Below are 57,671 nucleotides of genomic sequence, written 5' to 3'. Positions count from 1 at the left end.
ACCACCGGAATGATCCCGTTTTCGCACAGCAGACCTGGAGGAACACCATGTCCGAGACCATCCTGCGCGGCGCCGTCATCGACGCCGACTTCCGCGCGGCGCTGACCGAGAACCCCGCCGCCTTCGGCGTCGAGCCGGGCGACCTGCCCGACGCGGTCGAGAGCATCGACCAGGAGTCGCTGGACTTCTGGACCGAGGGCGTCGCCGCGGCCGAGATCTACGCCTGCGTGCAGAGCTGCAGCTGGGGCCCGATCACCGCGGTGTGCGACGGCAACACCAAGTGATCCACGACGCGGTGAGCCGTTCCGGCTCGCCGCGTTCCCCCGCTTTCCCCGTGCGGAGCGCGCTGCCTCCGGCCGGGACCCGCTTCTCCCGATCGGGGACAGGAGTTCGATGCCGACCGCCCGTGCACTGGACCTGGCCGCCCGCGCGGCGAACCTGTCGGAGCGGCGCCGCGTGGTGACCGCGCTGCGCGACTCCGGTTCGCCACCGGAACCCGTCGAGCTCGACCCCGTCGAGCGGTGGCGGCTGGGCAGGCTGGCCGACCGCCTCGCCGACAAGTTCGCGCAGGAGGCGCGGCACCGCGGCGCCGAACCCCGCCACGAGCGCAGCGAGCTCGCCGAGCTGCTCACCGCCTACCGGGCCGTCGAGCGCGACCCGAGGTCGGCGGCGGCGCTGCTGGAGGAGGTGCACGCGGAGTGGCTGCCCACCTACCGGGCCGCGCTGGACGGCTGGGCGGCGGCGCGGGGCGACGGCGCGAGCTGGCGCGATCCCGAGCTCCACCACGGCAGGCTGGCCGTGGCCTGCGAGCCGTTCCTGCTGGAGCTGGGCCGGAGGCTGGAGTCGGTCCGCGCCGGGCTGCCGGAGGTCGTCGGCGCCGGGCTGGTCGACGACGTCCAGCGCCACCTGCACGACAGGTTCGCGCTGGCGCTGGCCTGGTCGGTGGAGGCCGAGGCGAACCTGCACCGGGCGCGGCACGGACTCGACCGGGAGCTGCCGGGCGAGGCCGAGTACCGGACCTACCTGGCCGAGACGTTCCGGGACGCGGCCGCTTACCACGCCTTCTACCGCGAGTTCCCGGTGCTGGGCCGCTGGCTCGCGCACGTCACCGCGCTGCTCGCCGACTACGGCGGACGGCTGTTGCGGCACCTGGCCGCCGATGCCGGGGAGGTCGGCGCGGAGTTCTTCGGCGAGCCGATCACCCGGTTCCGCTCGGTGCGGCTGGGCGGATCGGACTTCCACGCCGGGGGGCGCAGCGTCGCGGTGCTGGAGGTCGAGCTCGCCGGGGGCGGCACCGGGACCTGCTACTACAAGCCGCGCTGCCTGCGCTCGGAAGCGGGGATCCAGGCCGTGCTGGCCCGGTTGCGCGACCGCGGGGTGGTGCCGTTCGCGACGCGGCCGGTGCTGGTCCGCGACGGGTACGGCTGGGAGGCGGAGATCCCGTCCGGGCGCAACGAGGTGGGCTGCGCGCGGGGAGCGGCGGAGGTGTACCGGGAGCTGGGCGGTTACCTGGCGCTGTTCTACGTGCTGGGCGGCGGCGACCTGCACTTCGAGAACGTGCTGATCTGCGACGGGCACGCGTTCGTCTGCGACGGCGAGACCGCGTTCGGCGTGGCGCCGCTCGGCCGGGCGCGCACCGGGGGGACGATGCTGGACTCGGTGTTCGGCACCGGTCTGCTGGAGTGGCCGCGCGCGGAGCCCGCCGACGGCTCGGCGCCGATGCGGATCAGCGGCTACGCCGGGGGCGAGGGCTACGAGATGCCGGTGCCGGTCCCGCGGCTCAGCGAACGACGGATGAGCTTCGCGGCGAGCGTGGAGCACCGCGCCGGGATCGCGGTCGCGCCGAGCGCGGCGAACCGGGTGTTCGCGGGTGGTGAGCTGGTGCGCCCGGAGGACCACGTCGAGTCCATCGTGGAGGGTTTCGAACGGGTGCACGGGTGGTTCGAGCACCACGCGGACGAGGCGATCGCGCTGCTGACCGAGGCGTTCGACGGGGCGAGCGCCCGGTTCATCAACTGGGGGACCCAGATCTACTCGCAGCTGCTGCTCACGGCGCAGCACCCGAAGTGCCTGGCCGAGCCGCTGGAGGTGGACCTGCTGGCGAACACGGTCCGGACCTTCCCCCGCACCTGGGACGAGGACGGCGTGCTCGCGGAACGGGAGCTGGAGTCGCTGTGGCGGCTGGACGTCCCGCTGTTCACCGCGGCCGTGGACGGCGAGCACCTGGTGCACGACCACGCCGAGGCGTTGCCGTCCGCTCTGGACTCCTCGCCGCTGGCGCACGCGGCGCAGCGGATCCGGCGCCTCGACGCCGACAACCGAGCCCAGCAGCGGCGCTACATCGAGGCGAGCCTGTCGGCCGGCGAGATCAGCAGTCCCGCGTTCGTGGCGACCGCGCTGGACTACGCGACCCGCATCGGCGAACGGCTGTGCGGAATGCTGCGGGACCGCTCGGCCCCGGCGCCGTGGACCTCGTTCCGGTTGCTCGGGTCGGTGCTGGAGGAGGCCGACATCGAGGGCGACCTCTACCAGGGCTCGGCCGGGGTGGCGTTCTTCCTGGCGTACCTGGACGACCTGGTGCCGCGCCCGGAGTTCCGGGCCGCCGCGCGCCGCGCCGCCGAGCACGCGCTGGCCGGGCCGCCTCCGGAGCGGCTCGGGGCGTTCACCGGGCTCGGCGGCCAGCTGCACCTGCTCGCGCACCTGCACCGGTTGTGGGGCGAACCGGAGCACGCCGAGCTGGCGCGACGGCTGTGCGAGGAGCTGCCGGAGCGGATCGATGCCGACGTGCACTTCGACGTGCTGCACGGCGCCGCCGGGCTGATCCCGGTGCTGCTGGAGCTGCGCGACCTGCTCGGTGAGCGCGCCGTGGAGCTGGCGCACCGCTGCGCGGACCACGTGCTGCAGCACGCGCGGGAGCGGGGCGAGGGGTTGAGCTGGCCGTCCTCGACGCCGGAGGACGTGGTGGCGGACCTGACGGGCTTCTCGCACGGCGCCGGCGGCATCGGCTGGGCGCTGGTGCTGCTGGGCACCTCCACCGGCCGCGCCGATCACGTCGCCGCCGGCCGGCGTGCCTTCGCCTACGAGGCGGCGCACTTCGACGGCACCGAGCAGGACTGGTACGACCTGCGGCGCAGCACCGGGCACCTGGCGCGCGGCGGCAGGCACTACGCGAACGCCTGGTGCAACGGCGCCGCCGGCATCGGGCTGAGCCGCATCGCGTCCTGGTCGCTGCTGGGCGGCCAGGACGAGGACCTGCTGCGCGAGGCGCACCAAGCGCTGTCGGCCACGATGCGCAACTTCCCGCGGCTGAGGAACCACACGCTGTGCCACGGCACCGCGGGCAATTCCGAGCTGCTGCTGCGGTTCGCGCTGCTGCGCTCGGAGCCCGCCTTCCAGCTGGAGGCGAACGTGCAGGTGCGCGAGCTGTGGCGATCGCTGGACGACGCCGAGCACGGCATCACAGAGCACAGCGCGGACTTCTTCCCCGGCCTGCTGCTGGGGATCTCCGGATTCGGTCTGCACTTCCTGCGGCTGGCCCGCCCGGAGCGGGTCCCCTCGGTGCTGCTGCTGGACCCCCCGCCGGCCCGTCCCTGACCCACCCCACCCGGTACGAAGGAGCACGCATGTCCGTCGAGTCCTGCACGAACTTCCTCCGGGCGACCCAGGAGCGCCCCGAGCTGGCCCAGCGGCTGAAGGCCACCACCGCCCTCGCCGAGATCGTGGCGCTGGGTGCCCGGCACGGCTACGAGTTCACCGCCCGCGACCTCGTCGAGGGCTCCACCGCGTTCACCGGGCCCCCGCCCGCGCCGGAACCGGAGCCGCCGCGCGGGCGCACCGCGTTCTACCACCACGAGTACGACCTGGACTCGGTTCCGGGGCTGGCGCCGCTGGTCGACCTGCTGCCGGAGCTGGAGCTGCGGCCGCCGAGCGCGGACCTGGCCCGCTTCCGCGCGGAGTTCCGCCCCGACGACCTGGCGTCCACATCGGACTCACCGGCTGATCCGGAGTTCCAGGCGTGGCATCAGCGGATGGCCGAGGCGCGGTGGCGGGACCGGCCGGGCGGCCCGCGCCGCGACTTCCACCTGGTGAACCTGGACGAGCACGTCGACCACCCGGGTTACCCGGCCTACTTCGAGGCGAAGACCCGGGTGGTGGAGCTGCTGGAGGCGGCGTTCGGCGGCGAGGTCCGGTTCTCCGGGGCGCTCTGGTACCCGCCGTCCAGCTACCGGTTGTGGCACACCAACGAGAACCAGCCGGGCTGGCGGATGTACGTGGTGGACCTGGACCGCGATCCCGCCGAGGGCGAGACCACCTCCTTCTTCCGCTACCAGAACCCGGAGACCGGCGAGATCGTGACGCTGCCCGAGCGGCGGCGGATCGTGCGGTTCTTCAAGACCGAGCAGGATCCCGACCGGCTGTTCTGGCACTGCATCGTCAACCCGGCCGAGCTGCACCGGTGGAGCTTCGGCTTCGTCGTGCCGGAGGACTGGCACGAACGCCTCTTCGGGCGCGCGGGGTGAGCCGCGCGCACCGAGGACGGGAATCGGAGCAGCGGAGAGGAGGCCGGGGTGCGACGGCTCTGGCGAGGTGACCGGGGTCCGCGCGGCGACGCGCCCGCCGTCCTGGCGCGGGACCTGCACAAGTCCTACCAGGGGGTGCCCGCGGTGCGCGGGGTCGATCTCGACGTGCGGCAGGGGGAGACCTTCGGGTTCCTCGGGCCGAACGGCGCGGGCAAGACCACCACGATCGCGATGCTGTGCACGCTGGCCCGTCCGGACTCGGGTCGCGTGGAGATCGCCGGGTACGACGCGGTGCACGACCCGCACCAGGTGCGGCGCAGGCTCGGCCTGGTGTTCCAGGAGAGCACGCTGGACGCCGAGCTGACCGCGGCGGAGAACCTGCGCTTCCACGCCGACCTCTACGCGCTGCCGAAACCTCTGGTCCCCGAGCGGGTGGCGTCGATGCTGGAGCTGGTGGGGCTCACCGGGCGTCGCGACGACCTCGTCGCGACGTTCTCCGGCGGGATGCGGCGGCGGCTGGAGATCGCGCGCGGCCTGCTGCACCGGCCCCGGGTGCTGTTCCTGGACGAACCGACGGTCGGGCTCGACCCGCAGACCCGCACCGAGATGTGGGAGCACCTGGGCAGCATCGGGCGCCAGGAGTCCACGACGGTCTTCCTCACCACGCACTACCTGGAGGAGGCGGAGCGCTGCGACCGGATCGCCATCATCGACGCGGGCCGGATCATCGCGCAGGGCTCCCCCGCCGAGCTGAAGTCCGTGGTCGGCGCGGACCGGATCGCCCTGCGCACCGGCGATGACGAGCGCGCGGTGCGGGTGCTGCGGGAGCGGTTCGACCTGGCGGCCACCTCGGGCGACGACGGGGTCCGGGTGCGGGTGGCGGACGGGGCCCGGTTCGTGCCGGTGCTGTGCTCCGGGCTGGACGTGCCGATCTACGAGGTGGGGGTCACCCGGCCCAGCCTGGACGAGGTCTTCCTGCACTACACCGGCCGAGCCATCCGCGACTCCCCCGCCGTTGAGGAGGCCTCGTGACCCGCACCGCCCCCGACGCCGTCGCCCTCACCTCGGCCGAACCCGGCCGCGTCCCCTCCCGCGCGGCCCGCGAGTGGCGGGCGGGCAGCATGGTCTGGCGCCGGGAGGTGCTGCACTTCCTGCGCGACCGCACCCGGATGGCGGTCTCGCTGCTGCAACCGCTGCTGTTCCTGTACGTGCTGGGCATCGGGCTGTCCCGGTTGTTCGCGGGGGCGGGCGGCGGGGAGCGGGCGGCGGCCGACTACATGCTGTTCCTGTTCCCCGGGGTGCTGGTGATGGCCGCGCAGGCCCCGGCGATCTCGGTGGGGGCGTCGATCGTGTGGGACCGCCACAGCGGTTTCCTGCGCGAGATGCTGGCGGCACCGGTGCTGCGCGGGACGCTGCTGCTCGGCAAGTGCCTGGGCGGGGCGACCGTGGCCACCGCGCAGGGGACCGTGGTGCTGCTCAGCGCGGGCCTGGTCGGGGTCCCCTACCGGCCGGGGCTGTTCGCGGTGCTGCTGGCCGAGCTCGCCCTGGCGGCGCTGTCGATGACGGTGCTGGCCACGCTGGTGGCGGTGACGATCACGCGGATGCAGACGTTCAACACGGTGCTCACGGTGCTCATCACCCCGCTGATGTTCCTGTCCGGCTTGATGTTCCCGATCAGCGCGATGCCCGGCTGGATGGCCTCGCTGACGCTGCTGAACCCGCTGACCTACGCGGTCGACGCGATGCGGCACGCGATCCTGGCCCGGCTCGGCGGCGCCCCGGACTCGGTGATCTTCGCCCCGGTCCGCTGGGGCACCTGGGAGGTCCCGCCGACGGTGGAGCTCGCCCTGGTGCTGGGGTTCTCGCTGCTGGCACTGTGGTTCGCCGGCCGCCGCTTCGCCCGCCGGGGGTGAGCACCGCGCGCCGGGAGGAGGCGACGTCGTGGGAACCGGCACCGATCTGGTCTGGTACGCGAGCTACGGGTCGAACATGCACGCCGAGCGGTTCCGCTGCTACCTCGAGGGGGGTGTGCCGCCGGGTGGGCGACGGGCCTGCCCCGGCTGCCGCGACCCGCGCCCGCCCCGGCGCGCGGCCGGGCACCTGGTGCCGGGCGGGGTGTACTTCGCCACCGAGTCGCGGGTCTGGGGCGGGGGCCGGGCGTTCTTCGACCCGGACCTGCCGGGTTCGGCGGCGCTGCGCGCCTACCTCATCACGACCGGCCAGTTCGCCGACGTGGTGGCGCAGGAGATGTACCGGGAGCCCGGCACCGACCTGGACCTGCGCGAGGTGCTGGACACCGGCCGGTGCGCGCTCGGCCCCGGCCGCTACGAGACGCTGCTGCGCGCCGGTGACCTCGACGGCCACCCGGTGCTCACCTTCACCGCGCCCTGGTCCAGCGCGGAGGTCGCGCCGCGCGCCCCGTCGGCGCCGTACCTGCGCGTGATCCTGGCCGGCCTGCGCACCGGGCAGGGCTGGGACCTCGGCACCGCCGCCGCCCACCTGGCGGCGATGCCCGGCGCCCGCGGCCGGTGGGCCCCCTCGGAGATCGCCGCTCTCGCGGGGTGAGGCGAGCGGGCCGCCCCTCCCGTCGGGGCGGACGGCCCGCGCCCCGCTCCGGATCGCCGGGCCGGGCCGGGTTCACATCCCGGCGCACTCGCGGCAGGGGCAGTGCGGGCAACCGAGGGAGTGCAGGTAGCGGGGCGCTCCGGCGGTGCGGTCGCAGATCAGGCAGGTGAGCTCGCCGTCGTCGGCGATGATCTCCTCGTACGGCACCGGGGTCATCCGGTCGGTCGAGTCGATGCGCTTGTGCGGGGCGCCGACCGCGACGATGAGGTGGTCGGTGATCGCACCGACGGCGTGCGGCACCTCGCCCTCGATGAGGAAGGTCTGCCCGGCCCGCGTTTCGTGGATCTTGCCGCCGTAGGTGATGGTGCCGATGCCCGCGACGACCGTGAGCACGTGGTGACCGGGATGGGTGTGCGGCACGAACCCCTGCCCGGCTGGGAGCCGGATGAGATCCGCGCCGATCTCGCCGATGGTGGCCAGCTCCCGGCCGCTGGCCGCGATCGTGCCGTGCATCGGGACCTCCAGCTCCCCGTGGTCCACGCGCAGCTCGGTGCGATCGTCGCTGATCGAGTTCGTCGCCCAGGTGGCGATGCGCAGCTCGTCGTGGCGTCCCATGCTCACTCCTCGTCCGTCGGGCGGGCCCAGATGACGCCGCCGAGATCGTGCCGCCCGGCGCGCAGCGCGGAGCAGCCCACCAGGGCGTGCCCGTCCTGGCGCAGGCGGCGCATCCTGCTCCACCGGTCCACCCGGTGCCCGGTCTCGCCGTCGCGCAGGAACGTCCACAGCGGGCCGAGCGCCCAGGGGGCCGAACCCGCCGCGACCGGGGCGCTGTGCGGGAGCACCAGCAACCGCCCTTCGCGCACGGCGGTCTCGACGCCGAACGGGACCGCGACCGGTGGATCTCCTCCCGCGGCGACGACCTCGGCGGCGAGTTCGACGTGCGCCGAGACCGGCCAAGCGGCCGCGAGCGTCGCCCGCCACACCGATTTGGCGGCCGCCAGCTCCGCGTCCTCCGGGTCGAGCCAGCGCTCGCGGAGGAAGTCCAGCGCCGCGAACGCGGGCTCGTCCTCGGTGCCCGCGGGCTCCGGCGCGTGCTCGGCGAGGGCGCGCAGCTCCGGCGATGCGGACTCCGGCGCCCGGCGCAGCATCTCCCGCGCGGTCGCGCCCGCGTGCGCGAGCAGCCGCTCGTAGCGGCCGGGCGCCAGCCGCCGGGCCGCGAGCGCGGTGCCCATCTTCGCGCGCTGCGGCTTGCCCGTGGCGGTGGTGCGGAATCCGCCGAAGCGCACCGCCGCCGGGCGCAGCGCGGTCCGCTCGCACAGGTCGCGGACCTGATCCACCGGCGCGTCCGCGGTGACCAGGCCGATCTCCTGTCCCAGCGCGGGTTCGGCGACGCCGACGGCCGCGAACAGGCCGCGCAGCCCGTCCGCGCGCCAGCCGCGCTCCACCTCCAGCGGGTAGTGCTTCTCCCCGCCCCGGTTGATCCGCTCCTTCGTGCGGCCGCGCAGCACGAGCAACCCGTCCCGCAGCTCACCCAGGTCGCCGGTGCGCAACCAGCCGTCCGGGGTGATCGCCTCGGCGGTGGCCGCCGGGTCCTCCCAGTAGCCGTCCATCAGGTCCGGGGTGCGGACCTGCACCTCACCGGATTCCAGCCGCCACTCTGTCTCCGGCAGCGCCGCCCCGACCGGCGGGAACCGGTCCAGGTACTGCGCGGTGAAATCCGCACCGTCCAGCCGGGGCGCGGTGAAGCTGAAGTTCACGGCCTCGGTGAGCCCGTACCCCTGGCGCAGCCGGGGCCCGTAGCGCTCGTGGAAGCGCCGGGCGAGGTCGCCGGTCAGCGGAGCGGCGGCGGTGATCAGGTACTCCAGCTCCGGCGGCCACTCCGGGGCGGCGTCGAGCAGGTCGGACAGCAGCGCCGGGACGATCGAGGCGGTGCGCGCCCCTCCGGCGGCGAGCTCGGCGAAGTACCCGGCGGGGTCGAACTTCGGGTGCAGCACCAGCGGTGCCCCGGTGAGGTGGGTGCCCAGCAGCGACATCACCAGCGCGTTGCAGTGGTGCAGCGGCAGGCAGGTGCCGTGCGGCCGGCCCGGCTCGATCCCGTGCAGCGCCGCGGTCTTCGCCGCGTTGCCGAGCACCGCCCTCCTGCTCAGCCGCACGCCCTTGGGCCTGCCGGTGGACCCGGAGGTGAACATGAGGAACGCCAGCCCCGCCATGTCCGGGTGCGCAGGATCGTGCTCCGTCGGGCGGAGCGCGGCTCCGGTCGCGGCGGGCTCCACCACGGCGCTCGCGCGGACCCGGTGCACGATGTCGTCCAGGTCGGTGCCGCGCGGGGCCAGCGGCACGGCGACCAGCTCCCGCTCGAAGCACGCCAGCAGCACCGAGGCGAGCCCGGGGCCGTTGGGGAGCCGGACCACGACCCGCGCCCCGGCGGGGAGGCCGTCCAGGGCGGCCTGGATCCCGGGCTCCATCACGACTCGCGGAGGGAGGCCGGGCGCAGATCGGTCCAGTGCTGCTCGACGTAGTGCAGCGCCTCGGCGCGAGCCGACTCGCCCAGCACCACCTCCCAGCCGGCGGGCACCTCGGCGAACGCGGGCCACAGCGAGTGCTGGAGCTCGGTGTTGCGCAGCACCAGGAAGGTGCCGTCCTCGTCGTCGAACGGGTTGGTCATGACCGGGTGTCCTCCTCGTGCTCGGGGTTCAGGTGGGCGCGCAGGATCGCGCCGATCTCGCCGACGTGGCGCGGCTGCAGGAGCCGGTGGTGCGGGTGCGGCAGGTGGTAGGTCTCCGGTGGTCGGGCGAGGTGTTCTCGCCAGAGCTCGGGATCCGGCCCCTCCGGTGTTCCGATGTGGACGGTGCGGCCGCGGTGCACGCCGGGCCGGTGCGTCCCGGTGAGGGCGGCGTTGTGCCGGGAGGCGGTGACGAGGTCGGCCACGTCGCGCTCGGTGAGCTCGGCGAGCGCGCTGCCCTCCTGGCGCAGCACGGCGGAGACCTCGGCGAAGCTCTCCGCCTCGACGTCCTCGCGGCCGACCGAGGTGAGCAGCACCCGGTGGATCCGCCGCGGGTCGATCGCGTCGGCCGCCTCGCCGGGTGATCCGCCCAGCGGCGGATCGAGCAGGAACAGCACCCCCGCCTCGGCTCCGAGGGACCGCGCCATCTCGTGCGCCACCAGTCCGCCGAAGGACCAGCCCACCAGGTGGTAGGGCCCCTCGGGGTGCGCGGCGCGCAGCTCGGCGAGGTAGCGCTCGGCCATCGATCCCACGTCCGGCGGCAGGTCCGCGACCCCGCCCGCGCCGATCCCCTGCAGGCCGTACACCGGGTGCGCCGGGTCGAGGTGCGCGAGCAGGCCCGAGTACGGCCAGGCCAGCCCGCTCAGCGGGTGCACGCACACCACCGGTGCCGCGTCACCTCCGCCGCGGAAGCGCACCAGGTGGCCGGAGGTCGCGCCGGAGCCGAGCGAGAGCTCCAGCTCGGCGGGGGTGGCCCCGGCGAACACGTCGCGCAGCCGGGGACGGGTGCCGAAGGCCGCCTCGACGCGGTCCGCGAGCCGCACCGCGAGCAGCGAATGCCCGCCCAGCTCGAAGAAGTTCTCGTCCGGGCCGACCCGTTCCGCGCCCAGCACCTCGGCGAACACCGCGCACATCCGCCGGTGCCGCCCGTCCGCCCCGTCGGCGGTGACCGCCGGTGGCGCGGGCAGCCGGTCGCGCAGCAGCTTCCCGTGCGCCGACAGCGGCAGCCGCTGGGCGGTGACGAGCCGGGACGGGATCATGTGGGCGGGCAGCCGCGCGGCCAGGTGCTCCCGGACCGAGCCGAGGTCCACGCCGTGCGGCACCAGGTGGCCGACGAGCCTGCGATCGTGCTCGTCGTGGTCGTGCACCGCGACGGCGGCGGCCCGCACCTGCGGGTGCTCGGCGAGCACCGCCTCCACCTCCCCCAGCTCCACCCGGTGCCCGCGGATCTTGATCTGGTCGTCGTCGCGGCCGTGGAAGCGCAGCAGCCCGGCCGCGTCCCGGGACGCGAGGTCACCCGTGCGGTACATCCGGGTTCCCGGTGGACCGAACGGGTCCGCGACGAACCGCTGCGCGGTGAGCGCCGTGCGGTGCAGGTAGCCGGTGGCCACCCCGGTTCCGGCGAGGTAGAGCTCGCCGACGACGCCCGGGGGCACCGGCCGCAGCCCGGCGTCGAGCACGTGGCAGCGCGTGTTCGCCAACGGCCAGCCCAGCGCCACGTCAGCGGGCTGGTCCTCGACCACCGCGTGCGCGGTGGACCACACGGTCGTCTCGGTGGGCCCGTAGCAGGCGTGCACCTCGCAGCCGAGTCCCCGCAGCCGATCGGCGAGCGGACCGGGTACGAACTCGCCGCCGACCACCACCCGCAACCCGTCGAGCTTCCCGCGCCCGCTCGCGAGCAGGGTGTGCCACAGCGAGGGCGTGGCCTGCATCGCGGTGACCCGGTGCCGGGCGACGAGATCGAGCAGCCGCTCGGGATCCCGGGCCGCGTCCCGGTCCGCGAGCACCACGGCCGCGCCGGTGGCGGCGCCGAGGTGGAACTCGGGCACCGACATGTCGAAACCGGCGGGGGCGGTCGCCAACACCCGGTCGGCGGGCCCGATGCGCAGCCGCTCGGCGAGGGCGTCGAGCAGGTTGCGCACCGCTTCCCGGGCCACCACCACGCCCTTCGGCCTGCCGGTCGAGCCGGAGGTGTGCAGCACGTAGGCGGTGCCGCGCGGGACGACGGCCGGCTCGGCGGCGCCCTCGCGGAACTCGACGGCACCGGCGGTGTCGTGGGCGAGGACCAGCCCGGGGCGCGCGTCGGCGAGCAGGTCCCCGATCCGCCGCTCCGGCAGCTCGGGGTCGAACGGGAGGTAGGCGGCACCGACCGCCGCCACCGCGAACATCGCGGCGAGCAGGTCGGGCTCCCGCCGCAACCCGAGCGCGACGAGCGAGCCCGGACCGGCACCGCGCGCGCTGAGCCCGGCGGCGAGCTCGTCGACCCGGGCGGCCAGCTCGCGGTAGCTGAGCTCGCGATCACCGTGGATCACCGCCACCGCCTCGGGCGCCTCGGCGACGCGGGCGGCGAGCAGGTCGTGCGCGGTGCCCGGGGGCACCTCCCGCTCGACCCCGGCGCTGACCGCGCGCCGCTGCTCGTCGTCGGTGAGCACCGGCAGCTCGGCGATGCCGCGCTCCGGTTCGGCGGTGGCGGCGCGCAGCAGCCGCTCCAGCCGGGCGATGAGCGCGCGGGCGGTGGCCGGGTCGAACAGCTCCGCGTCGTACTCCAGCACCCCGCCGATCCCGGCCGGGTTCCCGGCGGCGTCCAGCTCCGGCCGCAGGCTCCACAGCAGGTCCATCCGCGAGGCGGAGCCGTGCAGCGCCAGCGGTTCCACGGTGGCGCCGGGCAGGTCGAACTCGGTGGGCGGGGTGTCCTGGAACGCCAGCATCACCTGGAACACCGGGTGGTGCGCCAGCGAGCGCGGCTGCCGCAGCGCCTCCACCAGCCGTTCGAACGGGAGCTCCTGGTGGTCGAAGGCGTCCAGGTCCACCGCGCGCACCCGGCGCAGCAGCTCGGCGAACGAGGGCCGCCCGGACAGGTCGGTGCGCAGCACCACGGTGTTCACGAAGCAGCCGACCGCGTCGTGCAGCGCGGCGTCGCCGCGACCGGCGACCGGGGTGCCCAGCGGCAGGTCCGCGCCCGCGCCGTGCCGGTGCAGCAGCACCGCGAGGGCGGCGTGCAGCACCATGAACAGGCTGACCTCGTGCTCCTGGGCGACTCGCAGCGCGGCGGCGTGCAGCTCGGCGCCGAACTCGATCTCGACGGTCTCCCCGAGGTGCGCGGACGCCGCCGGACGCGGGTGGTCGGTCGGCAGGGACAGCAGCCGCGGTGCTCCGTCCAGCGCCCGGGTCCAGTGCTCCAGCTCCCGCTCGGTGCCGATCTCCCGCTGCCACAGCGCGAAGTCGGCGTACTGCACGGCGTCGGAGGTCCAGCGCGGTGCGGACCCGGCCGCGCGGGCGCGGTAGGCCGTGGACAGGTCGCGGGACAGCGGCGCGAAGGACCAGCCGTCGGCGGCGATGTGGTGCAGCAGCACCAGCAGCGCGAACCGCTCGGGACCCGTCTCGTACAGCGTGATCCGCAGCGGTGGCTCGGCGCCCAGGTCGAAGCGGTGCGCGGAATCGTCCGCCAGCCTGCCCGGCAGCTCCCGCTCGGTGAGCCGGACGTGCTCGAACCGGAGCGAATCGGGTTCGAGGATCCGCTGCCACGGCCCGTCCCCGGACTCGGCGACCACCGTGCGCAGCACCTCGTGCCGCGCCACCACGTCCCCCCAGGCAGCGCGCAACACCTCGGGGTCCAGCTCGCCGCGCACCCGGTGGGCGAAGCGCAGGTTGTAGGTGTCGGCGAACTCGTCGAACCCGCTGATGAACCACAACCGCCGCTGCGCCGCCGACAGCGGCACCCGGGCCGGGCGCCTGCCCGCCCGCAGCGCGGGGCGGGCGGCGGCGCCGCGTTCGCCAACGGCGCGGGCCAGCTCCGCCGCGGTCGGCGCGTCGAACAGGGTGCGGATGTCGAGCTGCACGCCCAGGCCGGAGCGCACCCGGTTGATCAGCTGGGTGGCCAGCAGCGAATGTCCGCCGCGGTCGAAGAACCCCTCGTCCACCCCGATGTCCGGCAGGTCCAGCGTCGCCGCGAAGGCCTCCCGCAGCACCCGCTCCACCGGGGTGCTCGGCGCCCGCCCGGGAGTCCGCCCGGTGCCCGGGTCGGGCAGCGCGCGGCGGTCCAGCTTCCCGTTGGGGGTCAGCGGGATCCGGTCCACCGGCAGCAGGAAGGAGGGGACCATGTGCCGGGGCAGCGCGGCGGCCGCGTGCGCGAGCAGCGCCGAGGGCGCGGTGTCCCCGGCCTCCTCCGCGAGCACCGCGTAGGCCACCAGCCGGGTGCCGCCGGGACCGTCCTCGCGGGGCAGCACCACGGCGCGGCGCACCGCCTCGTGCCGCTCCAGCACGTGCTCGATCTCGGCGGGCTCGATCCGGAAACCGCGCACCTGCACCTGCTGGTCGGTGCGGCCCAGGTACTCCAGGGACCCGTCCGGCAACCGCCGCGCGAGGTCCCCGGAGCGGTACATCCGGTCGCCGGGCGCGCCGAAGGGATCGGCGACGAATCGGCTCGCGGTCAGGCCCGGCCTGCCGAGGTAGCCGCGCGCCACTCCCGGCCCGGCGACGTGGATCTCCCCGGGGCACCCCGGCGGGACGGGCCGCAGCGCGCCGTCGAGCAGGTGCAGCCGCAGGTCGTCGAGCCCCGCTCCGACGACCCCGCGCGACTCCGCCGGATCGGTGAGCTCGGCGAACGTGCTGTGCACGGTCGTCTCGGTGATCCCGTACATGTTGATCAGACGGGTGCGCCCGATCCGGTCCCGCACCCGCGCCGGGTCCAGCTCCTCCCCCGCCAGCACCACGCAGCGCACCGGCTCGGGTTCGCCCCCGGCCTCGACGAGCTGGTAGTAGGCCGACGGCGTCTGGGACAGCGCGGTCACCCGCTCCCGCTCCAGCAGCGCCCGGAACTCGCCCGGCGAGCGGCTCACCTCGAACGGCACCACGACGAGCCGGCCACCGCGCCCGAGCGCGGCCCACAGCTCCCACACCGACATGTCGAAGGCGTAGGAGTGGAACAGCGCGTGGACGTCCTCCGGCCCGAAGCCGAAGTGCCGGTCGGTGACCGCGAGCAACCGGTGCACGTTCGCGTGCGTGACCACCACGCCCTTGGGCCGCCCGGTCGAACCGGAGGTGTGGATGACGTAGGCGGTGTCGGAGGGGCGGACCGGCACGCCGAGGTCGGCACCGGAGGCGGCGGCCAGCTCCGCGCCGGTGCCGGGCTCGTCGAGCAGCAGCACCGGCACCTCCGGCGGCAGCGCTCCGGCAGCGGCGCGGGTGCTGATCACGAGCTCCGGCGCGGTGTCGGCGAGCGTGGCGCGCAGCCGGTCGGCCGGGTAGCCGGGATCCAGCGGGACGTAGCCCGCGCCGGTCTTGAGCACCGCGAGCAACGCGACGACCAGGTCCGCCCCGCGCGGCAGCGCCAGCGCGACCAGCCTCCCGCGCCCCGCGCCCCGGGCGACCAGCAGCCGGGCCAGCCGGTTCGCCCCGGTGTTGAGCTCCGCGTAGGTGAGCCGGTCCTCGCCGCTGGTCACGGCCTCGGCGTCGGGGCGCTCGGCAGCGTGGTGCTCGACGAGTTCGCCGAGCACCCCCGCCGGTTCGGGCCGGGCCGGGGCGGGCTCGCGGTGTTCGCCGGGCAGCAGCAGGTCCACCGAGCCGAGCGGGGCGTCCGGTGCCGCCGCGATCCGGTCCAGCAGGGCGGTCAGCCGGGTCAGCAGCAGCCGCGCGGCCTCCTCGTCGGCGACGTCGGTGCGGTGGTCCAGCCGGAACCCGAGCCGCTCGCCGGGCAGCACGATGAGCGACAGCGGGTAGTGCGTGCCGTCGGCGACGCGCATCCCGGTGATCCGCGTCCGCCCGGGGCGCTCGGCCTGGTCCAGCGGGTAGTTCTCGAAGACGAGGACGGTGTCGAACAGCTCGCCGCGACCGGCCATCGACCGCAGCCGGGTGAGGTCGACGTGCTGGTGTTCGAGCACGGCGAGCTGCTGCTCCCGCAGCGCGGCCAGGGCCTCGGCGACGGTGCGGCCCGGCTCCAGCCGCACCCGCACGGGGACCGTGTTGATGAGGAGGCCGACGACGTCCTCCACCCCGGGCAGCTCGGCGGGCCGCCCGGACACGGTCGCCCCGAACACGACGTCGTCCCGGCCGGTCAGCGCGCCGACCAGCATCCCCCAGGCGAGCTGCACGAGGGTGTTGAGGGTGGTCCCACGCTCCCGGGCGACGCGGCGGAGCCGCTCGGTGGCGGCGTCGTCGAGCTCGTGGTGCGTCCGCCCGTGCGGCGCCGGGCTCGTCCCGGGCGGGGCGACCAGCGCGGGCTCGTCCACATCGGACAGCAACGCGCGCCACGCGGACTCGTGCGCGGCCGAGTCCCGCGCGGACATCCAGTCCAGGAAGGCTCGGTAGCTCGCCGGTTCGGGCAGCGGCTCGCCCTCGTGCAGCGCGAACAGCTCGCGCACCAGGATCGGCATCGACCAGCCGTCCAGCAGCACGTGGTGGGTGGTGAGCACGAACAGGTGCCGTTCCGGCCCGGTGCGCAGCAGGGCGGCGCGCAGCACCGGCGGATCGGCGAGGTCGAAGCGGCGCGCCCGGTCGGCGTCCAGGAAACCGGCCACCTCGGCCTCGGTCGGCGCGTCGAGCTCGGTCCAGCCGACCGCGAAGCGGGCGGGCCACCACTGCACCGGCACCCCGTCGGCGCCGTGCCGGAACCCGGCACTCAGCTGCGGGTGCCTGCGCAGCAGGGCGTGCACCGCGCCGCGCAGCGAGGCGGCGTCGATCTCACCGGCGAGCTCGAAGGCGAACTGCACGAGGTAGGGGTCGCGCTCGTGGCGGTCGAACAGGGAGTGGAACAGCAACCCCTGCGCGAGCGGCGGCAGCGGCAGCACCTCGCCCTCCTCCGGTCCGCCGCGGTGCCGGGCCTCGGCGGCGAGCTCGGCCAGCACCTCGAACCAGCGGTGGCCGAACCGCTCGACGGTCGCGGCCGGGACCAGCTCGCCCGCCCAGGACCAGTTCGCGGTCAGGCTCGGCCCGTCGGGGCCGTCCACGACCAGCGCGTCCAGTTCGAGGGCGTGCGTCAGCGGCAGTTCCGGCGGCATCGCCGAGCCGAGCACCCCGGCCCACGGCAGCGGCGCCCAGTCCCGGTCCTCGGCGGCGTCGAAGCGGCCCAGGTAGTTGAAGCCGAGCTGCGGCCGGGTCCCGGCGGCCAGCACCGGCGAGGTCTGCGGGTTGAGGTGGCGCAGCAGCCCGTGCCCGATCCCGTTGCGCGGCACCGCCTCCAGCGCGGCGCGCACCCGGTCGACGAGCTCCACCGGATCGGCGCGGACGCCCCCGCGCAGGTCGAAGCGCACCGGGAAGCGGGTGGTGAACCAGCCGACGGTGCGGGAGAGGTCGTGGTCGTCGGCGAACTCCTCGCGGCCGTGGCGCTCCACGTCCACCAGCGCGACCTCGTCCGCGCCGGGCAGCTCGGTGGCGGCCAGCGCGAACGCGGCGAGCAGCAGGGTGTCCACCGGGCAGCCGAACGCGGCGGCGGCGCGGTGCACCAGCTCGCCGGTCACCTCGGCGGGCAGCGCGCGGGTCAGGTGCCGCCGGGTCGCCTCCCGGTCCGCGGCGGACAGCGGCCGTGCGGTGAGCGGCGGGTCCTCGGCCCGGGCGAGTTCCCGCCAGTGCGGGAACTCGGCCTGCACCACGGGATCCTGGGCGCGCAGCAGCAGCTCCCGGGACCAGCGGGCGAAGGAGGTGCCGACCGGTTGCAGCCGGGGTTCACGTCCTTCGGCGACCGCCCGAGCGGCGTCGCGCAGGTCGTCGAGCAGGACGCGCCAGGACACCCCGTCCACGGCGAGGTGGTGCACGGCGAGCACCAGCACGCCCGGCTCCGGTCCGGCGTCCAGCCACACCGCGCGCACCACCCGTCCCTCCACCGGGTCCAGGTCGCGCTGGGCGCTCCCGGCGCGCTCGGCGGCCAGCTCGCGGCGCCGCTGCTCGGGCAGCCCGCGCACGTCCGCGCGCTCCAGCGGGACCTCTCCCGCTTCCCCGATCTCCAGCGACCAGACACCGCCCGCGTCGGAGAGCCGCAGCCGCAGCAGCTCGTGGTGGGCCAGCACGGCTCGCAGCGCGGCGCGCAGCCGGTCCTCGGCGCACCCGCCCGGTACGCGCAGCACGGCGCACTGCGCGAATCCGGCGACCGCGCCGCCGAGCTCGCGGAACCAGTGCGCGATCGGCGTCAGCGGCAGCGCACCCCCGGGTTCCTCCGCCGGGCGGGCCGGCCCGGTGGCCGCCCCGGCGCGGCGGGCCAGGTCGGCGACCCGGGGATGCCGGAACACGTCGGCGGTGCCGAGCGAGAATCCGGCTCGGCGGGCCCGGCTGGCGAGCTGGATGGCCGTGATGCTGTCCCCGCCGAGCGCGAAGAAGTCGGCCTCCGGCGCGACCTCGCCGAGCCCCAGCACCTCGCCGACCAGGTCCAGCAGCACCCGCTCGCCCCCGCTGGCGGCGGTCCCGCCGGCCACCGGCGCCTCCGGCGCGGGAGCGCTCGGAGCCTCCGGTGCGGGCAGGGCGGCGCGATCGAGCTTCCCGTTGCGGGTCAGCGGCAACCGCTCCACGAACACCACCGCCGACGGCACCATGAACGCGGGCAGCGCCTCGGCCGCCCGCGCCTCGACCACCCCCGCGTCCCGGTGCTCGGCCACCACGTAGCTGACCAGCCGCCGCCTTCCCGGCCGGTCCTCGCGCAGCACCGTCACGACCTGGCGCACCCCCTCGGCCCCGAGCAGCGCGACGTCGATCTCACCGGGCTCGATGCGGTAGCCGCGCAGCTTCACCTGCGCGTCCCCGCGCCCGGCGAACTCCAGCGCCCCGTCGGCGTTCCAGCGGGCCAGGTCCCCGGTGCGGTACATCCGCTCCCCCGGGCCGCCGAACGGGCAGGCCACGAACCGCCCGGCCGTGGCCCCGGGCGCGCCCGCGTAGCCGCGCGCGACCCCGGAACCGGACAGGTAGATCTCCCCCGTCACGCCGGGCGGAACCGGGCGCAGCGCGTCGTCGAGGACGTGCACCCGCTTGCCGTCCAGCGGCGAGCCGATCGGCAGCGGACCGTCCCCGCCGTCCTCCGGGATCGGGTGGCGGGTCGCGAAGACCGTGGTCTCGGTCGGCCCGTAGCCGTTGACGACGGTCAGCTCGGGGACCGCGGCCCGCACCCGGGCGACGGCGGCGGGCGAGACCACGTCCCCTCCGGTCCACACCTGGCGGACGCCGCGCAGGCAGGACGGGTTCTCCTCGCTCAGCGCGTCGAACAGGCCCGCCGTGAGCCAGAGCCCGGTGATCCGGCGCGTGGCGACCACTTCCGCGAGCACCCCGAGATCGGCCTCCCCGGGCGGGGCCACCACCACTTCGCCGCCGGTGAGCAGCGGGACCCACAGCTCCAGGGTCAGCGCGTCGAAGGCGTGCGGGGAGTGCAGCAGCACCCGCTGCGCGGCGCCCTCCGCCCACCACCGGTCGGCGGCCAGCCGCACCAGGTTGTCGTGCGTGATCGCCACGCCCTTCGGAGCCCCGGTTGATCCGGAGGTGAACATGACGCAGGCGAGTCCGTCCGGCGCCGGAGCGGCCGGGGGCCGCGCGGCTCCGCCGGGTTCGGTGAGGTCGAGGACCGGGCCCCGCTCCCGGTACCAGGCGGTGAGCTCGTCCTCCCGGGTCGCCGCGTCCACCAGCAGCAGGCCGAGTCCGGCGGTGCCCGCGATCCCGCGCAACCGGTCCGGCGCGTCACCCCGGTGCAGCGGCACGTAGGCGGCGCCCGCGCGCAGCACCGCCAGCGCCGCGACCACCAGCTCCGCCGAGCGCTCCACCAGCAACCCCACCGGCGTCTCCGCGCCCGCACCCGCCGCGAGGAGGCGCCCGGCCAGCGCGGCGGAGCGCGCGTCCAGCTCGCGGTAGGTCAGCCGCAGCCCCGTGGCCGCCTCGCACACGGCGTAGGCGTCGGGACGGCGCGCGGCCTGCTCGGCGAACAGCGACACCGCGTTCGGCGCGGCCGCCCCGGACCGCGCCCCGGTCCCGGCGGTGCGGACCCGCGCGCGCTGCCGGGGCGTGATCGTCTCCAGCCGCGCCAGCGGGGTGCCCGGGTCGGCGTCCGCGAGCTGCCGCAGCAGCAGCAGGAAGCGGTCCCGCGCCCCGGCGAGCACCTCCTCGTCGTGGTTGGCGGGATTGGCGTCGAAGTCGAAGCGCAGCTCCCCGTCGCCCCGGTCGTAGGCGACCACGGAGAGGTCCTCGGACGGCGGCGCCTGCACGTTGTGCGCGCTCGCCGTGCACGGGCCGAAGCCGAGCCCGTAGGCGAAGCGCTGCACGTTCACCACCGGGCCGAAGAACATCCGGCCGTCCTCGGGGTAGCCGAGCTCGCGCCGCAGCCGCTCACCGCGGTAGCGCTGGTGCTCCCGCACCCCGGCGATCTCGGCGGCCACCTGGGCGGTGAACTCCCCGGTCGTGGCGGCGGGGTCGACGCGCAGCCGCAGCGGCAGCACGTTCGCCGACATCGACGGCACCCGGCGGCTGAGCTCGGTGCCGCGCCCCGGCACCGGCAGGCTCAGCACCACGTCCCGGCTGCCGGTGACCGCGTGCACGTGCAGCGCGGTGGCGGCCACGACCAGGCGCGACCAGCGCTGACCGAGCCGCTCGGCGCCCGCGCGCAGTCCCGCGAAACCCGCGGTGTCCAGCCCGCCGCTGAGCCGCAGCGAGCGCGCCGAGGCGGCCGCCGGCCGGGCCGCCGCGCTGAGGTAGCCCGGCCCGTCCGCGAGCCGGTCCAGCCACCAGTCCCGATCCGCGGCGAAATCGGCGGAATCGCGGTAACCGTCCTCTTCGGACAGCAGCGCGGCGGTGCTGCCCCAGCCGCACTCCGGCGCGGGTTCCCCGGCGACCCGGTGCGCGTAGACCTCCGCGATCCGCTGGGACAGCAACGTCATGCCCACGCCGTCGAGCGCGATGTGGTGCACCTGCTGGAACAGCAGGTGCCGCTCGGCACCGATCCGGAGCACCTCGGCCCCGAACAGCGGGCCGGTCGCCAGGTCGACCGGGCGGTCGAGCGCCGCGCGCATCAGCGCCAGCGCGGCCGCGTGCGGATCGGGCTCGCCGCACAGGTCGCGCACGGCGACCTCGGGCCGGGCCCGGGTCCGATGGCGCCGGGGGCTGCCGTCGGGACCCTCCGCGAAGGTCGCGCCCAGCACCTCGGCCTCACCCGCGGCCTGCCGCACCGCCGCGACCAGCGCGCCCACCTCCAGCGGGCCGGTGATGTCGAGGTACTCGCCCCACAGGTACCGCGAGCGCGCCGGGTCCCCGGACTGCTCGGCGATCCAGATTCCCAGTTCGGCCTCGGACAGGGGGGTTCCGGCTGGTGTCTCGCCCTGGTTCATGGATCTTCCTCACCGGCGGGGTGCGCGCCGCGCCGGCGACCGGAGCGGGGCACGAGGGATCGCCCCGGCGCTGGCCGGGGTGCGATGGCGTTGTCGGTCGGTCCGCGGAGGAACGCGGGTCGTGAACCTCGCGGGGCTCAGGACGCGGCGGGGCCGCGCGGCGGGGCTTCCCCGTACCGCGTCCGGCCACAGCTCCCGCTCAACGGGCGGCGATCGTCCTCACGCACGCTTCGAACCCTTGCACGACGCGCACGATCAGTCGACGGAAAACACCTATTCAGACCAATTCGGACATGTCACTCGATGTCGGCGGCCACATCCGGGTTGCGCCGATCCGACACGAACCGGCGAGCGGGGAGGACGGGATCCCGGGCGTGTCCCGGGGCGGGGAGAGAGGAGGAGAGGAGGGACGCGGCGCGGACCGGCCCGGCCCGCGCCGCTGGACATCACGACCGGGGTTGCTTCTTGCGCCCCGTCACCTTGTTGTAGATCACCAGAACGATGATCGCGCCGATGATCGAACCGATCCACTGCGCGGGCTGGAACCCGCGGAACCCGAAGGTGAGCAGGCCGAAGATCACACCACCCACGACCGAGCCGAGGACACCGATGACGATGGTCATCAGCAGTCCGATGTTGTCCTTGCCCGGCACGATCGCCCTGGCGATGAACCCGGCGATCAGCCCGAAGACGATCCAGCCGATGATGTTGAGCACCATCGCTTCCTCCTTAGCCTCAGCGGTCACTCCCGATCAGGGACCCTACTGCCCGGGTCGAGCCGCCCCTCCCGGCGCGGATCACCGGCGTGTTGACACCCGCCGCGGCTGATCCTGCAATGGGCACCATGAGCGAACCGCCGTCCCCCGAGCTGGAGTCGACGCTGGCGGAGGTCGGCCCCCGGCTTCGCGCGCTGCGCAAGCTCGGCCACCTGACGCTGGCCGAGCTGTCGGCGACCACCGGGATCTCGGTGAGCACCCTGTCCCGCCTCGAGTCCGGCAGCCGCCGCCCGACGCTGGAGCTGCTGCTGCCGCTGGCCGAGGCCCACCAGGTGCGGCTGGACGAGCTGGTCGGCGCGCCCGCCACCGGGGACCCCCGGATCCACGCGAAGCCGGTCGTGCGGCACGGCATGACGTTCATCCCGCTCACCCGGCGACCCGGCGGGGTCCAAGCGTTCAAGATGATCATTCCCGGCGACCGTCCGGGCGAACCGGATCCGCGCACCCACGAGGGCTACGAGTGGCTCTACGTGCTCGACGGCCGGCTCCGCCTCGTCCTCGGCGAGCACGACGTGGTGCTGGCGGCGGGCGAGGCCGCCGAGTTCGACACCCGGGTCCCGCACTGGTTCGGCCCCGCGGAGGGCAGGGCGGTCGAACTCCTCAGCCTCTTCGGCCCCCAGGGCGAACGGGTCCACCTCAGGGCGAAGCCCCGCTGACCGGAGGACCCGCTCGCGGCGCGGAGCGGAGCCCCCCGTCAGCGCGACCGCTGGCGGGGGACGGCAGCAGCCGGCGCGCGGCCCTCAGCGCGCGGACGGCGCGTAGTGGCCGGGCACGCCGCGGGAGGTGACGGCGAGGCGGTTCCAGGCGTTGATCACCGTGATCGCGGCGATGAGGTGCGCCAGCTCGGTCTCGTCGAAGTGCTCGGCCACCCGGTCGTAGACCTCGTCCGGCACGAACCCGTCGGTGAGCACGGTCACCGCCTCGGTGAGCTCGATCGCCGCGATCTCCTTCGCGCTGTAGAAGTGCCGCGACTCCTCCCAGGCCGACAGCTGCACGATGCGCTGCACCGACTCACCGGCGGCCAGCGCGTCCTTGCTGTGCATGTCCAGGCAGAACGCGCAGTGGTTCAGCTGGGAGGCGCGGATCTTGACCAGCTCCAGCAGGACGGGGTCCAGGCCCTTCCGGGCGGCGGTGTCGAGCCGCACCATGCTCTTGTAGAACTCCGGGGCCAGGCCGGCCAGGTCCAGGCGGGGCGAGTGCTCGGGTTCGCGGTCGTTCGTCATGCCACCGACGTTAAGCCCGCCGCCCCGCCTCCCCCGGTCCAGTTCGCGCCCGATCCGCTGGTCCAGTGAACCGGCGGACCGCGATCGCTGAGTCGGGAGAACGCTGGCGTGCCGCTGACCGGCCCGCCCGGAGCGGGCCAGAGCACCCTCGCCACCGCCGTGCGCGACCGCCCCGGCGGGACGGGGCGGCCGGGCCGAGCCGCGGACTCGGCGGAAGCGGCCAGCGGAGCGGGTGCCCGGCCTCAGCGGTGCGGCGATGGCCGAGACCGGGCACCTGCCCCGCCGTCACCGCTCGATGCTGAACGGGGTGCCGTAGACCTCCCACCGCAGCGGCGGGGTCAGCGCGAGGTTGCCCTCGTCGAGGAAGCGGCGCTGGGCGGTGTCGACCCGGCTGGTGTCGCTGTGCGCCTCCTCCTCGCGCATCGCCTCGACCCGCACGTCCAGGAAGGCGTGCAGGAAGGCGGTCTCGTCGCCGCCCCCGGACGGCGGAGCGGCGCGCTCCAGCGCGCGGGCGCGGATGCCACCGAAGCTGGGCCAGCTCTCGCCGGGGCCGTGCATCACCATCGCGTCGTAGTAGGCGAACTGCCCCAGGGCGCCGAGCCCGTCGGCCTTGCCCCGGTCGACGGCCGGGCCGAAGTAGACCCGGTCGCGCTCGGCCTCCTGCGCCGCCTGGAAGCCGGGATCCTCGGCGGCCCGCGCCCAGGCGTCCGTGAAGCCCGGGTCGAGCCCCTCGTGCGAGTCGGTGCCGTCGACCTCGCGCAGCGCGGGCAGGTACTCGGCGAGCGGGTTGTCCGGCTCGCTGCGGGTGTAGGCCTCGACCAGCTCCAGCATGTCCCCCGTCCCGGAGCAGAACCCGATGATGCCGGCCGTGTAGCCGCGCCCGTCGCCGATGTCCTCGATGTAGCCGAACTGCGCCCGCCAGTCCAGCGAGGAGTTCTCCGCGCTGGAGACGATCCGCATCGCGATGTCCTTGGTCGACGGATCCGCCAGGTCGCCGTCGGCGGCGGGGACGGCCCGCGGCACCGCGGGCGGCGGGGCCGGGGACGCCGACAGCGCGGGCAGCGCGGTGCCCCCGAGGGCGGTCGCGGCGACGCCGGTGACGAGCAGCAACCGGAGAGCCCGGCGGGACGGCGGGTTCGAGGCGCGGGGCATGGCGGGAACTCCTCTTCGCGCGGCGGTCATCGGATCGCTGACGCCCAGCAGCCAAGCGGTGCCCGCGCGGACCGTCAAGGTCACCACCAGCGCGGCGGGCCGGTGGGAACGCGCGCCGGGTCGTCCGCGCCAGCTCACCGGGGGCGGCGCGCCCTCGCCGCGCGGCCCAAGTGGGAATTTTCCGCGGTTCCCGTCCGCCTCGGCGGGCCCTCCACGAGGCGGAGGCCACTTTTCGGCTCGCTTCCTGGTCGCTGCGCGGTTGTCCGTGCAAAGATCCGCAGCGGTCTCTTGCAAGGAGTTGGCGATTGCGACGCGGTGCTGGATCCCTGGTCCTCGGACTCGTGCTGGTGCTGTCCGGGTGCGGCTTCACCGGAGGTGATGACGACGCCGGGTCGCTGCGCGCGGCCGTGACGATCCCGCCCCGATCGGGCTGGTCACCCGCTTCCGACGACGCGCTGCTGCTGCAGCGCCTCGGCGTCACCGACACCCTCGTCGAGGGCGGCGCGGACGGTTCGGTGCGCCCGGGGCTGGCGGAGTCGTGGACCCGCACCTCACCGACCGAGTGGCGGTTCACCCTCGCCCCCGGCCTGCGGTTCCACTCCGGGGAGCCGGTGACCGCGCGGGCGGCGGCCGACTCCATCGAGCGGGTCGTGCGCGCCCCCGCCCCACCGCGCGCGCTGCGCGGGGCCGTGGACGCCGCCGAAGCGGTCGACGAGCACGTCCTGCTGGTGCGCACCCCCGCCCCGGACGCGATCCTGCCGCAGCGGCTCAGCGCGGCGAACGCCGCCGTGCTCGCCACCACCGCGTTCCGCCCGGACGGCTCACTCGACCCCCGGGGCGCGGGCACCGGTCCCTTCGAGGTGACCGAGGTGCGGGGCGAGCAGGGCGTCTCGCTGCGCCGCTTCGAGGGCCACCGGGGCGGCCCGGCGCGGCTGGAGCGGGCCGAGGTGCGGTTCGTGGAAGACGCCTCCGCGCGGGTGAACGGGCTGCGCAGCGGCGAGTTCGACCTCATCGACAAGGTGCCGGTGGCCCAGCTCGGCGAGCTCCGGGCCGATCCCGGGCTGCGGGTGGACGCGGTGGACCTGCCGCGCACCACCGCGCTGCACCTCAACACCGCGAGCGGGCCGTTCGCCGACCCGCGGCTGCGCGCCGCCGCGGCCGCCGCGATCGACCGCGCCGGGCTCGTCGCCGGGGTGCTGCGGGGTCAGGGGGTGCCCGCGAGCCGCTACTTCGGTCCCGCCGTGCCCTGGAGCGCGCGGCACTCCCCGCGGCCCCCGGACCCGGAGGCCGCCCGGCGGGCCGTCGACGCGGCCGGGGCTCCGGTGCCGATCACCATCGGCACCTACCCGGACCGACCGGAGCTGCCCGCGCTGACCACCGTCGTCGCCGACGAGCTCGCCCGCGCCGGGTTCCAGCCCCGGATCGTGCAGGAACCGGCGGGCAGCATCGAGCCGCGCATCCTGTCCGGCGAGCTCGACGCCGCCGTGTACTCGCGCAACCAGCTCGTCGACGTCCCCGACGCCGCCTCGCACCTGACCAGCGACTTCAGCTGCGGGGGCGGGTTCAACCTGGACCACTTCTGCGATCCCGCGTTCGACGCGCTGCTCGCCGGGCTGCCGGCGGTCGGCGACCCGGCCGCGCGCGCCGAGGTGTTCCGCCGGGCCGACGACCTGCTGGCCGAGCGGATCGCCGGGATCCCGCTGGTGCACGAGCAGCAGCGCTTCGCCCGCCGCGAGGCGGTGTCCGGAGTGCCCGCCGATCCGCTGGAACGAGAGTTCCTGACCGAGGAGGTCGCCCTCCGATGAGCACACCGATCGTCGACTACTGGAACGAGCGGGCCCGCCGGGGCTACGACCAGCAGCCCGGCCAGGACCCGGCCCGGCAGCTGTGGGCCAAGCTGCTGGCGCCGCTGGTGGCCGAGGCCGTCGGGCCGGGCGCCCGGATCCTCGACGTCGGCTGCGGCACCGGCTTCCTCGCCCGCCTGCTCGCCGCCGAGGGGCACCTGCTCACCGGGCAGGACGCCTCCCCCGGGATGCTGGCCGTCGCCGCCGAACGGGGCGCCGAGGAGGGCCTGGACGTCGAGTGGTTGCGCGGTACCGCCGACGCGCCACCCGCCGGACCGTTCGACGCGGTGGTGACCCGCAACGTGCTGTGGACGCTGCCCGATCCGCAGCGCGCCCTGGACGCGTGGGCCGGAGTGCTGCGGCCGGGCGGGCTGCTGCTGATCAGCGACGGCCGGTGGAACGCGGCCCGGATCGGCGACCGGGAGACCGAACGGCGGTTCGGCTCCGGTTACGAGGAGGCGGCCGAGCGGCTCCCGATGGGCTTCGACTACGCGAGCTGCGGCGAGCTGGTGGACCGCACCGGCTACGTGGAGCGGGCCGATCGCACGGCGCTGTTCGACACCGCGCCCTACCCGAGCGCGCCCGGGTTCTTCCTGCTGTCCGCCCGCGCCCCGCGACGGTGACGGCCGGGCGCGGCCTGCTGCTGCGGCTCGCGGCGGCACCGGTCGTGGCGCTGCTCGTCGTGCTCGTCGCGGCGCTGCTGCCGGAGCTCACCGGGGTCGACGCCGCCCGCACGGTGCTGGCCACCCGCTACGCGGACTCCGAGCCGGATCCGGCGGTGCTCGCCGGGATCCGCGCCGAGCTCGGCCTGGACCGGCCGCTGCCGCAGCGGTTGCTGGAGCGGTTCGGGGCGCTGCTGAGCGGGGACGCCGGGACCTCCTGGGTCTCGGGGCTGCCGGTGTCGGCGGTGGTGGGTCCGGCGCTGCGGGTGTCGCTGGGCATCGTGCTCGGCGCCTCGGTGCTGTCGTTCCTGGTCGGCCACCTCGTCGGGCTGCTGGCGGCGCGCCGGCCCGGATCGGTGCCGGACCGGGTGCTCACCGGGCTGGTGCGGGTGTTCTCGGCGCTGCCGGAGTTCGCGCTCGCCCCGCTGCTGGTGCTGGTGTTCGCCGTCGGCCTGCACGCGCTGCCGAGCTCGGGCTGGCGCGGACCGGAGCACGCGGTGCTGCCGCTGCTGTCGCTGGTGCCCGCGCTGGCCGTGCCGATCGCCGCGGTCACCCGCGAGCAGGTGGTGGCGCTGCGCCGGGAGAACTTCGCGGCGGCGGCGCGCGCCCGCGGGCTCGGCGAGCGGCGGATCTGGGCCGTGCACCTGGCGAAACCGGCGCTGCCCGCGGCGCTGTCGCTGGTGACCTACAACGCGGCGGGCGCGGTCTCGGGCACCACGGCGATCGAGGTCGTCTTCGACATCCCCGGGCTCGGCAGCGCGGTCGTGGAGGCCGTGCGCGCCCAGGACGTGCCGGTGGTGCAGGTCGGGCTGATCTGCGCCGCGCTGGCCGCGCTCGCCCTGGGCGCGGTCGGCGACCTGCTGGGGCTGGCCGCCGAGCCCCGCGCGCGGCAGCGGGCGGCGCGATGAGCCCGCGCCGGACCGCCGCGCTGGTCGCGGCCGGTCTCGCCCTGCTGCTGCTGGCGCTCGGCTGGGCGGGGGACCCGCTGGCCACCGACATGAGCGCGGTGCTGCGGGCACCCTCCGTCGCGCACCCGCTGGGCACCGACGAGCTGGGGCGGGACGTCCTCGCGCGGCTCGCGCACGGCGCGGTGGTCACCCTGGGCACCGCCGGGACCGCGCTCGCCGCCTCCGCGCTGCTGGGCGTGCTGGCGGGGTGCGCGACGGGGTGGAGCGCGTCGGCCCCGGCGGGACTGGTGCGGGCCGGGGTGGACGTGGCCACCGCGCTGCCGCCGCTGATCGTGGCGCTGGTGACGACGCTGATCGCGGGGCCGAGCGCGGTGGCGCTGCTGCTGGCGCTGGCGGGGGTGGGCTGGTTGCCGTTCGCCCGGCAGGCCGACGCGCTCACCGCGCAGCTGCGGACCCGGGATTGGGTGCTGGCGCACCGGGCCCTCGGCGCGAGCCGGACGCGGATCTGGCGGGAGTCGCTGCTGCCGTTCCTCGCCCCGGCCACCGGGGCGCTCGCGGCGGTGCGGCTGCCGGCGCTGGTGAACACAGTGGCGGCGCTGGGATTCCTCGGGCTCGGGCCGCCCCCGCCCCGGCCCGAGTGGGGAGCGATGATCGCGGAGTCGGTGGATCACCTGGGCACCGCGCCGTGGCTGCTGGCGGCTCCGGTGCTGGCGCTGGTGGCGGTCCAGGCGATCATCGGCGCGGCGCTCCCCCGCCGCTGACCGCCGGTCCGCGCACGCCCGCGCCGCTCGCCCGAGTCGTGGCGACCGGTGCGCGGCGGTTCGCGGACCGCCGGTGATCAGCGGCCGCGGAACGCGGGGGCGCGTCGCTCCGCGCGGGCGCGGCTCGCCTCGGCGGCGTCCTCGCTGCTCCAGCAGGCCTCGTACGCGCGCTCCAGCTCGGTCTCCGGCTCCCCGGTCTCGGCGGCGTTGAGCGCGAGCTTGGCGTAGCGCAACGACAGCGGGGCCAGCTCGGCGATCTCCCGCGCCCACCCCAGGGCCGCCTCGCGGTCTCCGAGCCGGTCCACCAGGCCGCACCGCACCGCGGCCGCCGCGTCCAGCCGACCGCCCGCCAGCAGCAGGGAGCGGGCCGCGCCGCCACCGGCCAGGGCCTCCAGCCGCCGCACCGTCCACAGGTCCACGGCCAGCCCGTTGCGCGCGGTGGGCACCGCGAAGAACGACTCCGGCGCCGCGACCCGCAGGTCGGCGGCCAGCGCCAGCTGGGCACCCGCGCCGACGGCGGGCCCGTTGACCGCCGCGAGCACCGGGACGGGGGCGGTGAGCACCGCCCGCACCGCCGCGCCGAGCTCCGCGCGGAAGTCCGCGCCGTGGACCCCGTCGAGGTCGGCACCAGCGCAGAACGTGCTGCCCTCCCCGGTGAGCACCAGCACCCGGGACCGGGCGTCGACCAGCTCCGCCACCGCGGCGCGCAGCTCCCGGCAGTGCTCGACGTCGAGCGCGTTGCGCCGCTCGTGCCGGTCCAGCGCGATCAGCCCGATCGGCCCGTCCACCCCGGTCGTGATCATCGCCGCGCCTCCTCCGCTGCCGGTGGCCGCACCGGGGCGCCGACGCCACCGGTGGCGTCGGCCAGTGCACCACCGACGCGGGCCGCGCGGGGGCTAGCCCGCCGCGGATCACACCGCACGGCCCGGTGATCGCGGCGCGGTACGGTGCCGGGGTGCGCGTCGAAGTGCTCTCCGATCATCCCCGCGAGGTCGCCCGGCAGGCCGAGCAGGCCGCCCAGCAGCGGCGCGCCTCCCACCACCAGGCGCTCGCGGAGCTGCGCGAGCGGCGGGCTGCGGTGCCCTGGTGGCGATTCTGGGAGCGGTTCGCCCTGGCCAGGCGGTTGCGGACGCTGCGAGCGGAATCCCCCGTGGACGAGCACGAGTTCGAGGACGAGCAGGCCCAGCAGGCGGCGGGGATCGAGGCCGAGGACGCGGCTGCCGAGGCGCTGTCCCGGCTCTCCGACGACTGGATCCTGTTCCGCGGCTACCGGAACCGTCGCGGCGAGGTGGACTCGCTGGCCGTCGGGCCGGGCGGGGTGTGGGCGATCGAGGTGAAGAACCACTCCGGCCGGGTGCACGCCGACGGCGGCTCCTGGCGCTCCGAGGTCTTCGACCGCTACGGCAACCACAAGGAGGACCGGGAGCTCACCGACCGCAGCGGCCGGAGCTGGGGCCGCCAGGTCACCGACGTGGCCAGGGCGCTGGGCGATTTCCTCGAGCAGCGCGGGAGGAAGGTGCCGGTGCGCTCGGCGCTGATCGTGGTGAACCCGCGCGCGAGCCTCGGCACCGTCCGCCGCACGGGGCTCGCGCTGGTCACGGTGAGCACCGACGAGCTGGTCCGGACGCTGCGCCAGGCCCCGCCCGCGCTGGGGCCCGCCAGCGTCGAGGAGGTGGCTCGTCTCGTCCGCCGCGACCACGCCTTCCACGAACGCCGCCGAGCAGGCAGGCGCTGAGCGGCGGCCCGCTCGCCCGCGCGCTCAGGGGATCCGGGCGACGGCGGCTCGGCAGGACAGCCGCCCCGGGGCGGTACCGGGTTCCCGCTCGGGGCGCCAGAGGGACGGGGCGACGATGCCGGGCGGGACGAGTTCCAGGTCGGCGAGCAGCGCCGCGATCTGCTCGGTGGAGCGCCACCAGCTCGGCGGTTTCACCCGCCGGTACACCGCGGCGACCCGCTCCGCCGTCTCCGGAGGCAGGTCCGCGGCGGTCGCGTGCGTGAGGACGAGGTAGCTCCCCGGCACGAGCTCTCCGGTGTAGCCGCGCACCAAGCGGTCGACGTCCGCGTCGTCCCGGACGAAGTTGAGCACCGAGACCAGCAGCAACCCGAGCGGCCGCTCCCAGTCCACCAACCCCGTCTCCCGGACCTGGCGCAGCACTTCCTCGACGTCCAGCAGGTCGACGTCGAGGACCTCCGCCCGCTCCACCTCCGCCAGCACCTGCCTGCCGTGGGCCACCGACACGGGGTCCGAATCCACGTAGACCACCCGGGAAGCGGGGTCGAGCCGGTGCGCGAGCCCGTGCACGTTGCCGACCGCGGCCACCCCGGAGCCGAGGTCGAGGAACTGGTCGATCCCCTGGTCGACCAGGAACCGCACCGCCCTGCCCAGGAAGGCCCGGCTCTCCCGGATCGCGGCCTCGGCCTCCGGGAACGCCTCGGCTATCTCGCGGGCGGCCACCCGGTCGACCTCGAAGTTCGCCGAACCGCCCAGGAAGTAGTCCTCCACGCGGGCCGAGTTCGGGTGCCGCATGTCGATGCCCGCGCCGTTCTGCGGCCGCGTGCGCCGCGAGCGCGCCACCTGCACCACCTCCGGCTCGTCACGACGGGCACGACCGCACCGGCTCGCCGGGCCGTCAGCTCCCGATGGGCGCGAGTTCGGCGAGCGCGTCCCGGATGCGGTCGGGCACGCGAACCGGCCGTCTCGTCTCCCGGTCCACGTAGACGTGCACGAACCTGCCCAGCGAGGCCGCGTCGGCGGAGCCGTTGCCGAACACGGCGAGCCGGTACACCACACTGGTGTTGCCCAATCGCTCCAGGCCCACACCCACCTCGACGTCATCGGGAAAACCGAGCTCGGCCCGGTAGCGGCAGGTGGTCTCGACGACGAGGCCGATCTCGGGGAAGCCGCGGATGTCGGCCCCGGTGGCGCGCATCAGCCAGCCGTTCACGGCGGTGTCGAACCAGGAGTAGTGGACGACGTTGTTGACGTGCCCGTAGACGTCGTTGTCGGACCACCGCGTGGTGATCGGCCACAGGACGGTGAAGTCGTCGCGCCGCGGCGCCCGTTCGAGATCGGCCATGCGCCGACCCTAGTGGGGCGCCGTCCCCCGGCCGGGCCCACCTGGGACCGGCCCGCCGGGGGCGGTCGGGCCGCGCCGGGCCGGAGCACCGGCGCGGCTCCGCCGGATCAGCTCCCGGCCGCCCCGCTCTCGTCGGCCCAGTCGATCGCGATGGGCCCCTCGGCGACGAGCAGGAACTCGCAGCCGTGCTCGGGGTCGGCCTCCTCCGGGCCGTACACGTGCCCGGCCCGCACGCCGCGCACGGAACCGGCCCGGACCCAGCCCTCGGCGCCGAAGCGCAGCGCACCAGCGACCACGTGGTAGGTCGTGCCGAACGGGTGGCTGTGCTCCGGGGCGGAGTAGCCGGGCGGGAAGTAGGCGTAGAAGACGTGCGGGGCCAGGACCTTCACCTGCGCGGCGTGCTCGCCCCCGGGCAGGTGCGGGTCCTCGAACGGGACCCACGGTTCGTCTTCGAGCACTTTCGCCCACACGGGGGCGTGGTCGGTCGTCATTGATCTCCCGGTCACCGGATCGAGCGGCAGTAGGCCGACCAGTGTGCTCCACCATCCGCGCGATGATCCGCGCGCCCCTCGCGCGAATCGTGGAATATACCGAGAGGTTTATTCCACCGGCAGGCTCAGCGCCGCAGCGAGCCGCGCAGGTTCTCGGTGTAGCGCTCCCCCGCCGTCGAACCGGGCGGGAAGATCTCCGACAGCTCCGCCACCACCTCGTCCGGCAGCTCGATCCGGGCCGCCTCCAGGTTCGCGTCGAGGTTGGCCGCCCGTCGCGTCCCCGGGATCGGCACCACGTCGGTGCCCTGGGCCAGCAGCCAGGCCAGCGCGAGCGCGGCGGGCGTGGTGCCGAGCTCCGCGGCGCGCTCCCGCAGCCGGTCCACGCGGCTCAGGTTGCTCTCCAGCGCCTCCGGGGCGAACCGGGGGTAGCGCGCCCGCCTGGCCTCCAGGTTCTCCACGTCGCCCGCGCTGCGGATCGAACCGCTCAGCACCCCGCGCCCCAGCGGGGAGTAGGCCACCACGCCCACGCCGAGCTCGCGGGCGGTCGGCAGCACGTCGCCCTCGATCTCGCGGGTGAACAGCGAGTACTCCTCCTGCGTGACCGCGACGGGGTGCACCGCGTGCGCGCGGCGCAGCGTCTCCGGCGAGACCTCGGACAGGCCGATGTAGCGGGCCTTGCCCTGCCGCACGATGTCCGCGAGCGCGCCCACGCTGTCCTCGATCGGCGTCGTGGGGTCCACCCGGTGCAGGTAGTACAGGTCGACGTGGTCGGTGCCCAGGCGCCGGAGGCTGGCGTCCACGGCCTCCCTGATCCGCTCGGGGCGGCCGAGTCCCGGGCCCCCGGCCGCGCCGGTCTTGGTGGCCAGCAGCACGCGATCCCGCAGGCCGCCGGCGAGCGCCGCGCCGAGCAGCGACTCGTTGTGCCCGCCGCCGTAGGCGTCGGCGGTGTCGATCAGGGTGATCCCGGCCTCCACGAGGTGCCGGACCAGGTTCCGGGACTCCTCGTCGTCGGCCGCTCCGTAGACCCCGGACAGCCCCATCGCGCCGTAGCCGATCGCGCTCACCTCGGGCCCGGCGGCACCCAGCCGGTGCCGCGGGAGGTCGTCTCGCCGAGTCAGTGCCATGATGACCTTCCTGTCGTCCTCGCCCTCGCCCGCGCGCGGGCCCTCCGGGCACAACGAACAGCGGGGTGCGGAGCTTCCCCCGCGCCCCGGTCTCCCGCATCGCGGAAGCGCTCAGCCCTGCCGGTTGTGGTGCAGCCGCACGGCGTTGCGCAGGGCCATCGTCACCGTCATCGGCCCGATCCGGGGGACGAACACCCCGGCGGTCCGCACGATGTCCTCGTCGTAGTTCCGCAAGGTGGAGAAGTTGATGCAGGTCGCGCCCGGTTTGATCTCCTCGGCGCGGACGAGCGGGAAGTCCCGGGAGGGCACGCCGGTGACGACCACGTCGGCCTCGGCGAGCGCGGTGGCGCGGTCGACCGAGGTGCCGCGCACCTCGTAGGAGCCGTTGCCGCGCGAGGGCACGTAGGCGAGCGGACCCTCGACGTCGAAGGAGATGACCTCGGCCCCGTCGTTGGCCATCATCGCGGCGAGCGGCTGGCCGACGATCTCGCTGCGGTTGAACACGCAGGCCTTGAGCCCGGCCAGCGGCTCGACCGCGCCCACGTCGGTGATCCCGGAGGCCTCCAGCAGCTTGAGCACCGCCAGCGGGGTGCACGGCAGCACGGCGCGCTTGGTGCGTTCGGCGTCGATGTAGCGGCGGTTCTCGTAGAGGCAGCGGCTCCAGAACGAGTGCAGCCCCTCCACGTCCTTGCGCGGGTCGACGATCTCGCGCAACCAGCGGTCCTGCGCCAACCCCAGGATCGGGTAGTACAGGAAGATGCCGTGCACCGACGGGTCGCTGCCCGCCTCGTGCACCGCCCGTTCGACCTCCTCGGCGGGCAGCACCCGCTGGTCGAAGCGGATGCCGACCTTCTCGCAGCCGCGCCGGGTGTACTCGGCGTAGGTCTGCGTCGGTCCGTCGCCTTCGACCCGGAATCCGGCCAGCGTCAGCGGCTCCGGCAGGGCTGCGACCTCGGCGCGGATTTGCGCGCGGAAGGTCTCGGCGAGGTCACTGGGATCTAGGACTTCTGCGGGCACGGGTAGTTCTCTAGCACAGCCGACCGACTCCCGTGACGTCGGCCCAGGCCCCGCGGCGGCGCCGTGACCACGTGTTTCACCAGGACCGGGCCTCCTGGACCCCTTCCCGGACCGCGCCGGTGTGTCCGATGTCAACCGCAGCGGCGGTCCGCTCCGGCCACACCGGACGGCGCCACTCGATCCAGCGATGCAGCCCGGGAGCAGAGCTTCCGATGATCGACACGACGGCACGAACCTAGCAGGAAGGTGTTGCAGCACATGCGCTTTCGCCAGAGCCATCCATTGTGGACGATCGCGGCGGCGGCCGCCGCGCTGCCGCTGCCGGGAGCCGCTGCCACCGCCGATCCGCTGATCGAGGCGCATCAGGTCACCGGCGTGGACCTCGGTCACGTGGAGGTCGCCCGCGACCTGGCTCGCGGCACCGCGGCGGACCTCGCCCGCGATCGCGACCCGCTCCGCGAGAGCGCCGCCGACCCGACCGACCGCCGCTGACCCCGATCAGCACCGGGCCGGCGGCGCGCGGATCGCTCGGGCATCTCCCCGCCACCGGCCCCGGTCAGATCTTCCGGAAGTCCCAGGTGGTGATCTTGTTCGGGGCGATCCGCAACCAGCCGTGCCTGCCGTCGTGGACCATCTCGTCGCCGCCCATGTACTTGCGGGCGAACACCGGCTCGATCTCGGCGAGCCGCTCGTCCGGGCCGCCGGTGCGCGGGACGTCGCCGACGACCTCGGCCGTGCCGGTGATCTCCACGCCGCGCAGCTCCTGGTACTCGGTGCCGGCGTCGACCACGACGCTGACCCTCGGGTCCCGCACCAGGTCGGCCCAGCGCCTGCTCCGGGTGATCGAGTAGAGCCAGCAGGCCCGACCGTCCCAGCCGAACCACAGCGGCGTGACGTGCGGGCCGTCCGGTCCGAGGGTGGCGACCCGGCAGGTGCGCTCGGCGGCGAGGAAGGCGTCGATCTCCTCGGCGCTCATCGCGATGCGGCGGCCGCGCTTCTGCGGGCGGAGTTCTTCGGTCATCGCAGTGCTCCGTTCGCTCGTGGTGCCGACCTGCCGTCCACCGCGGAACCGGCCTGGGCCGGGCCGGGGGCGACCGCCCCCGGCCCGGCCGCGATCAGGCCAGCCCGGGATCGCGCCGGGTGAGCCCGGGTGCGACCCGCAGCTCGGTGGCGCGGACCGTGCGGGTGCGCTCGATGGCCAGGTAGCTGAACGCGACCCCGGCCAGGCCCCACACGACCAGCAGCACCACCGCTCCGCCACCGGGCGCGGAGCCCTCGGTGACCGCGAGCAGGGCGTCCTGGGCCGGGCCGACCGGCATCGCGGCCACCAGCTGTCCCAGCACCGCGGGCACCGCGGTGATGAACGCGGTGGCCAGCAGCACCAGAGCCACCAGCATCGAGACGAACCGGCCGAAGCCGCCCAGCGCGCCCGCGAGCGCCTGGTTCACCGCCGTGAACGCCACCGCGGCCAGCGCCGCGAGCGCGGACCCGGCGGCCCACTGCGCGAGGGTGAAGTCCTGCGAGATCCCGACGACCACCGTCACCAGCACGCCCTGCGCGACGGCGATCGCGGCGGGCAGCCGCAGCTGGCGCAGCGCCAGCGCGAAGGACGAGCGGGTCGATTCCAGCGCCCGCTCCGGGATCGCGCGCAGCACCAGGAAGGTCGCCAGCGCCCCGACCCACAGGGCCAGCACCGCGAACAGCGCCACCCCGGAGGTGCCGAACCCGAGGCTGGTCCCCCCGGCCGTCGTCACCGGGTTCGCCACGGCCTCGGCGAGCTTGTCCCGGTCCCCGTCCGGATAGCTCGGCAGCTGCTCGACGGCCTGGTCCAGGCCGGAGGAGAGCTGACCGCTGCCGTCGCCGAGCTGGTGCGCGCCGTCGGCGAGCTCGCGCACCCCGGCGGCGAGCTGGTCGGCGCCGTCGGCGAGCTCCCCCGCGCCGCCGCCGGTCCGCGAGATGCCGTCCGCGAGCTGGCCGACCCCGCCGTCGAGCTGCTGGGCCCCGGAAGCCAGCTGGTCGATGCCGCCGCTGAGCGCGGGCAGCCCGCCGCCGGACTCGGGGGTCTGGCCCGCGAGCGCCGCGAGACCACCGGAGACGCCGGTGCTGGCCTGCTGGACCTGCCCGGCCCCGTCGCTGAGCGCCTGCGCGGTCGCCGCCTGGACGGCGAGCTCGTTGCAGATCGGGATCACGCCGGGCGGGCACTCCGCGCTCATCTCGGCGAGGCTCGCGGACATCCCCTCCAGCCCGCCCGCGAGCTGCTGCACGCCCTGGGCCTCCTGCGCGGAGACGCCGGCGAGGGTCTCGGCCTGCTGCGGGAGCTGCGCGGTCTGCTCCCGGAGCTGGCCGATGCCGTCGGCGAGCCCGCTCGTGCCGGTCTTGAGCTGCTGGGCGCCGTCCTCCAGCGCGCCGATGCCGTCCGCCAGGGCCCGGGAGCCGTCCGCGAGCTGGTCGGCACCACCGGCGAGCTGGTCGGTGCCGCCAGCGAGCTGCTGCGCGCCGTCCGCCAGCGAGGTCGCGCCGTCGGAGGCCTCGCCGAGCTTGTCGCCGAGGGTGTTGAAACCGACGTAGACGTTGTCCAGGTAGGTGGTGGTGAGCTGCTGACCCAGCAGGTCCGCCGCCGTGGAGGTCACCACCCGGCTGATCGCCTCGTCGGCGAAGCGGCTGCGCTCCCCGGTGCTCACGTCGATGGTGGCCTTCTTCGCCTCCGCGGGATCGCGGGAGAAGGAGGTGGCCGCCCGGGAGAAGTTCTCCGGGATGGTCACGACCGCCGCGTAGGTGCCGTCCGCCACGCCCTCGGCGGCGGTCCGCGGAGTGGCGAACTCCCAGCTGTAGTTGCTCTCGATCTCCCCGCCGACGAGCTTCGCCGACAGCTGGCGGCCCAGCGGGGTGAGCTGGCCGTTGATCTCGATCGGCTCGTCGTTGTTCACGACGGCCGCCTTGACGTCCTTCAAGCGGTCCTGGGGCGCGCCCAGCGACCAGATCAGCAGGCCCGCGATCGCCAGCGGCACCAGCAGCAGACCGGCCAGCGGCAGCAGGAAGCGGCTCTTCGCCATCGTTGGATTACCTCGGCTTTCTAGCGGGTCGCGCCGGAGACGAGCCCGGGCTCGGCGGCGGAGTCGCGCAGGTCGGCGACGGTCGCGCCGCCCCCGCTCGCGGGCAGGATGTCGCGGACGTCGGACAGGCCGGTGGTGCCCGCGATGACCGTCCGGTGGCCACCGCTGAGCAGATCGCGGATCTCCAGCCGCCGCGCCGGGTCGGAGACCCGGTCGGTGCGGTCGACCACGAGGATCTCGGGCTCCTCCCGCAGCGCCCGGCGGACCGCGTCCGCTCCGCCCGCACCGGCGTCGACGTAGGCGACGCGGGAGCGCACCGTCGAGGCGCGGGCGGGCAGCACGTGGCCGAGGACCTTGAGCTTGCCCTGGTCGGCCCGCAGCCGACCGGAGAGGGTGAGCAGCACCGCGGTGATCGCGGACTCGTCGCCGCCGCGCACCACGTGCACGCCGCCGCGCGCCACCGCGAAGCCCACCTCCCGGTACACCGGCGCACCGGTGCCGGGGTCGTCGAGGCCGAGGCCCTCGCAGGCCACGGCGTGGTCGGCGCCAGGCCGCGGCCAGTCGGCCAGCGCGATCTCCTCGCGCAGGTTCTCGCCCTCGACGTCGAAGGAGGGCAGCACCCGGTCCAGCTTCCGCGGCATCCACCAGGCCTTGTCGCCGAGCAGCGCCAGCGCGGCGGGGACCAGCGTCATGCGCACCACGAAGGCGTCGATGAACACCCCGATGGCCAGGCCCATCGCGATCGGCTTGAGGTTCGCGTCGCCGTCCGGGACGAACGCGGCGAAGACCGCGAACATGATGATCGCGGCGGCCGTGACGACCTTGCCGGAGGAGACGAAGCCGGTGCGGATCGCGGCCTGCGCGTCCTTGGTGTGCACGTACTCCTCGCGGATCCGCGAGACGAGGAAGACCTCGTAGTCCATCGCGAGGCCGAACAGGATGCCCATCAGCACGATCGGCATGAAGCTGATCACCGGCCCGGTGCGGGCGACGTTGATCGCCTCGGCGAACCAGCCGTCCTGGAACACCAGCGTGACGATGCCCATCGAGGCGCCGATGCTGAGCAGGTAGCCGAGGGTGGCCTTGATCGGCACCGCGATGGAGCGGAACACCATCGTCAGCAGCACCAGCGAGAGGCCGACGACCACGATGCCGAAGGGCAGCAGCGCCTGGCCGAGCTTGTCCGAGACGTCGATGCCGACGGCGGTGAAGCCGGTGACGGAGATGTCGATGCCGTAGGTGTCGATGAAGTGCCCGCGCAGCGAGCGGATCTCCTCCACCAGGTCCTTGGTCTGCTCCGAGTCCGGAGCGCCCTCGGGGATGACCTGCACGATGCCGGTGTCCGCGGTGGGGTTCGGCACCGCCAGCGGCACGTCGGCCACGCCGGGCAGCCGCTCGATCTCCCCCTTGAGGTCGTTCATCAGGCCGAGGGGGTCCTCGCTGGTGACGATGCTGCCGGTGACGATCAGCGGGCCGTTGAAGCCCTTCGGGAAGTGCTCGGCGGTGAGGTCGTAGGTGACCCGGGCCGGGTCCTGCGCGGCGAGCGCGCCCGCGTCGGGCAGCGCGAGCCGGAGCCCGGCGGCGGGCACCGAGGCGAGGCCTAGGACGCCGACCACCGCGATCACGGTGACCAGCGGGAACCGGGTGGCGCCGCGCACCCAGCCGGAGAAGAAGCGCTCCCCGACGGGTCGCTTGGCGCTCGCGGCCCGCCTGCTCGCTCGCGCGGAGCGCGGGGTGAGGCGGTCCCCGGCGAAGCCGAGCAGCGCGGGGATCAGGGTCAGCGAGATGAGCACGGCGACGGCGACGGCGACGGCACCGGCCACGCCCATCGTGGTGAGGAACGGGATGCCCGCGACGCCGAGCCCGACCAGGGCGATGACCACGGTCAACCCGGCGAAGATCACCGCGGAGCCCGCGGTGGCGGTGGCGCGCGCGGCGGCCTCCTGCGGCCCCACGCCGTCGGCCAGCTCCTGCTGGTGGCGCGAGACGATGAACAGCGCGTAGTCGATCCCGACGGCGAGGCCCAGCATCAGCGCCAGCAGCGGCGTGGTGGCGGTGACGGCGCCGAAGGCGGTCGAGATCAGGATCAGCATGGTGGAGATGCCCACCCCGATCAGGGCGTTCACCAGCGGCATCCCAGCCGCCAGGAACGAGCCCAGGGTGATCATCAGCACCACGATCGCGATCACCAGGCCGAGCGCCTCGACGATGCTCAGGCCCGGGAAGCTCTGCGCGAACAGCGGCCCGCCGTGGGAGGCCTCCGACCCCTCCGGCAGCCGGTCCTGGAGGTCCTGGGCGATCCCGGCGATGTGGTCCTTGGTGGGCTCGGAGATCTCCATCATCTGGCCCTCGAGCTGGACCATGATCAGCCCGGCCCTGCCGTCCTCGCTGATGGATCCGCCGAGGTCCTCGTCGTACGGCGAGATGACGGAGGCGGCCTCGTCCATGTCGGCGAGCTCGTCGACCGCGCGGTCGACCTCCGCCCGGACCTCCGGGGCCCGGACGTCGTCCGGGGCGACCACGATGAGCTGCGCGGAGGCGCCGCTGGTCTGCGGGAACGTCACCGACAGCCGGTCGAGCGCGTTCTGCGCCTCGGTACCGGGGATCGTGACGTTGTTGTCCATCCCCTTGAACAGCAGGCCGCCCGCGCCGCCGGTGACGACGAGGGCGAGCAGCCAGAGCACGAGGACGGTCTTGCGGGCGGCGTAGGCCCTCCGCCCCAGTGAGTAGAGGAACGAGGACACGCCGCACTCCTGTCGCCGGGAGGTTCCGCGCCGATCGGCGGGTCACCAGATAGGGGGAAGTTGGATACAGCAATGTATCCGATACAGCAGCGTATCCGATACGATGGGAGGTGTTCTACGCGGGCCGCGTCACAGCGGGAGCACCGCAGGTACCGGACCCGCAGGGGAGGACGATTTCGTTGGTGAGCCCGAACAGGCCCGCGGTCGACGGCGCGCGCGAGACCGCTCGCCGCGCCAAGACCCGCGAGCGGCTGATGGACGCCGCGTACCGCCAGTTCTGCGAGCACGGCATCAACGGCACCTCGATCGAGGCGATCACCGATGACGCCGGGTTCACCCGCGGCGCGTTCTACTCGAACTTCAGCAGCAAGGAGGAGCTGTTCTTCGCCCTCACCGAGCGGGAGAACCGGGTGCGGCTGGAGACGTTGCGGGAGCACTTCGCCCGGCTCATCGCCCCGCTCGGCGCGACCGGCGGCAAGCCGGATCCGCACCTCATCGAAGGCGTCATCGCCGACGTGCTGTCCTTCCAGCCGGACAACCGCCAGTGGTGCTTGATCAACAGCGAGTTCAAGCTGCTGGCGCTGCGCGATCCCGAGGTGGCGCCGCGCTTCCTGGAGTCCTCCCGCCGGTTCCTGGAGGAGCTCGCGGCGATGATCGACGTCGCGGTGCGCTCGGTGGGCGTGCGGTTCGTGATCGACACCGTGGACCTGACGCGGATGCTGGTGGACCAGTTCGACTCCGCGATGCAGGAGGCGATCCTCTCCGGCGCCGAGGAGGCCGACCGCGCGGTCCGCGAGAACGTGATGCGCACCCTGCCCCTGCTCGTCCACAGCCTCACCGCCTCCGCCGAGGGTTGATCTCCCCCGCCGGGCGGTCGGTGCGATTCCGCGCGGCGCTCCGCCGGAAGCTCTGCGAGCCTCAGCTCGTCCTGGGAACCCAGGTCGTTCCGCACGACGCCGACGACGGAGGAGAGGCCATGGCCGATCGCAACGCCACGACGAGCTGGACCGGTGATCTGGGCTCGGGTTCGGGCACCGTCACGCTGGACTCCTCGAACGCGGGCGAGTTCCCCGTGTCGTTCGCGACCCGCGCGGAGGACCCGAACGGGCAGACCAGCCCGGAGGAGCTCATCGCCGCCGCGCACTCGGCCTGCTACGCGATGCAGCTGTCGGGGCTGCTCGGCGAAGCCGGGCACACCCCCGAACGCATCGACAGCAGCGCCGAGGTCACGCTCGGCAAGTCCGGCGGCGGCTTCGCCATCACCGGCATCGCGCTGACCGTGCGCGCCAGCGTGCCCGGCGCCGACGACGACGCCTTCCAGCGCGCCGCGCAGCGGGCCAAGGAGATCTGCCCGGTGTCGGCGGCGCTGACCGGCACCACCATCACGCTGGACGCCCAGCTCGCCTGATCCCCCGGCAGCTGGCCGCTCGTGGCGGCCGGGCGCGGCGGAACCGCTCCGGCGGCCGGGTCGCGAGCGGGCGGTCAGTCCAGCGGGGGTTCGAGGGCGGACCAGGGAGCTGCCCGCTCCAGCTGGGCGGCGAGGCGGAACAGCAAGCCCTCCCCGGCGAGCGGGGCGACGAACTGGACCCCCAGCGGGAGTCCGTCCGCGGTGCGGTGCAGCGGGACCGACATGGCCGGGCGGCCGGTGAGGTTGGCCAGCTGGGTGTAGGGCACGTGGCGCAGGTTCTCCCGGGCGATCCGGTCCACCACCCCGGAGCGGCGCAGCAACCCACCCCCGCGCAGCGCCAGCACCAGCCTGCCCAGCGCCCGCATCGGCGCGGGAGTGGTGAGCTCCCCGACCCGCACCGGCGGACTCGCCAGGGTCGGGGTGAGCAGCAGGTCATAGCGCGAGTGGAACTCCGCCAGCCGCACGGCGTGCGCGTGCCAGGAGTTCAGCAGCGCCACGTACTCCGGCCCGGAGGTGCTGCGGCCCACCGCCGCGAGCAGCCGGGTGTCGAGCTCGAACTCCCCCGGCCCGGCCCCGGTTCGGCCGCGGGCCTCGGCGAGGTCGGCGGCCAGCTTCACCGACCAGCTGCGCAGGAAGTCCTCGGACAGCGCGCCCAGATCGACCGGGGCGGGGGCCTCCTCGACCTCGTGGCCGAGCCCGGCCAGCAGCTCGGCGGCCGAGGTCATCGCCGCCACCGCCTCCGGGTGCGGGTCGCCGAGCGCGGACGCCGCGCTGAAGCCGATGCGCAGCGTTCCCGGCTCGCGCCCGATCTCCTCGGCGAAGGGCCGTTCCGGGGCGGCCGCCGCGTACGGGCCGGCCGGGCAGGGCCCCACCAGCGCGTCGAGCCCGGCGGCGCCGTCGCGCACCGTCCGGGACAGCACTCCGTCGACGGCGGCCCCGTGGAAGCCCTCCGCGCGCCGGGGCCCGGCGGGCACCAGCCCGCGCCCCGCCTTGAGCCCGAACAACCCGCAGCAGGCGGCCGGGATGCGGATCGAACCGCCACCATCGCTGGCCGCCGCCAGCGGGACCACTCCGGCGGCCACCGCCGCGGCCGAACCACCCGAGGACCCGCCCGGGGTCCGGTCCAGCGCCCACGGGTTGCGGGCCGGGCCGAAGGCGTCGGGCTCGGTGATCGCCTTGCCGCCGAACTCGGGGGTGTTGGTGCGGCCGAAGACGACCAGCCCGGCCGCCTCCCAGCGGCGCACCACCTCGGCGGTCTGCGGCTCCGGGAGGTCCCGCAGCGAGGCCGAACCGCAGCTGGAGGGCACCCCGGCGAGTTCCTGGTGCAGGTCCTTGAGCAGGAACGGCACCCCGCCGAGCGGGCCGGAGGGGTTCTCCCGGACGCGCTCGCGGGCGCGCTCGTCGAGCCGGCGGGTGATCGCGTTCAACCGGGGCCCGACCTGGTCGGCGCGCCGCAGCGCCGCCTCCAGGACCTCGGCGGCCGAGACCTCGCCCGATCGGATCAGCTCCGCCAGCCCGGTGCCGTCCCGCCCCCGGTACTCCGCGTACTCCATGCCACCCGCTCCTCACCGCGTCCGGGAAGATCCCATGCTGCCCGGGGAGGCCGCCGGGGGAAAGCCGTCCGAGCCGCCGCGAGGTCCTCTCCTGTCCGCGAGCCGGCGGGCGGCCCCTCGGCGGCACCGGGGTGGTCTCCCGCGACGGTTCCGACGCTCGGGACGCGCCGCTGGAGCGCGGCTCAGCGCCCCGCTGCCGCGACCGGGACCCGGAACGCGTGATCGCCCTCGGCCAGCACGCGGTGCAGCACGTCCCGGGTGCGATCCAGGTACCGGGCCACGTTCACCGCCGCGACCGGGGTGTCCGGATAGCTGGCCTTGAGGTAGGTCAGCCCGCGCAACCGGTTGATCCACATCGGCACGTCGAAGCCCTCGCCCGGCCCGCTGAGCACCTGCGCCCCGGCCTGCTCCCACAGCTCGCTGCCGCGGATCCGGCGCAGGTCGATGAACGACACGATCGGCAGCACCGTGCGCGCGTCCTGCTGCAACCGCAGGGACGGTCCCAGCTGTTCGATCAGCGTCGCCGCGGGGACGTGCGCGACGGTCCGAGCGCGGGCGAAGGCCGCCTCGGCGGCGCCGAGGACCTCCCCGAAGGTGCCGAGCCCGGCGAGCTCGAAGTGCAGCGGAACCAGGTTGATGAACCAGCCCTGCGCCACCGCCCAGCGCCGCTCGTCCCGGGTCTGCACCGGGCTCAGGGTGCGGAAGTGCTCGGCCCCCGCCAGCTCGGCGGCGGCCACGGCCAGCGCCGCGAAGATCCCGGCGGCGAAGTTCCCCCCGTGCTGGCGGCAGCGCTTCGCGAAGGCCTCGGCCTGCTCCTTGTCGAACAGCTCCCGCTCGGTGAGCAGCTTGCCCGGAGGCGCACCGTCCTCCAGGCCCAGCGGCAGCGGGAACGAGGGCGGCCGCTCCCCGCCGGCGAGCCAGAACTCGCTCCACACCCGCACGGCGGCGTCCCGGTCCCCCGGGGTGATCTCGGCGGCGCGCTCCCGGGCGGCGAACTCCGCGTGATCGCCCACCTCGGGCAGCAGCGCGGGCTCGCCGGTGCGGTGCTGCTCGTAGAGCCTGCGCAGCTCGTCGAAGACCAGGAAGATCGAGTAGCCGTCGGTGTGCGCGTGGTCCACGGCGAAGAACACCGAGCAGGAGTCCTCGCGCAGCACCGCGCCGAACACGAACGGCGGCCAGTCCAGCGCGCTGGTGGCGGTGTCGAAGCGGTGCGCCAGGTGTTCGCGGACGCGCTCGGTATCGGCGTGCTGGGCGATCTCGACGCAGTCGAAGGCGAGGGCGTCGGGATCCAGCGCGCGGCGGCGCAGTCCTCCCCCGGTCTCCTCGAACCAGGTGAGCAGGGTGCGGTGCCTGCGCACCCACTCGCCCCAGGCCGCCGTCATCGCGGCGACGTCGATGGGTCCGGGCAGCTCGAAGACCGTGGACAGCCAGGGCGAGTGCACCGCGCCCGCGGCCTCGTTGGCCAGCGAGCGGCGCAGGTGGTTCTCCTGGATCGGCGAGGGCGGCGCCGGGTGCTCGGGCGCGGTGCGCACCGCATCCGCCACGGACTCCGCCGGGCGCCACTCGACGAGGCGACCGGGGTCGGGCGCGTAATCGCGGAGTTCGTTCATCCTCATGCTCGAAATCCCTTCTCGCTGCCGGTGCGGCGGGTTCCCGCGCCCACCGGCGTGCGGTCCGCCACCGCACCATTCGTCCACAGTGGAGCTATCCCGGGCGCGGAGCCGGGGTCGGCGGTGGCGGCGGCGGTGCGCACCAAGTGGCGCAGCCGGGCGATGTACTCCCGCACCGCGGTGTCCGCGCGGGGCGTCCCCGGGAACCGGCTCGTCGCGTAGATGCCGTCGTGGCTGCGGTTGATCCAGACGTAGACCTCGTCGGTGGAGCTGGCCGGGGCGTGCAGCGCCCGCGCCCGCCACTCGTTCCAGCTGGACGCGCCGGGGCTGGCGCGCAGGTCCATGTAGGACACCACGAACCTCGGCTCGGCCTCGACGCCGAGCAGCTCGCAGACCTTCGGCACCGGCACCGCCGAGAGCGGCTTCGCCCGCCGCAGCGCGGCGCCCGCCCCGGGCATCAGGTCCAGCAGATCGATCCCGTCCGGTGTTCCCGCGCCCACCGGCAGCGCGAGCTCCACCGGGGCGAGGCCGACGAACCAGCCCAGCGCGCGCGCCCACTGCCGGGCCGATCGGGTGTGCATCAGCAGCAGGGCTCGGAAGGTCTCCGCCTCGCCCAGCCCGGTGCCGTCGCCGGCACCGGAGCGCGAAGCGGCCAGCGCCAACCCGGCGAGCGACCCGGCGAAGGCGCTGCCACCGTTGCGACGGCAGGCCCGCTCGAAGGCGGCCGCGCCCGCGTCGTCCACCAGCCATTCGCACAACCCGTGCTGGCTCACCCGGGTGACCGGGGCGGCAGCGCCCTCGGCCAGCGGCAGCGGGAAGCCGGGCAGCTCCCCGCCACCGTCCGCGAGGAACTCGGCCCACCGCGCCACGGGCTCGTCGGTGCGTTCGAATCCCTCGCTGTACTCCCGTTCCCGCGCGCAGAACTCCACGTAGCTGCCGACCTCCGGCAGCTCGGCGGGCCTGTCTTCCCTGGCGGCGGCGTAGAGCTCCTGGAGCTCCTGGGCGACCAGCAGGATGGAGTAGCCGTCGACGTTGCCGTGGTCGAAGGCGAGGCAGGCGGTGCAGGAGTCCGCGCGCTCGACCGTGGCGGCCACGAACGAGGGCCAGCGGGTCGGATCGGTGTGCGCGGTGAACAGCTCGCGCAGCGCCGCGGAGAGTTCCGCGGGGTCGTGGTGCGCGCCGATCTCGGTGCGGGACAGGGACAACCGCCCGGGTCCCCAGGTGCGGCGGCGGACGCCGCCCGGGGTCGGATCCAGCCCGCTGCGCAGGGTCTCGTGCCGGTCGACCCAGCGCAGCAGCGCGGCGCGCCAGGCCTCCTCGTCCAACGGGCCGTCGAGGTCGAACCCGATCGCGAGCCAGCTCGGATCGGCGCTCCCCGCCGTCGCGGCGGCCTTCCGCACGTGCGCCTGCTGCAGGTGCGAGGGCGGGCGCGGGTCGACTGCGGGCTGCGCTCCTTCGACGGGCGTGGCGCTCCACCGGGCGACCCTGCCCGGCCGGACGCTGTAGTCCGCGATCTCCGTGAATCTCATGCCACCCACTCAGGTTCCTGGTGCCGCGTTCTCCGCTCGCGTCGGCTTCCGGCCGGAGGACGCCGGTTCGCGGAGGGGCACTCGTTGCTGGCGCGGGGAATTCCGGGTGCTGTTCGGTCCCCGATCTCCGCTGCGTCGGGCGGTCATTCAATCCCGGGGAGCGCGAGAATCGCAAGACCCCGTCCTCGGACGCGGTCGTTTTCCCTGTCTGCGGGCGGTTTTTCCGGTGTCCGGACAGGCGTGCCCGCGAAAAACCACGACATAGTGCGGATATCTCTCCCGCTCACTGGCAATACTCAGTCACAGTGCAAACTTTCACGGCGAATGCGGATTTCGCGAGCGCTCGTCGCACCGTCCGCTCCGGGCTCGCACGAGCACGTCCGAGCGTTCCTCGAGCGCATCGGCGCCCCCTCCCGGGCATCGCGGCGACTGGTACCGTCCCGCCGAACATGAGACGGATTTCCCCCGCGCACCAACGAACCCCGAAAAGCGGAGTGGCGGCGCCGGACGAACCGGCACCGCCACTCCAGGTAGGACGCGATCAGATCTGCGGCGGCCGGTGCTCGTACGGCGTGGACAGCACCACCGTCGTGCGGGTGGAGACCTTCGCCGCCTCCCGGATCTGGCGCAGCAGCTCCTCCAGGCCCAACGGCGAGGCCACCCGCACCTGCAGGATGTAGGACTCGTCCCCCGCGACCGAGTAGCAGGACTCGATCTCCGGCAGGTGCTCCAGCCGCTGCGGGTAGTCGTCCGGCGCCGCCGGATCGATCGGCGTCAGCGAGATGAACGCCGTCATCGGGAGGCCGATCTGGTCACCGTCCACCTTGGCCACGTAGCCCAGCAGCGCCCCGCGCTGCTCCAGGCGCCGCACCCGCTGGTGCACGGCGGAGACGCTCAGGCCCACGCGCTCGGCGAGATCGGTGAAGCTGCACCGGCCGTCGTGCGCCAGCTCGCGCAGGATGGCCCGGTCGGTCGCCTCCAGCTCGCCCGTGTTGCGGTCGCTCACGCCGGCAGCACCACCAGGTCGCGCGGTCGCTCGTTGACGCTGAGCACGCCGTCGTCGGTGACGATCACGATGTCCTCGATCCGGGCGCCCCAGCGCCCCGGGTGGTAGATGCCGGGCTCGACGCTGAACGCCATGCCCGCCTCCAGCACCAGGTCGTTGCCGCCGATGATGTAGGGCTCCTCGTGGACGTCCAGGCCGATGCCGTGGCCGGTGCGGTGGATGAACCGCTCGCCGAACCCGGCCGCCGCGATCGGCTCCCGCGCGGCCGCGTCGATCGACTCCGCCGTCGCGCCGGGGCGCACCGCCCGCACGGCGGCCGCCTGCGCGGCCTGCAGCACCGCGTAGGTCTCCGCCACGTCCGCCTGCGCGGGCTCGCCCACCGCGTACGTGCGGGTGGAGTCGGAGTTGTAGCCGGAGGGCAGCGGGCCGCCGATGTCCACGACCACCACGTCCCCGGCCTCGATCACCCTGCCGGAGACGTCGTGGTGCGGGCTCGCCCCGTTCGCGGCCGAGCCGACGATGACGAACTCGGCCTCCGCGTGCCCCTCCTCGACGATGGCGGCGGCGATGTCCGCGCCCACCTCCGCCTCGGTGCGCCCGGCGCGGAGGAACTCCGCCATCCGCGCGTGCACCCGGTCGATCGCGGCACCCGCGGCGCGCAGCTGCTCGATCTCAGCGGCGTCCTTGCGCATCCGCAGCTCGCGCAGCACCGGCCCGGCCAGCACCTGCTCCGCACCGGTCACCCCGCGCAGCGGCAGGGCGTGCAGCGCGGGCATCACGTCCGCGACCGCGAGCCGGGACGGCGCCCCGCCCCGCTTCAGCAGGTCCGCGACCAGCGCGTGCGGATCCTCGCCGTCGACCCAGGTGATGATCTCGACTCCGAGCTCCTGGGCGGGCACGTCCGCGTAGCCGGGGGCTTCCAGCTTCGGCAGCACCAGCACCGGGGCGCCGGGGCGGCCCGCGGCGGGCAGCACCAGGGCGCTCAGCCGCTCGAAGGACTCGCCGCGAGCACCGAGCAGGTACCGCAGGTCCGAACCGGGGGTGATCAGCAGGGCGTCGAGGTCCGCGGTAGCGGCCGCCTCGGCGGCTCGTCCCAGCCGGGCTGCCAGCACCGCGGGATCCTGCTTGAGCGAATCAGTGGCCATGGCCACTTACCCTAAGTGCCGCTCGGCGCCCGCGTATCCCTCGGGTGGCCCACCGGACCGGCCAACCTGCGGCCGCGCCGCCGCGGGCCCTCGCCTCGTCCCAGCGGCGTCGCGTCCCGGCCGCCCGCCCGCGCGACCTCCTCGGCGTGGTTCGGGGCCGAGCTCGGCGCGCGGAGCGCGCCCCGGAGGCGCTGAGCGAGCCGGGCAGGACTCGAAGGTCCGGCCCGGCTCGCCGCACCGGCCGAGCGGTGACGTCCGGGGAGGATCGATCGCTCGGCCGGAGTCGGCCCGCCACCGGTCGGGGGTGCGTTGACGGGCCGTCCAGCCCCGGCCTCGGCGGCCGGGAGATCCGCGCGCCGCCCGTCCACGACGGGCGGCACTGGTTCAGACCCTAAGCGGTAACTCGGGTGGCCTAGTGACAGCGATCTGACAGCCTTCGCCCGCGGCCGGTCGAAGGCCGGTGCCGGTGGGGCGTGACAGAGTGGGCGCCGTGACCGGATCCGTGATGCTGATCGACTCCGCCGGACTGTGGTTCCGCTCGTACTACGCGCTCCCCGACTCGCTCACCGCCCCCGACGGCACTCCGGTGAACGCGGTCCGCGGGTTCTGCGACATGCTCGCGAAGCTGCTCGCCGAGCAGCGGCCGAGCCGGGTGGTGGCCTGCCTGGACGCCGACTGGCGCCCGCGGTTCCGCGTCGAGGCGCTGCCCTCCTACAAGGCGCACCGCGTCGCCGAGCAGCAGCCGGACGCGGAAGAGGTGCCGGACGCGCTCGGCCCGCAGATCCCCGTCGTGCTGGAGGTGCTCGACGCCCTGGGCGTGGCGACCGCCGAGGCCGCGGGTTACGAGGCCGACGACGTCATCGGCGCCCTGGCCGACCGCGAGCGCGCGGACCGGGTGGAGGTCGTCACGGGTGACCGCGACCTGTTCCAGCTGGTGCGCACCGAGCCGGTCCCGGTGCGGGTGCGCTACGTGGGCGCGGGGCTGGCCAAGGCGCAGGAGTTCGGGCCCGCTGAGCTGGCCGAGCGCTACGCGCTGGACCCGGCGCGGGCCGGGATCGCCTACGCCGAGATGGCGATGCTGCGCGGCGACCCCTCGGACGGCCTGCCCGGGGTGGCGGGCATCGGGGAGAAGACCGCCGCGAAGCTGATCACCGAGTTCGGCTCGCTGGAGGCGCTGCGCGCCGCGGCCGCGCGCGAGGACCGGCGGCTCACCCCCCGGGTGCGCGGGAAGCTGGCCGAGTCCTCGGGCTACCTGGACGCCGCCCCCTCGGTGGTGCTGGTGGCGCGGGACGCGCCCGTGGTGGTCGATCGCGAGGACGACGCCGTGCCCGCCGCCCCCGCCGATCCGGACCGGCTCGCGGAGCTCGGGGCGCGCTGGGGCCTCGGCGGCCCGCTGGACCGGCTGATCGCCGCCGTGGGCGGCTGATCAGAACCCGGTGCCGCACCACGGCGGCCGCGGCACCGCGAACAGCCGGTCCGCGCGGTCGAGGGCCGCGGGTTCGCGCACCTCGATCAGGCCGGCCGCCGCCAGCGTCGACGGCGCGACGTCGCCCAGGTACAACGCGCCCAGCAGGGCCGCGTCCAGGGCGAGCTGGGGGCGCTCCGCGCAGCGCACGGCACCGTCCGGGCCGATCCGGTAGTTCCCGGCGTTGTCCGGCAGCGTCGCGTCGCGCACCTCGACCACCACGGGTTCCGCCGCGCCCCAGGAGCGGGCGGCCAGGGCGGTCGGCACGTCCACCAACCGCACCCACAGGTCGTCGTCGAGCCGTTCGACCCGGCACCCGCGCCGCTCCTCCAGCCACCAGTGCAGCGGCTCGTCCAGCGGCCGGTCGATCGCGACGACCTCGGTCATCAGGTCCAGGCCGAGCACGAACCGCCACAGCGAGGCCGAGGCGGCGGGGCCGGCGCCGACGAGATCGGTGATCCGCACCGTCACCGAGCCGTCCCCGAAGCGGTGGTCGGTCTTGGACGGCGCGAACAGCACGAAGCCGTCGTCGGCGCCGGACTCGTCGGAGCGCACCGCGATCCGCGTCGAACCGCCGTTCCCCGCGGTGTCGCACAGCCGGGTCGCCCACCAGCCCGCGTTCCGGGCGATGAGCCCGGGCCTGCCCGTCGCGATCCGGGCGTAGAGCTCCGGGAGCAGCTCCTCGGCGGCGGGGCCGTCCACCAGCCGCACGCTCCCGCCGACCGGAACCTCCGGCCGCATCCGCGCCAGCGAGCTGGCGATCGCGAGCCGGTAGGTGCGACTGGCCAGGCCGTAGCCGAAGCGCGGGTAGATCGTCGTCTCCGACGCGTGCAGCATCGCGATCGGCTCGCCGCGCTCCCGGAGGTCGGCGAGCTGGGCGTCCATCAGCGCCCGCAGCAGCCCGCGCCGCGTGCGGTCCGCGCGCACCCCGACCCCGGTCACCGCCGCCGCGGGCAGCACCGCCCCGCCGGGCACCTCCAGCGCCGAGCTCAGCGACATCGCGGTACCGCTGAGCTCGCCGCCGAGGAACGCCCCGAACGCGCGTCCCGGCTCGTAGCGCGTCACCGAACGCGCCCACCGCTCCTCGGGGGTGCGCTCGGTGTGGTGCAACGAGGCCACGAACAGCTCGTGCGCCGCGCGGTACTCGGACTCGGCCAGGTGTCGTACGTCGAGGTCGTTCACACCCCCGATCCTGCCCAGCGCAGCGGCGCGCGTCGAGCGAAATTCCCGCTACCTCGGGTAGCCGACCTCGTAGGTCCCGGAGGAGTCCCGGACGGTGACGGAGACGCGCTTGCGGCCGCCGGGCAGCGACACCTCGCAGTCGAAGCTGCTGCCGACCACGACCCGCTGCCCGTCCGGGCAGCGCACCGACTCGACGGCGCTGAGGTGGTAGGAGCGCTCCAGGGTCCGCGCGACGCCGTGCTGCACGCTGTTCGCGTCGAACCGGTCGTGCACCAGCACAGCCGGGTGCACGAAGCCCACCACGGCGAGCGATCCGGCGACCGCGACGAGGACGACCCCGCCGATCAGCCACGGCGCCTTCGAGGCCCGCCGGGGTGGCAGCGGCGGGGGCGGCGGCGCCGAGCCGCGCCCGGGCGGCCCGACCGTGATCGGCGGCAGGTTCGGGTGAGTCGTCTCGGCCGCGCCGACGTCCCGCGGCCCCGGCGGAGCGGGCCGCGGCCTGCCCGGTCGCCCCGGCCCCCCGCGCGGGTGGGCCTGCGGACCACCGGGGTGCGGAGGCCGACCGCGCTGCGGGGGCGGTCCGTAGGGGCCGGTCATCAGGTACCTCCGGGGACTGGCTGCTCGTTCCGGTGCGGCGACCCCCGACCCGCCACGCGACAGATCCAATCACAGCCCGGAACCGCGGCCGGTACCCCGGCGATCACATCGCGCCGGCCGCCACGACTCCCCGCTGGATCGCCGCGACGGCCTTCGCCGCCGCCGAGCCGATCGGATCGGACCTGCCGGTGACGTCCCGGATCTGGTCCAGCAGGTCCACCACCTGCCTGCACCAGCGCACGAAGTCGCCGGCGGAGAGCTCGTGCCCGGTGGACTCGGCCGCGGTGAGCACCCGCTCCAGCGACTCGCCCCGCGCCCACCGGTACACCGGCCAGGCGAAACCGGCGTCCGGTTCCCTGGTGCGGTCCAGCTTGTGCCTGCGCTCGTCCTCCTCCAGCTCGCCCCAGACGTGCCAGGTCCTCTCCAGCGCGTCGGTGACCGGACCGGAGGGCACCGCCGGGGCCACCGGGCTCTCCCGGCGGGACTCGAACACGAGCGCGGACACGACCGCCGCGAGTTCGGCGGGTTGCAGCGAGGTCCAGATCTCCGCGCGCAGGCACTCGGCGGCCAGCAGGTCGGACTCGCTGTAGAGCCGGGACAACCGCCTGCCGTGCTCGGTCACCGGCCGCTCCGGATCGTCCGCGGTGACGTAGTCGCGCTCGGCGAGCAGCCCGATGATCCGGTCGAAGGCGCGCGCCAGCGAGTGCGTCGTGGTCGCGACCTTGCGCCGCAGGTGCTCGGTCTCCGACCGCAGCCGCTCGTGGCGCTCGGCCCAGCGGGCGTGCTTCTCCCGCTCGTCGCAGCCGTGGCACGGGTGCGCCTTGAGCGCGCGCCGCAGGCTCGCCAGCTCGGCGTCGTCGCCGGAGTCCGCCCGCCGCCTGCTCCGCCCGCCCGACGTGGAGATCCCCGTCTCCCGCAGCCCGGAGGCCAGGTCGCGGCGGGACTTCGGCGAGCGGGTGTCGACGTGCTTGGGCAGCCGCATCCGGCCCAGCGCCTCCACCGGCGAGGTGAAGTCGGCGACCGACAGCCGACCGGACCAGCGGTCCTCGGTGACCACCAGCGGGCGCGGCTCGCCCATCGGCTCCAGGCCGGGGTCGATCACCACGGCGAGCCCGGAGCGGCGCCCGGCGGGGACCTGGATGACGTCGCCCTTGCGCAGCCGCTCCAGCGACTTCGCCGCCTCGGCCCGCTTGGACGCCCGGTTCTGCTTGGCCAGCACCTTCTCCCGCTCGGCGATCCGGCGGCGCAGCGCGAAGTACTCGGCGAAGTCGCCGAGGTGGCAGGTCATCGATTCGGCGTAGCCCTGCAGGGCCTCGGCGTTGCGGTCCACCCGCCGCGACATGCCGACCACCGAGCGGTCCGCCTGGAACTGCGCGAAGGACTGCTCCAGCAGGTCGCGCGCCGCGTCCCGCCCGACGCGCTGCACCAGGTTGACCGCCATGTTGTAGCCGGGGCGGAACGAGGAGCGCAGCGGGTAGGTGCGGGTGGAGGCGAGCCCGGCGACCTGCTTGGGGTCCACGCCGGGCTGCCAGACCACGACCGCGTGACCCTCGACGTCGATGCCGCGCCGTCCCGCTCGCCCGGTGAGCTGGGTGTACTCGCCGGGGGTGAGGTCGACGTGGGACTCGCCGTTGAACTTGACCAGCCGCTCCAGCACCACGGTGCGGGCGGGCATGTTGATGCCCAGCGCCAGGGTCTCGGTGGCGAAGACCGCCTTGACCAGGCCCCGGACGAACAGCTCCTCGACGGTCTCCTTGAACGCGGGCAGCAGCCCGGCGTGGTGCGCGGCGACCCCGCGCTCCAGGGCGTCGCGCCACTCCCAGTAGCCCAGCACGGCGAGGTCGGCCTCGGGCAGCGAGCTGGTGTGCCGCTCGATGATCTCGCGGATCTCCTCGGCCTCGTGCTCCCCGGTCAGGCGCAGCCCGGCGCGCACGCACTGGCTCACGGCCGCGTCGCAGCCCGCCCGGCTGAAGATGAACACGATCGCGGGCAGCAGGCCTGCCGAGTTCAGGCTGTCGAGGACCTCCACGCGGGACGGCGGGAAGAAGCGCGGCGGACGCGGCCCCTTGCGGCGGTTGCCGGGGCCACCGCGTCCCCGCCCGTAGGGCGCGTGCACCCGGGAGAGCTCCTGGGTGTGGCGCAGCAGCCGCGGGTTGAGCTGGAGCTCCCGGTCGTCGGTCTCGCCGCCGAAGAGGTCGAACATCCGCGACCCGACCTGCATGTGCTGCCACAGCGGGACCGGGCGGTGCTCGTCGACGACGACGGTGGTGTCCCCGCGCACCTCCACCAGCCACTCGCCGAACTCCTCGGCGTTGCTGACCGTCGCCGACAGGCTCGCCAGCTGCACGTGGTCGGGCAGGTGCAGGATGACCTCTTCCCACACCGCTCCCCGGAAGCGGTCGGCGAGGTAGTGCACCTCGTCCATCACCACGTAGCCGAGCTGGTCGATGCCCCGGGAGCCCGCGTAGAGCATGTTGCGCAGCACCTCGGTGGTCATCACGACCACCTGGGCGTCGCCGTTGATCGAGGTGTCGCCGGTGAGCAGGCCGACCGCGTCCTCGCCGTAGCGGTCGCAGAAGTCGGCGAACTTCTGGTTGGACAGCGCCTTGATCGGCGTGGTGTAGAAGCAGCGGCGGCCCTCGGACAGGGCCAGGTGCACCGCGAACTCGCCGACCACCGTCTTGCCCGCCCCCGTCGGCGCGCACACCAGGACCCCGTGGCCCGATTCGAGGGCCTGGCAGGCGGTGCGCTGGAAGGCGTCGAGCTCGAAGGACATCGCCGAGGAGAACTCGGCGAACTTCGGGTGGGCGCTGCGGCGGCGGTGCGCGGCGTAGGACTCGGCCGGAGAACCCCCCGTCTCGGCGGGACCGCCGCCAGCGGGACCACCGGCGGCGGGACCACCGCTGGTGGGCCGGCCGCCGCGGGTGCGGGTACGGCGCGGGCCAGCACCTCCCGGTGAACCGGGGGCGCCGCCATCCGAGCCCGAGCTTTCCGGATGCATGTCAGAGTGCGAACGGCTCACAGCCACCTGACTAGGCTTTCACATCCCCCCGACGCCCGTCGCAACCGTGCACCCGGCGCGCCGGTCACGCCGCCTCGCCGTCGCGGGTGGCCGTGGCCGGTGCGAGCACCCGCAACGCCCCCGGCTGGCAGCGCAGGCTCACCGGGAGCCGGACCTGGGGTTCGCCATCGGCGAACGCGGTCCAGCCGTTGGTCCCGCCCAATCGCACCGAACGGGCCCGCACCGTGCGCACGGCGGGGTGCTCCACGTGCTTGCCGGTGCGCATCGCGGGCAGCACCCGCAGCAGGTCGGCGCGGCTGATCTCGCCGACGACCGTGACGTCGAACAGACCGTCGGTCGGATCGGCCTCGGGGCAGATCGGGACTCCACCGCCGTAGAACGGGGTGTTGCCGACCGCGACGCAGGTCGCGGCCACGTCCAGCACCACGTTGTCGGCTTCCACCCGCAGCGGCATCGCCCGCAGCTCGGCCAGCTCGCGCAGCAGCGCCACGTCGTAGCGGGCGCGCCCGATGGGCAGCCGGGAGTGGTTGGCGCGGGCGTTGACCTGGGCGTCGAACCCGGCGCAGAGCACGGTGGCGAAGCGCTGCCCGCCGACGACGCGGCCCAGGTCCACGGCCCGGCGCTGCCCGCCCTGCACGGCGTCGGTGGCCACGCGGGCGGCGGCGAGCGGGTCGCTCGGCAGCCCGAGCGCGCGGGCGAGGTCGTTGCCGGTGCCCACCGGGATGATCGCCAGCGCGGTGCGCGCCCCCGCGCAGGCCTGCACCGCCGCGTGCGCGCTGCCATCACCGCCGAGCACGGCCAGCACGTCGACGTCGTCGGCGACCGCGGTGCGAGCCCCGGCCGCGAGCTCGGCGGCGTCGCGGGCCAGCACGACCCGGACGGCCGAGACCACCCGGAACCGGCGCACGACGTCGGCCGCGACGGAGGCGGCGCGGCGGGACGAGGGATTGATCAGGACGACGGTGCGCATGGGGCAACATCGTGGACCACACCCCCGACGCCTGACCAGCGCCCCGACCTCCGCCGCCGCCGAGCGACCCGCGCGCGGCACCGGCGGTGAGCCCGACCGCGTGTCGGCGGGGCGGTCAGCACCCCGCGCCGCGACGGCGGAGGGCGTGGTGGCGCGCGGGCGCCCGCCCCGCCAGGGCGGTGGCGCGGGCGCGCAGCGCCGGGAGCGGTTCCTCGGCGGCGCAGCGCTCGGCGGCGAACAGCCGCAGCAGCGCGGGCAGCTCGTAGCTCCCACCGCCCGCGGCGCACTCCAGCAGCCCGAGGTCGACCAGCTCCTCCAGCGCCCGCCCGGCGGAGTCCACGTCGACCTCCCCGAGCACCGCCACCCGCCGCACCGCGATCTCGCCGTCCTCGACCGCCGAGAGCCGCCGGAACACCGATCGCGCCACATCACCGCACAGCCGGTAGGAGGCCTCGAACGCGGGCCGCACCCGCAGGTCGCCCGCGGTGAGCTCGGTGAGCCGACCGGAGGGGTCGTCGAGCACCCGAAGCAGGTCCGCGACCCGCCAGCGCGGCCGTTCGGCGAGGCGGTTGCCCGCGATGCGCAGCGCCAGCGGCAGGTGCCCGCACAGCCCGGCCAGGGCCAGGCTCGCCGAGGGCTCGCGCCGGATCCGCTCCGCTCCGGCGATCGCGGCCAGCAGCCGCACCGAGTCGGCGGGGGCGAGCACGTCCAGCGGCACCCGCCCGACCGATTCCAGCCCGGCGAGCCCGCGGCGGCCCGCGACCAGCACCAGGCAGTCCGGATTGCTCGGCAGCAGCGGCCGCACCTGCTCCTCACCGGTGACGTCGTCGACCAGCAGCAGCACCTTCCGGTCCCGCAGCAGCGAGCGGTAGAGGCTGGAGCGCGCGTCCGTCCCCTCCGGCAACCTGCGGGAGGGCACTCCCAGCGCGCCGAGCAGCACGCCCAGCACGTGCGCGACGTCCACCGGCCCCCGGCCCAGCGGCAGGTGGAAGCACCCGCCGGGGTACGCGTCGGCGAGCCGGTGCGCGGCGCGCACCAGGAAGGCGGACTTGCCCGACCCCGGCGCACCGGTGATGACGAACACGGGCGCCCGGTGCGAGTCGCGGCGGTCCGCGAGCCGCGCGCGCAGCTCGGCCAGCTCCCGCTCCCGGCCGGTGAAATCGGCGATCTCCGGTGGCGGCGCGCACAACAACCCGCCCCAGCCGGGTTCGGATGCGGCCGGCTCGGCACCGCCGCGCGGCAGCAGCGCGCGCAGCTCGGCCTCATCGGTGGTGAGCGCGGCGGCCAGCGCGCGCAGCGTGCGGGTCTGGGGACGGGCGACCCGGCCGCGTTCGAGGTCGCCGATGGCGCGGGTGCTGATGCCGGTGCGGCGGGCCAGTTCTTCCTGGGTCATCCCGGTGCCGAGGCGGCGGTGGCGGAGGGCGGTCGCGAAGTCCGGTGGGGGTTCCCCGGATCCGACCTGCGCCATGTCCGCACCACTCCTGCCCCGGCGGCGCGTGCCGAAAGCGGCCCGCACCGCGATGCCGCGCCAGAATTCGGTCGCGGCGTTGCGATACCGGCGATCTGCCCGTTTTCCCGGTAATTCCGGTTTCCCATCATCCCGTGATCACGGGTCCGGCACAACGACTTTCGCAATCATCTCGGAGGACGCATCCGGTTTCGCCGAAACGACTTTTCCACGACGCCTCCGGGTGCACCCGAATGGAAGCCGAATGCCACTCGTTCAGCCGAGCGCGGTCGATCTCATCGGCAGAATCACCGCTTCCTTCTTCCCGCGAATCTTCCTGGCCCGGTCCGGAGTTTCGTGATTCGCTGACGGCAGGGGCGCCGGGCGGGTGGCGGCGAGGGAATCGGGGAGAGCGGGGCATGACGAGTGTCCGGAGCGCGGGCGGGCGCGGGCCGATCCGCGCGACGCGGCGGTTTTCGCCGTCAGCGCGGCAGATCGCGCAGCACGCCGCTGACGTTGAGCACCTCCACGCACCCCGCAGACCGCCTGCCCGACGGCGGGGTCCCGGGCAGCGCGCAGGTCGCCCGGGCGCTGACCGACTCACCGGCGGGGATCTCGATCGGCGTCACCCAGTGGTAGTCCTGGTTGCGGAAGGTCTCCAGCGCGATCGTCGTCAACTGCCGCTGCCCGAAGAATACGGTGAGCACCCCCTCATCTCCCTGGTAGTTCGCGAGCACCAGGTCGGTGACGAAGAAGACCTTTCCGTCCGGGACGTCGAACGCGGCGGATCCGGTCTCCCCGCCGCCGGTCGTC

The 57,671-nt window shown here is 74.9% G+C and carries 44 protein-coding genes (2 of these 44 cut by a window edge); 17 read left to right on the top strand and 27 right to left on the bottom strand.

Features of this window, described 5'->3' with window-relative positions; genetic code table 11:
- From ACL03H_RS06415 to ACL03H_RS06385, 7 genes are all read left to right on the top strand, one after another.
- On the top strand, window positions 1–13 hold the end of the coding sequence (locus ACL03H_RS06415; protein ID WP_412810159.1) for a DurN family substrate-assisted peptide maturase. It extends 359 nt beyond the left edge of the window; the window shows 13 of its 372 coding nt (coding positions 360–372); the start codon falls outside the window, past its left edge; it ends in the stop codon at window positions 11–13.
- 34 nt (window positions 14–47) lie between these two features.
- Window positions 48–284, top strand: coding sequence for a cinnamycin family lantibiotic (locus ACL03H_RS06410; protein WP_412810158.1), 237 nt, complete (start codon window positions 48–50; stop codon window positions 282–284).
- A 109-nt stretch (window positions 285–393) separates the two neighbouring features.
- Window positions 394–3,594 carry a type 2 lanthipeptide synthetase LanM family protein gene (locus ACL03H_RS06405; RefSeq protein ID WP_412810157.1) on the top strand — a complete coding sequence of 1,067 codons (3,201 nt, stop codon included), beginning with the start codon at window positions 394–396 and terminating at the stop codon, window positions 3,592–3,594.
- A gap of 29 nt (window positions 3,595–3,623) precedes the next feature.
- On the top strand, window positions 3,624–4,520 hold the full coding sequence (locus ACL03H_RS06400; protein ID WP_412810156.1) for a Nif11-like leader peptide family natural product precursor: 897 nt from the start codon (window positions 3,624–3,626) through the stop codon (window positions 4,518–4,520).
- Window positions 4,521–4,568: 48 nt separating this feature from the next.
- Window positions 4,569–5,552: an ABC transporter ATP-binding protein gene (locus ACL03H_RS06395; protein ID WP_412810155.1), complete on the top strand. Its 984-nt coding sequence runs from the start codon at window positions 4,569–4,571 to the stop codon at window positions 5,550–5,552.
- Entirely contained in the window at window positions 5,549–6,433 is an 885-nt protein-coding gene (locus tag ACL03H_RS06390; protein WP_412810154.1) for an ABC transporter permease, read from the top strand. Before ACL03H_RS06395 ends, ACL03H_RS06390 begins: the two co-directional genes overlap by 4 nt.
- Window positions 6,434–6,461: 28 nt before the next feature.
- Window positions 6,462–7,085 carry a histone deacetylase gene (locus ACL03H_RS06385; RefSeq protein ID WP_412810153.1) on the top strand — a complete coding sequence of 208 codons (624 nt, stop codon included), beginning with the start codon at window positions 6,462–6,464 and terminating at the stop codon, window positions 7,083–7,085.
- 72 nt (window positions 7,086–7,157) lie between these two features.
- Here the strand turns inward: ACL03H_RS06385 and ACL03H_RS06380 are convergent, their stop codons facing one another.
- The 5 genes from ACL03H_RS06380 to ACL03H_RS06360 all read right to left on the bottom strand — a co-directional run bounded on the left by ACL03H_RS06380 (window position 7,158) and on the right by ACL03H_RS06360 (window position 21,811).
- Window positions 7,158–7,700, bottom strand: a complete 543-nt coding sequence (locus ACL03H_RS06380; RefSeq protein ID WP_412810152.1) for a cupin domain-containing protein — start codon at window positions 7,698–7,700, stop codon at window positions 7,158–7,160.
- A 2-nt stretch (window positions 7,701–7,702) separates the two neighbouring features.
- Window positions 7,703–9,550: a class I adenylate-forming enzyme family protein gene (locus ACL03H_RS06375; RefSeq protein ID WP_412810151.1), complete on the bottom strand. Its 1,848-nt coding sequence runs from the start codon at window positions 9,548–9,550 to the stop codon at window positions 7,703–7,705.
- Window positions 9,550–9,750 carry an MbtH family protein gene (locus ACL03H_RS06370; RefSeq protein WP_412810150.1) on the bottom strand — a complete coding sequence of 67 codons (201 nt, stop codon included), beginning with the start codon at window positions 9,748–9,750 and terminating at the stop codon, window positions 9,550–9,552. The genes ACL03H_RS06375 and ACL03H_RS06370 overlap by 1 nt, the downstream gene beginning before the upstream one ends.
- A complete protein-coding gene (locus ACL03H_RS06365; RefSeq protein ID WP_412810149.1) occupies window positions 9,747–21,092 on the bottom strand; it encodes an amino acid adenylation domain-containing protein in 11,346 nt (3,781 codons plus the stop codon). Before ACL03H_RS06365 ends, ACL03H_RS06370 begins: the two co-directional genes overlap by 4 nt.
- Before the next feature lie 446 nt (window positions 21,093–21,538).
- On the bottom strand, window positions 21,539–21,811 hold the full coding sequence (locus ACL03H_RS06360; protein WP_412810148.1) for a GlsB/YeaQ/YmgE family stress response membrane protein: 273 nt from the start codon (window positions 21,809–21,811) through the stop codon (window positions 21,539–21,541).
- 116 nt (window positions 21,812–21,927) lie between these two features.
- Here ACL03H_RS06360 and ACL03H_RS06355 point away from each other — a divergent pair, with 116 nt between their 5' ends.
- A complete protein-coding gene (locus ACL03H_RS06355; protein ID WP_412810147.1) occupies window positions 21,928–22,524 on the top strand; it encodes a helix-turn-helix domain-containing protein in 597 nt (198 codons plus the stop codon).
- Between the two features lie 84 nt (window positions 22,525–22,608).
- Here ACL03H_RS06355 and ACL03H_RS06350 read toward each other — a convergent pair whose 3' ends face one another.
- Window positions 22,609–23,091 (bottom strand): carboxymuconolactone decarboxylase family protein, encoded by a 483-nt coding sequence (locus ACL03H_RS06350; protein WP_412810146.1) that lies wholly within the window; start codon window positions 23,089–23,091, stop codon window positions 22,609–22,611.
- Between the two features lie 285 nt (window positions 23,092–23,376).
- On the bottom strand, window positions 23,377–24,243 hold the full coding sequence (locus ACL03H_RS06345; protein WP_412810240.1) for a chitosanase: 867 nt from the start codon (window positions 24,241–24,243) through the stop codon (window positions 23,377–23,379).
- A 305-nt stretch (window positions 24,244–24,548) separates the two neighbouring features.
- On the opposite strand from ACL03H_RS06345, the gene ACL03H_RS06340 reads away from it, so the two are divergent.
- Genes ACL03H_RS06340 through ACL03H_RS06325 form a run of 4 tightly spaced genes read left to right on the top strand, consistent with a single transcriptional unit; the run spans window position 24,549 to window position 28,418 of the window.
- Window positions 24,549–26,048: an ABC transporter substrate-binding protein gene (locus tag ACL03H_RS06340; protein ID WP_412810145.1), complete on the top strand. Its 1,500-nt coding sequence runs from the start codon at window positions 24,549–24,551 to the stop codon at window positions 26,046–26,048.
- Window positions 26,045–26,710, top strand: a complete 666-nt coding sequence (locus ACL03H_RS06335) for a class I SAM-dependent methyltransferase (protein ID WP_412810144.1) — start codon at window positions 26,045–26,047, stop codon at window positions 26,708–26,710. Before ACL03H_RS06340 ends, ACL03H_RS06335 begins: the two co-directional genes overlap by 4 nt.
- Window positions 26,707–27,657, top strand: a complete 951-nt coding sequence (locus tag ACL03H_RS06330) for an ABC transporter permease (RefSeq protein WP_412810143.1) — start codon at window positions 26,707–26,709, stop codon at window positions 27,655–27,657. Before ACL03H_RS06335 ends, ACL03H_RS06330 begins: the two co-directional genes overlap by 4 nt.
- Window positions 27,654–28,418, top strand: a complete 765-nt coding sequence (locus tag ACL03H_RS06325) for an ABC transporter permease (RefSeq protein ID WP_412810142.1) — start codon at window positions 27,654–27,656, stop codon at window positions 28,416–28,418. Before ACL03H_RS06330 ends, ACL03H_RS06325 begins: the two co-directional genes overlap by 4 nt.
- 77 nt (window positions 28,419–28,495) lie before the next feature.
- Here ACL03H_RS06325 and ACL03H_RS06320 read toward each other — a convergent pair whose 3' ends face one another.
- Complete coding sequence (locus ACL03H_RS06320) at window positions 28,496–29,221, bottom strand: enoyl-CoA hydratase (protein ID WP_412810141.1); 726 nt, start codon at window positions 29,219–29,221, stop codon at window positions 28,496–28,498.
- 152 nt (window positions 29,222–29,373) lie between these two features.
- Between ACL03H_RS06320 and ACL03H_RS06315 the strand changes: the two genes are divergently transcribed.
- A complete protein-coding gene (locus tag ACL03H_RS06315; RefSeq protein WP_412810140.1) occupies window positions 29,374–30,153 on the top strand; it encodes a nuclease-related domain-containing protein in 780 nt (259 codons plus the stop codon).
- A gap of 24 nt (window positions 30,154–30,177) precedes the next feature.
- Here the strand turns inward: ACL03H_RS06315 and ACL03H_RS06310 are convergent, their stop codons facing one another.
- The 5 genes from ACL03H_RS06310 to ACL03H_RS06290 form a co-directional block, all read right to left on the bottom strand.
- Window positions 30,178–30,993, bottom strand: a complete 816-nt coding sequence (locus ACL03H_RS06310) for an SAM-dependent methyltransferase (protein ID WP_412810139.1) — start codon at window positions 30,991–30,993, stop codon at window positions 30,178–30,180.
- 55 nt (window positions 30,994–31,048) lie between these two features.
- The gene (locus ACL03H_RS06305) at window positions 31,049–31,495 is read right to left on the bottom strand and encodes an acyl-CoA thioesterase (protein WP_412810138.1); all 447 of its coding nucleotides are present in this window, start codon (window positions 31,493–31,495) and stop codon (window positions 31,049–31,051) included.
- Between the two features lie 107 nt (window positions 31,496–31,602).
- Window positions 31,603–31,986, bottom strand: a complete 384-nt coding sequence (locus ACL03H_RS06300; protein WP_412810137.1) for a hypothetical protein — start codon at window positions 31,984–31,986, stop codon at window positions 31,603–31,605.
- A gap of 125 nt (window positions 31,987–32,111) precedes the next feature.
- Entirely contained in the window at window positions 32,112–33,110 is a 999-nt protein-coding gene (locus ACL03H_RS06295; protein WP_412810136.1) for an aldo/keto reductase, read from the bottom strand.
- Window positions 33,111–33,221: 111 nt separating this feature from the next.
- A complete protein-coding gene (locus ACL03H_RS06290; RefSeq protein WP_412810135.1) occupies window positions 33,222–34,127 on the bottom strand; it encodes a bifunctional methylenetetrahydrofolate dehydrogenase/methenyltetrahydrofolate cyclohydrolase in 906 nt (301 codons plus the stop codon).
- 258 nt (window positions 34,128–34,385) lie between these two features.
- Between ACL03H_RS06290 and ACL03H_RS06285 the strand changes: the two genes are divergently transcribed.
- The gene (locus tag ACL03H_RS06285; protein WP_412810134.1) at window positions 34,386–34,619 is read left to right on the top strand and encodes a hypothetical protein; all 234 of its coding nucleotides are present in this window, start codon (window positions 34,386–34,388) and stop codon (window positions 34,617–34,619) included.
- 64 nt (window positions 34,620–34,683) lie between these two features.
- Here the strand turns inward: ACL03H_RS06285 and ACL03H_RS06280 are convergent, their stop codons facing one another.
- From ACL03H_RS06280 to ACL03H_RS06270, 3 genes are all read right to left on the bottom strand, one after another.
- Window positions 34,684–35,148, bottom strand: coding sequence for a pyridoxamine 5'-phosphate oxidase family protein (locus ACL03H_RS06280; RefSeq protein WP_412810133.1), 465 nt, complete (start codon window positions 35,146–35,148; stop codon window positions 34,684–34,686).
- A 94-nt stretch (window positions 35,149–35,242) separates the two neighbouring features.
- Window positions 35,243–37,180, bottom strand: coding sequence for a YhgE/Pip family protein (locus tag ACL03H_RS06275; RefSeq protein WP_412810132.1), 1,938 nt, complete (start codon window positions 37,178–37,180; stop codon window positions 35,243–35,245).
- A 20-nt stretch (window positions 37,181–37,200) separates the two neighbouring features.
- Window positions 37,201–39,924 carry an MMPL family transporter gene (locus ACL03H_RS06270; protein WP_412810131.1) on the bottom strand — a complete coding sequence of 908 codons (2,724 nt, stop codon included), beginning with the start codon at window positions 39,922–39,924 and terminating at the stop codon, window positions 37,201–37,203.
- Window positions 39,925–40,106: 182 nt separating this feature from the next.
- On the opposite strand from ACL03H_RS06270, the gene ACL03H_RS06265 reads away from it, so the two are divergent.
- A complete protein-coding gene (locus ACL03H_RS06265; RefSeq protein ID WP_412810130.1) occupies window positions 40,107–40,781 on the top strand; it encodes a TetR/AcrR family transcriptional regulator in 675 nt (224 codons plus the stop codon).
- Window positions 40,782–40,900: 119 nt separating this feature from the next.
- On the top strand, window positions 40,901–41,332 hold the full coding sequence (locus ACL03H_RS06260; RefSeq protein WP_412810129.1) for an OsmC family protein: 432 nt from the start codon (window positions 40,901–40,903) through the stop codon (window positions 41,330–41,332).
- Between the two features lie 74 nt (window positions 41,333–41,406).
- Here ACL03H_RS06260 and ACL03H_RS06255 read toward each other — a convergent pair whose 3' ends face one another.
- The 5 genes from ACL03H_RS06255 to ACL03H_RS06235 all read right to left on the bottom strand — a co-directional run bounded on the left by ACL03H_RS06255 (window position 41,407) and on the right by ACL03H_RS06235 (window position 48,175).
- Complete coding sequence (locus ACL03H_RS06255) at window positions 41,407–42,885, bottom strand: amidase (RefSeq protein WP_412810128.1); 1,479 nt, start codon at window positions 42,883–42,885, stop codon at window positions 41,407–41,409.
- Between the two features lie 182 nt (window positions 42,886–43,067).
- Entirely contained in the window at window positions 43,068–44,501 is a 1,434-nt protein-coding gene (locus ACL03H_RS06250; RefSeq protein ID WP_412810127.1) for a condensation domain-containing protein, read from the bottom strand.
- Window positions 44,498–46,024 (bottom strand): condensation domain-containing protein, encoded by a 1,527-nt coding sequence (locus ACL03H_RS06245; protein WP_412810239.1) that lies wholly within the window; start codon window positions 46,022–46,024, stop codon window positions 44,498–44,500. Before ACL03H_RS06245 ends, ACL03H_RS06250 begins: the two co-directional genes overlap by 4 nt.
- 541 nt (window positions 46,025–46,565) lie before the next feature.
- Window positions 46,566–47,030, bottom strand: coding sequence for an Lrp/AsnC family transcriptional regulator (locus ACL03H_RS06240; RefSeq protein WP_412810126.1), 465 nt, complete (start codon window positions 47,028–47,030; stop codon window positions 46,566–46,568).
- Entirely contained in the window at window positions 47,027–48,175 is a 1,149-nt protein-coding gene (locus tag ACL03H_RS06235) for a M24 family metallopeptidase (RefSeq protein WP_412810125.1), read from the bottom strand. The genes ACL03H_RS06240 and ACL03H_RS06235 overlap by 4 nt, the downstream gene beginning before the upstream one ends.
- A gap of 505 nt (window positions 48,176–48,680) precedes the next feature.
- Between ACL03H_RS06235 and ACL03H_RS06230 the strand changes: the two genes are divergently transcribed.
- Complete coding sequence (locus tag ACL03H_RS06230) at window positions 48,681–49,601, top strand: 5'-3' exonuclease (protein ID WP_412810238.1); 921 nt, start codon at window positions 48,681–48,683, stop codon at window positions 49,599–49,601.
- On the opposite strand, the gene ACL03H_RS06225 is transcribed toward ACL03H_RS06230, so the two are convergent.
- The 6 genes from ACL03H_RS06225 to ACL03H_RS06200 all read right to left on the bottom strand — a co-directional run.
- Entirely contained in the window at window positions 49,602–50,822 is a 1,221-nt protein-coding gene (locus tag ACL03H_RS06225) for a GNAT family N-acetyltransferase (protein WP_412810124.1), read from the bottom strand.
- A gap of 48 nt (window positions 50,823–50,870) precedes the next feature.
- Window positions 50,871–51,419 carry a DUF4333 domain-containing protein gene (locus ACL03H_RS06220; RefSeq protein ID WP_412810123.1) on the bottom strand — a complete coding sequence of 183 codons (549 nt, stop codon included), beginning with the start codon at window positions 51,417–51,419 and terminating at the stop codon, window positions 50,871–50,873.
- A 103-nt stretch (window positions 51,420–51,522) separates the two neighbouring features.
- Window positions 51,523–54,420: a DEAD/DEAH box helicase gene (locus ACL03H_RS06215; protein ID WP_412810122.1), complete on the bottom strand. Its 2,898-nt coding sequence runs from the start codon at window positions 54,418–54,420 to the stop codon at window positions 51,523–51,525.
- A gap of 85 nt (window positions 54,421–54,505) precedes the next feature.
- The gene (locus ACL03H_RS06210; RefSeq protein WP_412810121.1) at window positions 54,506–55,411 is read right to left on the bottom strand and encodes a diacylglycerol/lipid kinase family protein; all 906 of its coding nucleotides are present in this window, start codon (window positions 55,409–55,411) and stop codon (window positions 54,506–54,508) included.
- A 115-nt stretch (window positions 55,412–55,526) separates the two neighbouring features.
- Window positions 55,527–56,879 carry a helix-turn-helix domain-containing protein gene (locus tag ACL03H_RS06205; RefSeq protein WP_412810120.1) on the bottom strand — a complete coding sequence of 451 codons (1,353 nt, stop codon included), beginning with the start codon at window positions 56,877–56,879 and terminating at the stop codon, window positions 55,527–55,529.
- Window positions 56,880–57,340: 461 nt separating this feature from the next.
- Window positions 57,341–57,671: the final stretch of a COG1470 family protein gene (locus ACL03H_RS06200; RefSeq protein ID WP_412810119.1), read on the bottom strand. Its footprint extends 986 nt past the window's final position; the window shows 331 of its 1,317 coding nt (coding positions 987–1,317); the start codon falls outside the window, past its right edge; it ends in the stop codon at window positions 57,341–57,343.

The organism is Saccharopolyspora antibiotica (genome assembly GCF_047200635.1).
Classification (GTDB): Bacteria; Actinomycetota; Actinomycetes; order Mycobacteriales; family Pseudonocardiaceae; genus Saccharopolyspora_C.
This window is presented reverse-complemented; position numbering and strand designations above follow the sequence as displayed.

Excerpts from the sequence above, each read along its gene's own strand:
- ACL03H_RS06410 (WP_412810158.1), top strand. The coding sequence starts at position 48 with ATGTCCGAGACCATCCTGCGCGGCGCCGTCATCGACGCCGACTTCCGC.
- ACL03H_RS06405 (WP_412810157.1), top strand. The coding sequence starts at position 394 with ATGCCGACCGCCCGTGCACTGGACCTGGCCGCCCGCGCGGCGAACCTG.
- ACL03H_RS06400 (WP_412810156.1), top strand. The coding sequence starts at position 3,624 with ATGTCCGTCGAGTCCTGCACGAACTTCCTCCGGGCGACCCAGGAGCGC.
- ACL03H_RS06380 (WP_412810152.1), bottom strand. The coding sequence starts at position 7,700 with ATGGGACGCCACGACGAGCTGCGCATCGCCACCTGGGCGACGAACTCG.
- ACL03H_RS06375 (WP_412810151.1), bottom strand. The coding sequence starts at position 9,550 with ATGGAGCCCGGGATCCAGGCCGCCCTGGACGGCCTCCCCGCCGGGGCG.
- ACL03H_RS06370 (WP_412810150.1), bottom strand. The coding sequence starts at position 9,750 with ATGACCAACCCGTTCGACGACGAGGACGGCACCTTCCTGGTGCTGCGC.
- ACL03H_RS06365 (WP_412810149.1), bottom strand. The coding sequence starts at position 21,092 with ATGAACCAGGGCGAGACACCAGCCGGAACCCCCCTGTCCGAGGCCGAA.
- ACL03H_RS06360 (WP_412810148.1), bottom strand. The coding sequence starts at position 21,811 with ATGGTGCTCAACATCATCGGCTGGATCGTCTTCGGGCTGATCGCCGGG.
- ACL03H_RS06355 (WP_412810147.1), top strand. The coding sequence starts at position 21,928 with ATGGGCACCATGAGCGAACCGCCGTCCCCCGAGCTGGAGTCGACGCTG.
- ACL03H_RS06350 (WP_412810146.1), bottom strand. The coding sequence starts at position 23,091 with ATGACGAACGACCGCGAACCCGAGCACTCGCCCCGCCTGGACCTGGCC.
- ACL03H_RS06345 (WP_412810240.1), bottom strand. The coding sequence starts at position 24,243 with ATGCCCCGCGCCTCGAACCCGCCGTCCCGCCGGGCTCTCCGGTTGCTG.
- ACL03H_RS06335 (WP_412810144.1), top strand. The coding sequence starts at position 26,045 with ATGAGCACACCGATCGTCGACTACTGGAACGAGCGGGCCCGCCGGGGC.
- ACL03H_RS06325 (WP_412810142.1), top strand. The coding sequence starts at position 27,654 with ATGAGCCCGCGCCGGACCGCCGCGCTGGTCGCGGCCGGTCTCGCCCTG.
- ACL03H_RS06320 (WP_412810141.1), bottom strand. The coding sequence starts at position 29,221 with ATGATCACGACCGGGGTGGACGGGCCGATCGGGCTGATCGCGCTGGAC.
- ACL03H_RS06305 (WP_412810138.1), bottom strand. The coding sequence starts at position 31,495 with ATGGCCGATCTCGAACGGGCGCCGCGGCGCGACGACTTCACCGTCCTG.
- ACL03H_RS06300 (WP_412810137.1), bottom strand. The coding sequence starts at position 31,986 with ATGACGACCGACCACGCCCCCGTGTGGGCGAAAGTGCTCGAAGACGAA.
- ACL03H_RS06295 (WP_412810136.1), bottom strand. The coding sequence starts at position 33,110 with ATGGCACTGACTCGGCGAGACGACCTCCCGCGGCACCGGCTGGGTGCC.
- ACL03H_RS06285 (WP_412810134.1), top strand. The coding sequence starts at position 34,386 with ATGCGCTTTCGCCAGAGCCATCCATTGTGGACGATCGCGGCGGCGGCC.
- ACL03H_RS06280 (WP_412810133.1), bottom strand. The coding sequence starts at position 35,148 with ATGACCGAAGAACTCCGCCCGCAGAAGCGCGGCCGCCGCATCGCGATG.
- ACL03H_RS06275 (WP_412810132.1), bottom strand. The coding sequence starts at position 37,180 with ATGGCGAAGAGCCGCTTCCTGCTGCCGCTGGCCGGTCTGCTGCTGGTG.
- ACL03H_RS06260 (WP_412810129.1), top strand. The coding sequence starts at position 40,901 with ATGGCCGATCGCAACGCCACGACGAGCTGGACCGGTGATCTGGGCTCG.
- ACL03H_RS06255 (WP_412810128.1), bottom strand. The coding sequence starts at position 42,885 with ATGGAGTACGCGGAGTACCGGGGGCGGGACGGCACCGGGCTGGCGGAG.
- ACL03H_RS06250 (WP_412810127.1), bottom strand. The coding sequence starts at position 44,501 with ATGAGGATGAACGAACTCCGCGATTACGCGCCCGACCCCGGTCGCCTC.
- ACL03H_RS06245 (WP_412810239.1), bottom strand. The coding sequence starts at position 46,024 with ATGAGATTCACGGAGATCGCGGACTACAGCGTCCGGCCGGGCAGGGTC.
- ACL03H_RS06235 (WP_412810125.1), bottom strand. The coding sequence starts at position 48,175 with ATGGCCACTGATTCGCTCAAGCAGGATCCCGCGGTGCTGGCAGCCCGG.
- ACL03H_RS06230 (WP_412810238.1), top strand. The coding sequence starts at position 48,681 with ATGCTGATCGACTCCGCCGGACTGTGGTTCCGCTCGTACTACGCGCTC.
- ACL03H_RS06220 (WP_412810123.1), bottom strand. The coding sequence starts at position 51,419 with ATGACCGGCCCCTACGGACCGCCCCCGCAGCGCGGTCGGCCTCCGCAC.
- ACL03H_RS06215 (WP_412810122.1), bottom strand. The coding sequence starts at position 54,420 with ATGCATCCGGAAAGCTCGGGCTCGGATGGCGGCGCCCCCGGTTCACCG.
- ACL03H_RS06210 (WP_412810121.1), bottom strand. The coding sequence starts at position 55,411 with ATGCGCACCGTCGTCCTGATCAATCCCTCGTCCCGCCGCGCCGCCTCC.
- ACL03H_RS06205 (WP_412810120.1), bottom strand. The coding sequence starts at position 56,879 with ATGGCGCAGGTCGGATCCGGGGAACCCCCACCGGACTTCGCGACCGCC.